Here is a 57,671-nt window from a genome sequence, read left to right as displayed (position 1 = left end):
TGTCCGGTACAGGATCTGGAAAAGGATCAAGCTTCGGATCGGGAACAGTCGTACTCTTCGGGAGAGAATTATCCCTATTCGGACGAAAAGAGACAGACAGATGAATCAGCAGACCCTTCTACCGATTCATCTGCTGGCCGTAGATCTGTATCATCAGCAGGTCGACTCACTGCACCAGCCGGCTCTTCGCCAGTCACAGCACAGCTGCTCTACCGACTGACCACACCCCAGCTACTGCGGGCAGCACTGACCGAGCTTAATCTGGGATTGGGACTGGCCTTTATAGCAGGGATATACTCCTTTGCAGGAGATATATTGCCTGGTGGCCTGCTAAACCAGCTAATGGATAATGCCAGAGGGTATATTACCGGCATTCAGGCGCTGCTCGGTGCCGTACTGATCGGTCTGATATTCGCCTGGTTGCTATCACTGGTGCTGTTTATCGTCAAGTATGCCGGATTCTCTGTCTATCGTAGCGGAGAAAGATTGTCTGTCCGTTATGGATTGCTGGAACGAAGACAATTCGTTTTTCATCCCAAGCATGTACAGGCAGTAACGGTCAAGGAAAGTCTGATTCGCCGCTGGCTCGGCTTTGCCCAGATCCAGCTGCATGTGGTCTCTTCAGGGAAAGATGCCAAAGTGCCCGTACTGCATCCTTTTATCCGCAGCAGCGAAGTGCAGGGTCTGCTGGACTCGATGGTCCCTGGATTTCTGTACCGGGCTCCTGTCTATCGGTCGCCATCGCGGGCGCTGTGGGCATATGTATGGCCAAGTCTTCTGATCAGCGGCATACTCGCTGCGGTCGGAACGTATTTTCTGTCGGGGTACGGTCTAATGATCGGCATTCTATTGGCTGCCATTTTGCTGATACTGGATTATGGCAGGTATCGCCGTTCCGGTGCCTTACTGGATGGAGAACGTCTGATACTGGTGAACCGGTATGTCTCCCATTCGACGCACTGTATATTATGGAAGCATATCGAAGCATTCCGTTTCACGGGCAGCCGGCTGCAGCGCAGACAGGATCTGCTCAGCCTCCACCTGTATATAGCAGCGGGACACGCTACGTTTCAGACGAATCGGCTGGATCGCCTGGATGCCGATCAGGTAAGCCGCTGGTACAGCCGCACTCGCCGGGCAGCAGGACATGAATAATAGAATAGACAAGCAGCTTGGCATACGCGTGATTGCATTTCGCTTTTATGGAAGGGTGTAAGGTATAATATTTTTCGTGTTCACAAAAAGGCTGCGATTCCTCATTCTCGGGAATCGCAGCCTTTTTTATTGATCAGCAACTGTCTCTTATTGAAAATAAATCTGCTGCCTTTTGCATTCATCTGTTCGATAGCTACATATAACCGTGCTTCCTTACTGCTGATGATTCAGCAGTCTGCTGCTTGGTGGCAGGAACAGGGCGACCAGCAGATTCACTACAGCGACTGCCAGCATGAGGATAAATACATAATGAATACCAAGCGCCAGCTCACTGGCAGTATTGTGGGTCACAATCGCATTGAACACCAGTCCAAATACGGCGACGCTTACTGTCTGTCCGAGCGAGTTCATCAGCGTATTGGTCGATGTCGCCACACTGCGCATCTGGAAGCCTACCGCTCCCTGGATAATGACCATCGACGGAGTGACAATACAACCCATCCCGAAGCCGATCAGTACCAGCGAAGCGACAATAATCAGATAAGGCGAGTCCGAACTCATGATGGCCACCAGCAGACTGCCAGCCACTGCCAGCACCGAACCGAAAATGATCAGTGCTTTGGCACCGAGCTTGTACATCAGTCGTCCCGACAGAGTGGAGGCGACTGGCCAGGCAATCGACATCGGCATTAATGCCAGTCCGGCAAAAGTAGCGCTATATCCCGATACATCCTGCAGCCACAGTGCACAGTATACCGTTACCCCCATCACTGTCCAGCGGGTCGTAAAGGCCAGAATATAAGGCACGGTCAATACACTGGTACGGAACAGGGACAGTGGCAGCATCGGCTCCTCTGCCCGCTTTTCAATACGGAGGAACAATGCCATGAAGATGACAGTGACAATAAATAATCCGATAATAATCGGGGATGTCCATGTGTACTCCTCGCCACCGGTGAGCAGTGCCAGCAGAAGTGCGGTCATACCGATCGTAAAGGTAAGAGCACCCGCATAATCAATAGACTTTTGTTTTTTCTCAAAGGATTCATGATAGTACATAAAAATAAACAATACCGCGATAATACCGACCGGCAGATTAATAAAGAAAATCCAGCGCCATGAGATATAGTCGACAAAGTAACCGCCCACAAGCGGTCCGAACAAGCCGGCAATCGACCAGACCGAGGAGAAAATCCCCTGTACTTTGGCACGTTCCTTGCCTGGATACAGATCGCCGACAATGGTAAAGGTAACCGGTGTCAGCGCACCTGCACCAATTCCCTGCAGTGCCCGGTACCAGATCAGCTCGGTCATGGAACCAGCGAATCCGCATAGTACCGAACCCACGATAAACAGGCCGAGTCCGATTGCGAATACCGACTTGCGTCCGTACAGATCCCCCAGCTTGCCAAAGATGGGAGTAGCAATACAAGTGGTTAATGTATAAATGGAGAAGATCCAGCTGATCAGGCTAAGACCGCCCAGTGAATCGATAATGCGTGGTGAAGCCGTGCTGACAACCGTGGAATCCAGTGCACCGATAAAAAGTGCAGCCAGTAATCCGACCGTTACCATTGCCCGGTTGGTTTGCTTGGACATAGAGTTTGATTCCTTCCTCCTGCTTGATTTTTCATTGTAATGTCTATACTTGCTGTCTATTCGTATGTACGGGATTATCCGTAATGGATACCATTACACCCTTTACATGGTCATGAAGCATTCCAAATCGTATACCGGAACAAAGATAGGCGTCAAGCAAAAACCATTACAATTCATCTAACAATGTCCAATCGGAAGGGGATATTCCACACCTGATATTGCTGGCTAATCTTTTATTTTACTTTCGTAAGCTAAATACGATCTGCTATTAAATGAAAATAAGTCCAAGTTTCTACAGACAAAGTACCAATGTTCACGTATCATTGAGAGTATACTCAGCCAGCTTTTCTGCTATAATCTTGCCTACATCATGAGAGAGGAAGAATGCAATATTTATGAATTATAAATACCAACAGATTATCGGATTTAGCTTTATGCTGATGCTGGCAATTCTATTCATTATTATAGAAGGTTTCTTTTTACAATATACGCTTATGTCCGAACGATGGGTACTGACCGGTATACTGGCTTTTCTGCTGCTGCTGTCAGGCATCGGAATTACGATCTGGACCTTGCGCCGTACAACCGGACGACTCAAGCAGGTCACCCAGGTTATTAATGATGTGGATTTCGATAAAGTACAGGATATCCCGCGCCTCAAGGTAGAAGGCGGAGATGAAGTAGCGAATATCGCCGAGGCATTTAACAAAATGTCGATAGCTCTGGAAGAGCACACTCGCCAGGTACAGGAAGCTTCGGATCAGATGAAGGACAATAACTGGGTACAGACCCAGTTGGCACAGATCGGCAACGTATATCAGGGGATTAACAATACACCGGAGCTGGCGGAGAAATTGCTTGCCAGAATCGTTCCTTTGATGGAAGCTTCCTATGGATTGTTCTATTATGTGCATCCGGATACCAAGGGAGATCAGTTCCAGCTGGAATATTCGTACGGCGCTCATGGCAATATGACGGGAACCATCCATGAATTCGGACCGGGTCAGGGATTGATTGGACGTGCAGCCTTGGAACAGAAAACACAGCTGCTGACAGCAAATGAAGATTATCCGATCCGTATCCAGACCGGGTTGGGTCATATTGTGCCCCGGCAGATTGTGGTTACTCCGATTGTTTTTGAAGGACGTACGATAGCAGTACTGGAGCTTGGAGCAGCGATTGAATTCGCTCCACGTTACTGTCAGCTGATCGAGCAGATCTGTGTAGGCTTCGGAGCGATTATCAGCAATATCGAGAAGCGGATGCAGGTGGATGAACTGCTGCGCAATACCCGTATCCTGAATCAGGAGCTGCAGGCGCAGCAAGAAGAACTACAGACCCAGCAGGAGGAACTGCAGGTCCAACAGGAAGAATTGCAGGCGACCAATGAACAGCTGCGGGAACGTACGAATTTTGCGGAGACCAAAGCGCATGAACTGGAAACTACTCGTCAGGAACTGGAATTGTACGCCGAACAGCTTAAGCTCAGCTCCAGCTACAAAACGGAATTTCTCGCGAATATGTCTCATGAACTGCGTACACCGATGAATAGTATTCTGATTCTGTCCCAGCTGGTGGCCGAGAGCACTCCACGGGATCACGAAGACGAAATGCCGGGATATGGTCATATTATTCACCGATCGGCTCAGGATCTGCTGGCATTGATCGATGATATTCTGGACCTGTCCAAGGTGGAGGCAGGCATGGTAGAGGTGCAGCGGGAGCTGATCTCCATCCATGATATTCCGGAAGTAATGGGCTACAACTTTAACAAGCTGGCCGAGCAGAAGAATCTGCAATTCTGGACCGAAGTGGATACCGATGCACCGCCAACCTTTTACACCGATGGCAAAAGACTGCAGCAGATTCTCAAAAATCTGCTTTCCAATGCGTTCAAGTTTACGAGTGAGGGCAAGATCAACTTGCGGATTGCTCCGGCAGAGAAAGTTCCGCTGCCTGCAGGTTACAGCCTGCCGGAGAAGGCAGATCATATGCTCGCCATCTCGGTAAAAGATACCGGGATCGGTATTGCGCCGGACAAGCAGCAGGTGGTTTTTGAAGCTTTCCGTCAGGCGGAGGGGGCCCGGACTGACCGTGACTATGGCGGGACCGGACTGGGGTTATCGATCTGCCGCGAATTCTCAAGGCTGCTGGGCGGTTTTATTACGGTAGAGAGTGAGGTAGGCCGCGGAAGTACATTTACCCTGTACATTCCTTCACTGCCGGAAGACTTTGCACCGGACAGTCCAGAGACTGCTTTATCGGTTCCCGCCGGTCTGCCGGAAGAACTGGACATGCTCAAAGGCAAAAAAATCCTGGTGGTGGATGATGATTTCCGTAATATCTTTGCACTAGAAGGTGCTCTCAAATCCAAAGGCATGAACGTAATGAGTGCCTATAACGGCAAGGAAGCACTGGAAATGCTGGAGCAGGGTCAGCCGGATCTGGTCCTGATGGATATTATGATGCCTGTAATGGATGGATATGTGACGATGGAGAATATCCGCCGACAGTCACAGTGGGCAGAATTGCCGATTATTGCACTAACTGCCAAAGCGATGAAGGATGATCGTCAGCGCTGTCTTCAAGCCGGAGCATCCGATTATCTCAGCAAACCGCTGCAGATGGAGCAGTTGTTCTCTATGCTGCTCGTATGGCTGAGTCCTGCAGCATCCGTCAAAAGTGATGATTACAAAGCCTGATATCGTTTCATTCAGCTATTTGCAGTGATTAATAGGTATACTCATTCTTATCAGCACATGATACAAGTCAAATAATAAGTAAAAGATTTGCGAGTACAGGTTGTCGTCAACTGTACCGCAAGCTTCGGTACACTCTAATGATTTGATCGCATGACTGCCGATACAATAATAAAAGCCTGATCTGGCTGAAGAAGGATTACCTTCCTGCCGATCAGGCTTTTTGTTATTGTAAGTTTTCTACTATATTGAGAAGGAATCCATATCACCCGTTAAGTTGATAAAAAGCACAGGTATTGGCATACAGAATCTGCCGGGCTTCGTACTCGCTCAGCCCTTGAATTACAGCCCATTCCCGGCAGACATCTGCAGTCATACGAGGATGAGTGGACTGCCCGGTAAATGGACCTTCAAAAGGCCATGGCCCATCTGTCTCCGCCATAACCAACTCACGGGGATACACAGCAGCAAGCTCACGGATTTCCGGCTCATAGACAATATCCGGCGTGAACGAAATGTGGTATCCTTGGCGCGCCATCCGCTCGACAGTTACTGCGGAACCCTTGAACCAGTGGAAATGTGCCCGCCGGATTCGATAATCCTCCAGCAATTGGCATACCGTATCGGCATCCTCGTAGACAGCATGGAGTATAACCGGCTTGTCATGCTTGGCGGCAAGCTGCAAATACTGTTCCAGCAGCTGAATATATCCGGCTTCATCCAGTTTCTCTCCACGCTCAGCCAGCTCCTGGCGCAGATAGTAAGGCAGTCCGATCTCGCCTACAGCTACCAACTGGTTCATCCGTGATTCTATCCATTCGAGCAGCTCGCTGGTCTGCTGCCGGGAAGGAAGAGGCTGCTCGGGATGATAGCCATAAGCAGGGTGTACCAGACCGGGATATTGCCGGGACAGCTGCTCGATCCGCTGGCAGGAATCCTTATTCATCGAGACTGCGATCACCGATTCGACCTGATGATCCGGCAGACTCTGCATCATCTGACGAATAGCATCATCTTCATATTGATCCAGATGAAAATGGCTGTCGATAGACGGGATAAAGGGTGATTCTTCCTGTAGTTTGGATACCGAAGCAGCAGAGACAGACGACGCTGAAGAATGCAGGGAATAGGGTTCGCTCATCATCCGTTCAGCTCCGCTCGCAGCGCTTCGGTCAGCTGTCTGCGCAGCGCGATGAATTCCGGCGTATCCACCAGCTCTTCACGCCGCGGTCTTGGAAAAGGAACAGGGACCTTTTGGATGACATGAGCCGGTCGGCTGGATAATACATAGATCGTATCGGACAGCAGCAGTGCTTCTTCGATATGATGCGTAATAAAAACGACCGATCGCCGGTTCTCTTCCCAGATGCGTAGCAGCCAGGCCTGCATCTCGCTACGGGTAAAAGCATCCAGTGCACTGAACGGCTCGTCCAGACAAAGCAGTGATTGCGGTCCGAGCAGTGCTCGCAAAAAGGCGACCCGCTGCTGCATACCGCCGGACAGCGTGCGTGGATAGGCACGAGCGAATCCGCCCAATCCTACCTTGTCCAGCCAGTTCCGGGCAAGAGCCAACGATTCCTGACGCGGCATACCGGCAGTCTCGCGGGCGAGGATCACATTCTTTTCGATCGTACGCCAGGGTAGCAGAGCGGGCTGCTGCGGCATATAACCGGCTTTGCCCTGCAGTCCGTTAATCCGCTGATTCTGCAGTATAATATCCCCCTGATCCGGCAGCATCACTCCGCCGATCATCTGCAGCAAGGTACTTTTCCCTGAACCGGAAGGACCGATCACGGATACAAATTCACCTTCATGTACGGTTAACGATATATTTTCCATGACCTGCAGCTGCTGCTTGCCCTGTGCAAAAGATTTACTGATACCGCGCAGTTCCAGGAATGGACGGGGATTCCCGTTTGCCTGGAGAGGAGTAGAAGAGGCATCTACCTCTGGTTCAACCAGGATAGATGCGGCAGGATGAATAGGATCAGACACGGTCGATTCCTCCTTTGGGATGGGCAGTACTGTCATTCTGCCAGCGTATACACCATTTCTCCAGCAGCACAATCAACGAGAACATGATCAGGCTAAAAGCAATCACAATCATAATCGCGACAAACATACGGTCGGTACGAAAAGCAGACTGCTGAAGCAGCATATAATAACCAAGCCCTTCACTGCTGCTGATCCACTCGGCGATAATGGCACCCATAATGCTGTAGGTGGCGGCAATTTTGAGTCCCGAGAAGACAGCAGGCAGACTGTAAGGCAGCTCCAGCTTCCAGAAAATCTGTCCACGCGTGGCTCCGATCATCTGCATATAATTCATCATCACCCGGTCAGTGCCGGCGAGTCCGCCCAGTGCTGCCACCGTGATCGGGAAAAAGCAGACCAGTACGATCACAATCAGTTTGGACAGCAGCCCAAAACCGAACCAGATAATCAGCAGCGGTCCGAGTGCGATCAGCGGTATATTTTGACTCAAAATCAGCAGTGGGTATAGCGCCCGGCGCAGAAAAGGAATATAGTGCAGCACACCGGCAACGATCAGCCCGGTCGCCGCTCCAATGCCAAATCCGGATAGCGTCAATTTCAGGGTCGCCCACGTATGTCCGAGCAGACTGGTGTAACTTTTCTCTGCTTCCTGGGCGATACGCGCAGGACTTGGCAAAATCCAGTCTTCAATCTGGAAAAGGGAAGTGGCGAGCTGCCACAGGACCAGCAACAAAACGACCGCCCCAAAGGGCGGCCATATGCCTTTCCACCATGCTCTGATGGACATTAGCGGTATTTCTCCGTTAGTCCGTCCATGCTGATGCCGGATGGATTATGCGCGATTTTGATCTGGGAAATGATACTCGGGCTGCCCTTTTCCACCAGCGCCTCGTGCATCTTCTGTACAACTTCCAATAGCTGCGGAAGCTCGCCTTCCAGCGTCGTTTCCAGTGGATGTACTTCATATTTCAGTCCGGAAGCCTGGATAACTTCGATAGCGGCATCCACGTAATCATAGGAATTTTCATTGTTGGGTGTTTTGGGAATAACCTGAATGCTCAGTAGAGTAGTAGCCATAGTGATAACCTCCTGATAGATGTATTAGGTAGAAAATAGGATCGGTTGTGCGCAATAAATACAGGTACGAATCATAAAGACGAGCAGTGAACTGTCGATCATTTATCGGTTACGCCGGGAATAACTCGGAAGCTTACTTGGTACCGGCAGCCGGCAGATAATCGTTGGTGAATGCTTTGGAAGCGTCCAGTTTGGCATCCAGCAGACCCTGCTCATACATCCAGTCGGCATAACCTGACCAGATTTCCGGTTTTTGCATTCCCCACTGCTTGGCATCGTCCTGATATTTGGGAGACAGCCACTTCTGGCTTGCTTTGACCAGTTCGGGATCGAGATCCGGTACAGCCTTGATCAGAATATCAGCGGCTTTGTCCGGGTTGGCGATGGCATATTCATATCCTTTGGCTGTTGCCGACATAAAGGCCTTCACCAGCTCCGGGTCCTGCTGGATCTGTTTTTCGTTAGTTACAATAACAGGCGTATAGTAGTCCAGATTCGGCGAATAATCTTTTACATACATCATGTTCAGCGGTTCCCCGCGCAGCTCGGCTTCGACCCCGGTCCATCCGTAGAAGATCCAGGCAAAATCAATGCCTTTCTTGACCGCTGTAAAAAAGTCCGCATCTCCGATATTCACACTTTTGACCTTGCTGACATCACCGCCGTCGGTTGTCATGATTGATTTCATCACGGCTTCCTCGACCGGTGAGCCCCAGGCTCCGTAAGACTTGCCTTCCATATCCTTGGGCGTCTTGATATTACGGTCTACCGGTGAAGCAAAGCCCGAGCTGTTATGCTGAATCACGGCGGCTAGCGAGACGAGTGGTACACCCTGCACACGGGCCTGGGTAACACTTTCCTGATAGCTGATACCAAACGGAACTTTCCCGGAAGCAACCATTGTATCGGCGCCGCCCTGTCCCGGTGTAATAATCTCTACATTTAACCCGGCATCCTTGTAGTAACCCATTTGCTGGGCTACATAGAGACCGGTATGGTTCGTGTTCGGTGTCCAGTCCAGTACAACCTGTACATCCTTGAGGGCGCTACTGCTTGCTCCTTCGGCTCCCTGGCTGTTATCGGCCGGACTGCTGCTTCCTTTGCCTCCGCATCCTGCAGTGATGAGCAGCAGGCATACCGCCAGCAGCGGCAGAAGCTTGTTCCAGTGTCTGTTCATTTCTCTACCCCTTCTTCCTCTGTATATAAAAAAAGCGCCCCGGATCGGGACGACATAGGTGCATATCGTATGAGAACACATACAATGCTTGATTCGCTTCCTACGCTGGCATTATCCAGATCAGGTATTAAGGGTCTGTATTGATGGAATACACTCTCAGCCGGCTAGCCCAGCTCCCCCAGATCGTATGCGCTTTTTCTAGGTGTAATTATAGACGAGAGCCTGCCTGCTGTCCAGCAAGTGAGGCATCCGGGGAACAGGCAGGAGTACGGGGAAGGTTCAGTTTGCTGCTGACCGGGTAAGTATCCATACAGGCACTCAAAGTTAAGTACTATATAAAATTCAGCGCCCTGTTATCCAGGGTGTATTGAATAATCCAAGTCCATATTGCGGAAGGAGCTTGATCATGAGTCAAACATCAGTTGAACAATCTATCGTAAAAGCACTGGAAGAAAACCGTTTTTGTGCATTCGGCACAGTGGAGAATAATAAACCAAAGGTACGCTATATGGCGGTATATAATGAAGGTTTGAATATTCATCTGGCGACAGACCGCAAAACGCAAAAAGTGGATGAGCTCGAGCAAAATCCTCATTGCTATCTGTTGCTCGGTTACGAAAAAGGCGGCAATAATGAAGTGGTTGAGATTGAAGCAACCTGCGCGGTATCGACCAATGATGAGCTGAAACAGCGTGTATGGAAAGATGAATTCAAAAACTGGTTCTCCGGACCGGATGATCCCGACTATGTAGTACTGGATATTACTCCACAAACAATTGAATATACCGACAAAGAAGGTCAAAAACAGACCTGGAATGCTTAATAGCCTTTCTGATACGAATACGGCAACGATTCGTATAACAGGAAATTCAATATAGTGTAGTACGATCCGGTGACGAATTTTGTAAAATGCGCAGGCAAACTACAGAATTCGACACCGGATTTTTTGTCATTTTTTGTTTCCAATAAAAGGATAAAATAGGGACCGTAGGAACTTGATCAAGAGCATGATTTTAGGGTATAAACAATGTATTACTACAAATTTTATCTATTTCAAATATAAGGTAATGGCGAGAAGTGAAAGGGGTAATCTACAGGAGGTGCTTTCCTTGGACCTGAAAAAGATCGAACAGCAGATTGAACAGGAACGCCGCATACTGAATCAGATGGCCGAAGAGCATGGGATTCGTGATCACCGGGTAATCGATCAATCCGAGCAGCTGGATCGAATTCTGGACTCTTATTTGCAGCATAAACACCGCAAAGGTGACCATACTGCAACAGGCTGGAGCTAATAAGGATATACAAAATCCTCTTTATCGGAACAAAGAGCAGTTAAACTGCAGCCAGGCAAAGCTGGATTTGGATAAAAAACCGCAAAAATAACTGACGTATATATGTAATATATGCGTCTTTTTTGTAACTATTTTTACAAAAATTTAAAAATTGGATCAAATATCCCTTCAAATATGTCAGTCTATAGTATAAAATTCTCTCATGCAGCTATATACTTCGCTCTTTTATGCGTCTGCACTCCTATATTCATTTTGTAATATGTAACTAGTAGCGCAAATCCGTATACAGATTTCATACCAGCTTTACATATTTTTTATACATAGGTGAGTGTAAGCGTTTATATTGAATGAATCAGAGAACGTATACGTGCTGAATATACTCGGGAGGGGTTTTAATTTTGAAACTGGGGAAAAAGACACTCAAGAAAACAGTAGCGGCGATTGCAGCGCTGCAGCTGTTTGGCATCACGGCTGTACCGGTATTTGCAGCGGATACGACTGCTGCTGCAGGTGCAACTGTTAAGCTTCGCCTCATGGAAACGACGGATATTCACACCAATATTATGAACTATGATTACTATTCGGATAAACCGACAGATGAGTATGGTTATGACAAGACAGCGACACTGATCCGGGCAGCTCGCGCAGAAGCTCCCAACAGCGTACTGGTGGATAACGGTGACCTGATTCAGGGTACACCGCTGGCTGACTATGTCGCCAAAGTGAAACCGCTTAAAGAAGGCGAAGTTCACCCGGTATACAAAGCTATGAACCAATTTGGCTACGATGTCGGTAACTTTGGGAACCATGAGTTCAACTATGGTCTCGATTTCCTGAAGACTGCGATCGAAGGAGCCAATTTCCCTTATATTAATGCCAACATCTATGTAGATGATGGTACAGGCAAAGGCGAGAAAAACTACTTTACCCCTTACAAGATCCTCGACAAGGAAGTAACCGATGAGCAGGGCGCCAAGCATACGATCAAAGTGGGCGTGATCGGCTTCGTACCACCGCAAATCATGCAGTGGGATAGTGCCAACCTGGCAGGTAAAGTAGTAGCCAAGGATATTATTGAAACCGCCAAAAAATTCGTTCCGCAAATGAAAGCGGAGGGAGCAGATATCATTATCGCTGTTCCGCACTCCGGTTTTGAAGATATTCCGCAAACCGAACTGATGGAGAATTCCGTACTGTATCTGAGCCAGGTGCCGGATATTGATGCGATCATGTTCGGTCATGCGCACAAAGTATTCCCGAGTGCTGACTTTGCAGGCAAAACAGGCGTTGATTTGGAAAAAGGTACGATCAATGGTGTACCTTCCGTAGAGCCTGGATTCTGGGGCGATCATCTCGGAATCATTGATCTGCAGCTGACCCAAAAAGGCGAGGATTGGGAAGTGACCGACTCCAAAGTCGAAGCACGTCCCATCTATGATGCCAAAGCCAAAAAAGCGCTGGTAGAAGCCGATCAGAGCGTTGTGGACGCTGTCTACCATGAGCACGAAGAGACACTGGAATATGTACGTGGCCCAGTAGGCAAGACGACTTCCCGTATTACTAGCTACTTTGCACTGGTACAGGATGATCCATCGATTCAGATCGTAACGAATGCACAGAAATGGTATCTGGAACAGAAGCTGCAGGGAACTGATTATGAGAAACTGCCTATTCTGTCTGCAGGTGCCCCATTCAAAGCAGGTGGACGCTCCGGCCCGAACTATTACACCGATATTGCAGCCGGCACGATTGCTATCAAAAACGTATCTGACCTGTATGTGTATCCAAATACGGTCTATGCGGTCAAAGTAAATGGCGCAGAAGTGAAAAACTGGCTGGAATGGTCCGCAGGACAATTCAACCAGATCGATCCATCCAAATCCGGCGATCAGCCACTGATCAATATGGATTTCCCGACGTATAACTTTGACGTGATCGATGGTGTAACGTATCAGATCGACGTGACTCAGCCGCAGAAATACGATGCCAAAGGCACCGTGGTTAATGAATCTGCCAACCGTATCGTTAATCTGCAGTACAACGGCAAGCCGATCGATCCAAAGCAGGAATTTATCGTAGCGACCAATAACTACCGTGCTTCCTCATCCAAGCTGGCAAACCCGGACGGCAAACGTATCGTTCTGGCTTCCCCGGATGAGAACCGTCAGGTCATTATCGATTATATCCGCGAGAACGGTACAATCAACCCGACAGCGGACAATAACTGGTCTCTGGCGCCTGTCAAAGGCAGTGCCAAAGTAACCTTTACCTCTTCACCAAAAGCACAGGATGCGCTGAAAGCAGCACCAGCTCTGGCTGCAGGCAGCACGAGTGAGCCGATTGCCTATGCAGGTGAAGGTACAGATGGATTTGCCAACTATACGATTGACCTGTCCAAAACAGCAGCACCTGCAGCAGGTACCAAGCCAGCGGCGCCTGCCACGGACAAACCGGCAAAACCAGTGAAACCAGCCAAACCAACAACGACCAAACCAGCACCAGCCAAACCTACTGCTCCTGCCAAGCCAGCGAAGCCGGTTAAGCCAGCTCCGGTAGCAGATGGAGATACGTACACGATCCAAAAAGGCGATAACCTTTATCGCATTAGTATCAAATACGGTGTGACTTGGCAGGAACTTGCCAAATACAACAAAATCACGGATCCTACTCGTCTGCAGGTAGGCGATGTATTGGAGATTCCAGCCAGCTAATCTTGTGAATACAGATTAATGACGATGACTCCATCAACCAAAAGACTGCCGGAATATTTCCGGCAGTCTTTTTTATCTATGCGTATGTATTAAATATGATCATTGTATCGGATAGACACGTTATGATAAAGATTTGCCATGTGATCATCCGAATCCTTTAATTATTTTTATATACGTCTAATATCCTGTTACAAAAGTACTATTATTGGGTATATAAACATATTGTATCATTCTAACGCACTATGCCGCTTGTTTAAATCACCTATTTTCTCCAATACAAAAATATCTTATCAAAACAGGTAAACTTCTCGGAAAGAGTAAAGAAATAGTATTACGATCCGGATTCTGCCAACCGATATATATAGGGATTAAAAACGTGAACACCCGCATATTGTATTTTAGTAACAGGGAGGACCACCATGAATTGTAGCGGATGCAGTTTTATTCAACCGATTGAAGATCAAGGTACGGTGTCTTTGCGCCCGCTTTCTCCTTCTCTTGAGCAGTTAATCAGACAGCAGGCATATGACATTTATATAGTAGAAGATATTGGTTCCATCTCATACTACTCCCGTGAGCAGATGCTGGATATTCTGCACTGGGTCAGAGAACTTCCGAGTGAGCAGGGCGATGATTTGTCGATCGGGATTCTGGGAGTCGATAATATTGGCGGTGAACCTTCATGGTTCCCTTTGTCGACGCTGATCACGCGCCTGCAGCATCATGATATCGTCGAGATTATCCGGCAAAAGCAGTTTACCAGCCATATGCAGCCGATTGTGGATGAGCAGGAGCAGATTATGGCGTATGAGTTTTTGCTGCGTCCGATTCCGGATGGTCCGGGATTTCAGCCGTATAAGCTATTCGAAGTAGCTCATCGTACCGGTCTGCATTCCTTTTTGGATCGTGCAGCGCGGATCTCGGCGATTGAGACCAGTGCACTTCATCTGCCAACCGGTGTGAAGCGGTTTATTAACTTTTTGCCATCATCGATCTATAATCCGCAGTACTGTCTCAGTCATACATTTGCAGCGATTGAGCGTCTGAAGCTGGATCCGCAGGATTTTGTATTTGAAGTGGTCGAGACCGAGAATATTATGGAAATGCCCAAGCTGCAGGATATCTTTAATGTGTATCGCAGTAACGGAATTAATGTGGCACTTGATGATGTAGGATCAGGGTATTCCCTTCCTGAATTGATCGGCAAGCTCAAGCCTGATTATGTCAAAATCGATCGTGGCCTAATCGACCGCTGTGACCAGGACGAACAAAAACAGCGAGATATCCGCAATATCGCCGAACGCACCTGGGATATTGGCAGTCATGTGCTGGCTGAAGGAATCGAGCGGCGCGAGGAATTCGACTTTTGTCGCAGTATTGGTATTAATCTGGCGCAGGGCTATCTGTTTGGCAAGCCGTCAGAGCGTCCGTTTGCCGTACTCTGATATTTAACCGTATATGTATGTACATCTGATTATCTATATGTAAAAAAAGAAGCCCCTAATTGCTTAGGGGCTTTTGTTTTATTCAGCGAGCGATAGCAGCTTATTGGTCCAACTTAAGCTTTCAAGCTTTTAAATTTCTCGTAAGCAGCCATGATCTTGTTATAGTCTTCGCTATCCTTGGCAAAGCCGGTCACATCACTTACTACAGAACCTACGCCCTCTGCCAGAATACGCGCCTGGAGTTCGGCAGACTGTGGATCGTTATTGTTGTCATACAGGAAGGCAGCTGCTGCACCCTGCAGCAGGTGATCACGGCCCAATCCCAGCTCGGCAGCCATATTGGCAGGACCGATCAGACGATCGGCAGGACCCAGCTTGCGCAGCGGCTCACGGCCGACACGGATGACTTCATCGCGGATATATGGGTTTTTGAAACGAGTCTCGATTTTATCGATATATTTGGCATGCTCGGCAGCGTCGAATTCGTATTTTTTCACCAGTGCTGCGCCGCTTTCTTCCATGGCAGGACGGGCGATTGAGCGTACGGACTCATCCTGGATACTCTGGTCGATCGTCTCGATTCCTTTCAGGAAGCCCAGATAGGCAGTGATTGCATGACCGGTATTCAGTGTGAACAGCTTGCGTTGTACATAAGCGACCAGATTGTCGGTCAGCTTCATGCCGTCGATCTCCGGAGTGCCGCCTTTGAGCTTCGGCTCTTCCACGATCCATTCATGGAATGCTTCTACGCCCACATCCAGCAGGTTCTCACCCTGGAAAGGAGGGACAATACGGTCTACAGAACAGTTGGCAAATCCTACATGCTCACGTGCATAGGCTTTGCCTTCTTCGGACAAATGGCTCTCTACCTGCTCCTGCAGATGGCTGGTTGCGCCAACCATATTCTCACAGGCGATCACATTCAGTGGACCTGCACCGGCAGCACGGCGGGCTTCAATCCCTTGGGCAATCGTAGGAGCGATGAACTTGAGCACATTCGGACCCACTGCAGTCGTAATAATCTCTGCGCTGGCGATTTCGTCAATGATTTCCGGTCCATTGGACATGCAGCCGGAGACGTTGGTAATCGTCTCTACGCTTTTCTCCAGGTCGAGGATATGGATCTGGTAGCTTTTTTTCTCATTCAGCTCCTGGATCATCTGTTCGTTGACATCTGCGAATACCACCTGATATCCGGCATTTGCCAGCAACGCTCCGATAAATCCGCGACCGATATTACCTGCACCAAACTGAATAGCTTTTTTCATAACTTGCACCTCCGTAAGTATGGGCTTGCTGCCGGTTTGCAGTAAGATTCAGATAGCCGGATATTGGCTTTCAATAATCATGGACAAAAAGGGCAGCAGCCGTAAATAGGTGCCCGTATACACATCGTCTACGGGCAGGAATATGGATAAACAGGTTAAATCAGCAGCTAATGCGCTGCTGATTTAACCATAAGAAGCTTGTTATATTAGATAGAGAATGTACGATAGATTTCGTTGGAATCCGTAACTTTGGCCAGATGATGAACCACAGATTCATCTTCGATCGTCTCAGCGATCTTGGTCAGGATCTGCAGATGCTCACCGCCCGCACCAGCAATACCGATAACCAGATACGCTTTGCCACCTTCAAATTCAACGCCGTTTGGATACTGGAGAACAACAATACCGGAGGTTTGAATTTGCTTTTTCGCCTCGCCTACACCGTGAGGAATAGCTACACCGTTACCAATATAAGTGGAAGCAACTTTCTCGCGCTCGTGCATGGCAGCTATATAATCAGGCTTCACATAACCGGAAGCAGCAAGCAGTTCGCCTGCTCTGCGGATAGCCTCTTCTTTGGGTTCGCTGGCGAGACCCATGACGATGTTTTCCTTGCGCAGTACACTGGAACCGGAAGTAGGTACGCCATCTTTGGTATCTTCTACCACATGTGGAGCATTGTGACTCAGCACTTCGCTTACTTCTTTTTTAACGCCGACAGCCTCATCAGGAATTGAAGATTCTGCATTGCCGGCAGCAGTTGCTTTGAGTTTGTTGATCATTTCATCATAGATCGGGTTATTGATAAAGTTATCGATCGATACATGCTGTGCATTAGGCGCTTTGCCGCGTGCACGACTGGTCAGGTTCTGCTGTGTTACGACGATATCGGCATCCCCAGGGATCGCGTCAACTGCAGAGTTGGTTACTTGAATTGGCAGACCGGCTTGCTGTACTTTCTTACGGAAAGAAGAAGCACCCATTGCGCTGGAACCCATACCTGCATCACAAGCAAATACGATTTTGCGAACTTCACCGGTTTGCAGATCAGCAGATGTAGTCAGTGCTGGACCAGCATTGCCGCCGGATTTCATGTTTTTGGAAGCAGACTGTGCTTTTTCCAAGTCTTCATCACCAACTGCAGCTTTGCGCAGGAAGAGAGCAGAGACAAGGAATGAAACGATTGTAGCTGCAGCAATACCAGCAATTACATGAAGTTCGCCACCTTGGGGTGCTAATGCCATGATTGCAATGATACTACCTGGCGAAGCAGCACCGGTTAAACCGGAACCCAATAATACGTTGGTAAATACACCTGCCATACCGCCAAGAATAACAGCCAGGAACAGAATTGGTCTCATCAATACATAAGGGAAGTAGATTTCGTGAATACCGCCGAAAAATTGAATGATGATTGCACCTGGTGCAGAACCTTTAATTGAGCCTTTACCAAATACCCAGTATGCAAGCAGAAGGCCCAGACCTGGACCCGGATTGGCCTCCAGCAAATAGAAAATGGATTTACCATGTTCCAATGCATCCTGCGTACCCAGTGGAGTAAAGATACCATGGTTGATCGCGTTATTAAGGAACAGAATTTTACCAGGTTCAATAAAGATAGAAACAAGTGGTAATAATCCGTGGTTAATCAGGAAGTTGACGCCCGCTTCCAACAGATTGGTAAATCCTACAACGAGTGGACCGATTCCATAAAAACCGGCTATAGCCAGTAACATACCGATAATACCGGCAGAAAAATTATTAACAAGCATTTCAAAACCCGATTTGATTTTGCCTTCTACTAATTTGTCGAATTGCTTGATGATCCATCCGCCTAACGGCCCCATGATCATGGCTCCAATAAACATTGGAATTTCAGAACCGACAATAACGCCCATTGCTGCAATAGCCCCTAGCACACCACCACGATGTCCATGAACTACTTTACCGCCTGAATAAGCAATCAATAGAGGCAGCAAAAATTTAATCATCGGATCAACCAGTTTAGCGAGGTCTTCGTTTGGCATACGTCCTGTAGGAATAAACAGGGCAGTTAACAGACCCCATGCGATAAATGCGCCGATATTCGGCATGATCATGGCGCTCAGGAAACGTCCGAATGCCTGGACGCGGTCTCTGGCGCTTTTCTTCTCGCGAGCAGAAGCATTTACAGTGCTCATAATTGTTCGACCTCCATCATATATTGTTCTATTTTGCGTGTGTACAGATCTTTCATCATGCTGGAGATCTCTGCCTGAAGTCCGGCAGGGGGATCGGAGACCAGCCGGGTCACAAAACCGGGTCGATCGATCAGCGATTTACTGACTTCATTTACAGCTTCGAGATAGGATTTGCTGCTGTCCCTCGGGGCAAGCAGCACGATTGCAGCATACAGCTCGGTAGGACTGCTCACTGCCGATATGGGATCACTGAAGCGGATAATACCGAGAAAGAGCTTGTTCACTACACTGGAGCGGCAGTGAAGCAGGATCAGTCCGTCCTGTGATAACACCGTCTCGCCCATACGTTCACGTTCGTGCAGTTCCTGCTCCAGAATGCCGGAGCGTTCCGTCGACGCCGTGAACATGCCGGCAATCCGGTGGATCAGATCAGAGACGGATGAGATCCGGAATTGATCCTTAATTACCAATCCGGCAGTCAGATCCAGAATCCCAGTAAGCGTCTCTTTGTGATTACCGAGTGTATCGGTCAACCGTGTAGCCGGATCGGCAGCTGGCTGATCGATAGGCGTATTCTCTACGCTCACTTCCAGCTGGGATACGGCACTACGGATATCGCGGATATCTTCCGGCGATAGCAGGGGAGAGACCCGGACGGTCGGTAGCTGACTGTCGACTTCGACTGTAGAGATAATAATATCTGCTCGATTCTCCAATCTGACTGCTTCTGCCGAAGAGACAACATCGATAATCTGCAGTGACGGGAATTCCCGCTTGACCCGAATCGAGAGCAGGCTGGATGTTCCCAGTCCACTGGCACAGGCGATAATGGCTTTGACCGGCTTACGCTGGGCAGCTGCATATTCGGACATGGCGCCGATATGCATCGCCAGGTAACCGATTTCCGCTTCCGGGACTTCCCGGTGAGTGAATTCACCGAGCAACCGGGAACACTTGCGTGCAATCTCAAAAGTCGGCCCATACTGCTCCTTAATCTGAGTGAGCAGTGGATTGCGAATATCAAGTCCCAGACGGAGCCGCTCAATTGCCGGACCGAGATGGTTAATAAACCCGGCGAACAGTTTGCTATTGCCTTTGAGTTCAAATCCGGTCTCGGACTCTGCCATTTTGAGAATATCCCGCGCCAGCTTCACCAGTTCGAAGCTTACATGCTCGTAATAGGGATCTGATTCGGCATTAAGGCGAGTCTCGGCTCCCTTGAGATGCATGGTGATATAACCCATTTCATCTTCGGGAATCAGGATGTTAAATGACTGCTCCAGACGCTCTGCCAGCTTGCGTGCGGTCTGGAATTCACTGAGTTGCTTGAGTTCATCCAAAATGCGGGGCGCAATCGTAATGCGCTGTCCTCGCCGGATGCGCTCGATCGCCAGTGCCAGATGCACCGTCAAGCCGATGTACGCGCTATCGGTCAATTTGATACGAGTATCCCGTTCCAGATCACTCAGATACTGCTGAAGCTGATCCATCATTCCATCATCGACCAGATTCAGCAATCGATTGCGAATATGGAACTGGACACGTCCAGCTTCTTCATCGGTAGCCAATGGTTCGCGTACCAGATGATTCAGCTGGTATTCATCGACACTCTCATATAGCAGATGAATCAGTGCAGAGCGGATATGACTCTCGGTGCCTTCAACATAGATGCCAAGACCTGGTTTGCGTACCAGTGTAATGCCAAAAGAGGACAGCCACTGTTCAATGTGGTCGAGATCATTACTCAGTGTGCCTTCTGTTACTTTGAACTGAGAGGCAAACGAATATAGTTTAATCGGCTCTTTGGACAAGAGAAGCTCGCTGATAATGAAGTAATGCCGTTCTTCGCGGGTATAGTCTTTCCGGGGTGTCTGTTCTTCCAGTTCACGCTGTGTACTGGCAAAGTCGGATTCATTGCCTTCTAGGGCAAGTCCTGTTCCGGGTTTGCGAAGCAGCTTCAGCTTGTGCTTGCGCAGCCACTCTTCGGCAGCCGGCAGTTCACGCTTGACCGTTTTCTCACTCACATCCAGATGATCTGACAGGTCACGGATTGTAATATACTCTCCATGAGAACCGACCAGAAACTGCAGCATCATCGTGAGCCGTGCGGTCAGCTTCTCCAAAATCGACAGCCTCCTCTCCAAATTCCGATTGAAAACGATATCATGAAAGCAGTGTGAGAAAATAGAACTAGTTCTTATACTTAAAAGTTTAAGCTTCTGAGGGGTAGAGATCAATGGAAAGATGCCTTGATTTGTCCTTTAACCATAAGGGACAAAGGTAAAGAAAGAATAGAAATGGGTATATCAACAGATAGGGAAAGTTCCTTTTTTGTATAGACGAGGATGTCTGTAGATGGTTGTTTTTGTAGGTCATCCAGATCATTATCGGCTGGTAGGATGCGACAAATAGTGACAAAAGGAACATTTGGAAACAAGACTCGGATGGATGATATGAGTCTATGCCATACTGATTACTTCATCCATTAAACCGGAACAAAACTTGTCTAAACATTTTTCAGAAAGTAAAACGCATAAATATTCAGTAAAATCGAAAATAGACAGAAGATAGGAGAATACGAGAAGGTACCGAATACGTTTAGAAGGAGAGAATGAACAGGGTTTTGCAGAGAGGAGACAGGGAACATGGATCAGAATAAAGTACATAATCGGCGGACCATTTTATTTCAGGGAGATTCGATTACCGATGGTAATCGTGGACGGGATGCTGATCCCAATCATGTGATGGGTCATGGTTATGCATTCTGGATTGCAGCCGAACTGGGACACACTCTGGCAGCCTCCCGGCCGGTATTCCTGAATCGGGGGATTAGCGGTAATCGTGTCACCGATCTTCAGAATCGCTGGCATGAAGATGCCCTGCAGCTGCAGCCAGATACGATCAGTATCCTGATCGGTGTGAACGATATCCTGATGTCGATAACAGCACGCGGAGGTTTTGATAGCGCTGAATATGAAAATAACTATCGTCAGCTACTGCAGCATACACGGACAGAACTGCCGGAGGTCCAGTTGGTATTATGCGAGCCATTTATTCTGCCGGGGGGACATACAGATGACGACTGGATTGGCTGGCAAGCGGCCGTGGCAGATTGCGCGGCATCTGTACGAAGACTGGCAGATGAGTTCGATGCTGTCTTTGTCCCGCTGCAGGATGTTTTGGATGATGCCTGTGCAGTGGCGCCGGCTTCGTACTGGATATGGGATGGTATCCATCCGACGACTGCAGGTCACGGATTACTGGCCAAGCACTGGCTTGAAGTTGTTCAGAATAGTCCGGCTCGAATTGGCTAAAAGAAGTTCAATTTATCGAAAGAGTAACTTGCAGACAGCGGATCAACTGCTGCACGGTCATGATCATTATTTATCGAACGCCCAAAAAAGCCCTGCTTTCAGCCATGGATATCGGACTGAAAGCAGGGCATTTTATTACAGAAGCCAAAAATATAAAAGCAAAATATGGTATGAAGAGCAACAGGTTCGTTGCAGGAAATACGAGTGCCAACAGATCAATCTGCAGCGATCCCAGCCATTACGACAGGTATAACTGAACTTCAAGCAGGCTATAAAGGCTTTCGTGAATCAAATTCCACTGTCACTTCATGCGCCGGTTCCTCCCCGGCATACCATGGATTCAGATGGACGAGAACTTCGGTAACCTGTGTATCTACGGTCATGATATTCTTCTTCATGATTCGCGAGATATCATGTCCCTGTTGAATCGTCAGGGTCGCATCTACACCAATTCGCACATCGACTACAATATATTGACCATGCTCGCGGGCACGGATACGGTCGATTCGTTTGACTTCCGGCATATTTTTGAGCACCGTAGTATAGGCTTCGATTTTTTCCGGATGAACAGCTTTCTCCATTAGAATATCGATTGAGTCGCGTCCTGTCTCATAGGCCAGCTTGAGGATCAGCAGGGCCACGATCATACCGGCGAGCGGATCACCATAGGAGAGCAGCGACCAGCCGTACGCTTCACCAATCAGACCCAGACCGATACCGGCACAGGCAGCTGCCGAGGCATATACGTCTGCCAGATGATCCTGCGCTGTCGCGATTAGGCCTTTGCTGTTGGTCTCGCGTCCGATCCGCATCGTGTACACGTACAGCAGCAGTTTCCAGATCAGGGAAATAAATGCGGCGATGAGCGCAATGATATGTGGTTGTGATGGCGGCTCGAACAGCAGCATAAAAGAATGATAACCGATATACAGCGCTGCAATCAGCAGGATACCGGCAACCACACTGGCTCCGACGACTTCGGCTTTGCCGTGACCATACGGATGGTCTTCATCGGGTGGCATGGACGAGATCCGCATGGAGCCGAGCGCTGTCGCCGAAGCGATCACATCTCCGGCATTATGGATACCGTCTGCAATCAATACCTGACTGTTGAACAGTACACCGACGATCAGCTTGAGCAGGGTCAGTAAGATATTACTGATCAGACTGGCCCATGCCGCAAGCATAGATGGATTAAGAGTTCTACTCATTACTATGGCCTCCTGCAATCTATATCATGCCATTATAATATCGGCATATCAGCATAGGGATAACATAACAAGCTTGTTTATTATGTAAACGAAATGAATCAACTGTAATCGGCAGCATTCCTACCTATCAATCCCTGCCATTCAGCAGAATGAGACATAGCAGTGAACGTCCCAAACAGCATGGGAATAAATGACACGAAGTATTAATATAGCACAAATCCACCGTTTAACCAAGAGAATAAACCGGACGAATTTACACAGGAAAAGCGCCTCGTCTGCGGACAGAAGAGGCGCTTGCTGACAGAATACGCAGTCGTCTAATTGATAGACAAATGCATGATCCTGTCAGTGTGTATAGGTTACTCATAGCCTTAGATTGCTCAGCCGGTTTGCTGAGGTTTTTTGTCTTTATCCAGACAGCGTAGCACCTGGTAACCATAGGCGGGCAGCTGGTATTTCAGGATACCGCCTTCCAGCTGCAGTTCGCGATTTTCCAGTACATCTTCCCAATGGGTTCCTTTGATATCAATCTCGATATCGATCGGCTCAGTAGAACTGTTGATTGCAATAATGAACTTCTCCTGATCGTCGAAACGCTCATATACCAGTTCATTGCTTCCCTTGCGGGAGTGCAGGAAGCGGAAGGTACCCTGGCGTAGTGCCGGGTACTGCTTGCGCATACGGATAATCTGCTGGTAGTAGGCGAACAGCTCACGATCCTGTTCGTCTTCCTCCCAGACCATGCAGCGGCGGCAGTCCGGATCACCTTCGCCCTCCATACCGATTTCATCTCCATAATAGATACAAGGTGCACCGGTAAAGGTCATCTGGAACAGCGCAGCCAGCTTGAGACGGTTTTTATCTCCGCCAGCGACGGTCAGTGCACGCGGCGTATCATGGCTATCGATCAGGTTGAAAGCGACTTCTGCCACCTGACGCGGATAGCGGGACATCTGGTTGCCGATCGCGTGCGAGAATGTCTGCGCATCGGTGGTGTCTTTAATGAAGAAATCCGTTACCGCATTTTTGAATGGATAGTTCATCACCGAGTCGAATTGGTCGCCCTGCAGCCATGGAATCGACTCATGCCAGATCTCGCCGAGAATATAAATATCCGGGTTGATCGCCTTGAGTGTCAGGCGGAATTCGCGCCAGAACTGATGATCCACTTCGTCCGCCACATCCAGACGCCAGCCGTCGATACCGTACTCTTCTGCCCAATAGCGAGCCACGCCAAGCAGATATTCTTTGACTTCCGGATTCTCGGTGTTGAGCTTCGGCATCAGCGGCTCAAAGTCGAACGTATCGTACGTTGGAATACCGTCTTCCACAGCCAGCGGGAATTTGCGTACATGGAACCAGTCTTTGTACTTGGACTTCTCGCCTTTTTCCTGTACATCGACGAAGGGTGCGAACGTTTTGCCGGAATGGTTAAATACCGCATCGAACATCACGCGGATGCCTTTGCTATGGCAGGTGTTGACGAGCTTTTTGAGCGTCTCTTCATCGCCAAAGCTCGGGTCGATCTTCATATAATCTTCGGTATCGTATTTATGGTTGGTTGTTGCTTTGAAAATAGGGCACAGGTAGATCGCATTCACGCCCAGTTCGGTCAGATGGTCCAGATGATCGATAATGCCCTGCAGATCCCCGCCAAAGAAATTGTTCCACTCCGGCTTGCCGCCCCATGGCAGCGTGCCTTCCGGATCGTTGGACGTATCCCCATTGGCAAAGCGCTCCGGGAAAATCTGATAAAAAACAGCGTCTTTTACCCATTCCGGCGTAGTGAATACATCGACCGGATTAATGAAAGGAATATCGAACAGACGATCCATCTGCGGTTCTTCGGCGCCGAATTTGTCTTCGTCCATCCAGATAACTTCCTGATCATCCGCCAGCTTGAATCCGTATTTCAGACGACGATATGGCGGTTTGACCGCACATTCCCAGTAATCAAACAGATCATCCGTTGCAAAGATGCTCATCGGCACCAGTTCTTTGGATTTCTCCCACATATACTTGTCTCCGGCGAGTGCCCAGGCCTGCTTAACATCCTGCTTTTTGGTACGCAGACGAAGATGGATCGTCTCGCGATCGTATGGATAACCCCAGTTTAATTTTGGTCGGTGATAGACGGCTTCAATGAGCATGAATGTTCCTCCTGTACGGTTATGTAAATGCTAACGATTTTTACCCCGAAAGGGGGAGGTGGAACCATAATCTGGAATCTCTTTTAATCAGGAGTATCCAAATCGTCTTGATATAGTGAAGATAATGATTTTATTATATAGCATACGGATCTACGGTATTGTAACCAAGACTAGTGTTACCAATTAACTTTTGGATTTTGGCGATCGTCTCATTGGACTGGACTGCGATATACTTATCACGCAGATTCTTATAAATTTGCGTCTGATTGTGGTAGACTGTTGCTGTATCCATGAGAGCGATTACTAATCAATAAAAGGAGAAGCTGGGAAATGAGCAAAAAGAAAATTATCATTATAATCATATTATTGTTCATCGTCTTAACGATTATTCTGATCTACAGACCATTTGGGCAAATCATTATATTCTCCAATAATACTGTGGTAGATAGCAATTCGTCCTCTGCTGCAGAAGAAAACACTGATAGTAATAAAATAACTTCCCAAACCAAGTATGGAATGATTATTAATGATTCGTTGGACAATACCACTTTTCAGAAAGAAATCACCATCCCGAAAAGCTATATAAAAGTCAGTATAAAGAATGACAGTTCACAGAACATAACTTTTACCGTAAATAAAAATCATAGCAGCGGACAACAGGTCCTGTCCGGAACAGTAAAGCCTACATCTGATTATCAGAAATTCTATACTAGTGACAAGCTGGCATCTGGTACATACATGATTACTGTATCTTCTGGTTCTGCTGAAATGAAAGGCCAGCTGAAAGTCCATATTGATACGGATATGAACAAGCTGCAAGCAGAAAGCTAAATCAAACCTGATTTTTGAATAGTAAATTAAAAAGGAGAATCCCTTCGGCCCAAAGCCAGACAGGATTCTCCTTTTGTTACAACGATTATTTCAGCCATTCCGGCCGACATGATCCGCGCGGTACCAGCACAGTCCGGTACTCGCCTGGTGTCTCCGACATATGCACCTGATCGGTCACCCCCTGATAATGTCCGCATAGGGTATCGGCTGTAAACAGTTCTGGATCAAGATACAGATGCTCATCAGATGATCCAGCTGTCTGGTGGGCAAATTCCTTGTCGAACAATCCCATCGACATCAGCCACAGCGATACCCGGCTGAGGGAAATATGCACCCGGTAGCTGCCGCCTTCCTCAGCACGGCGTGCCAGTGCAGCCATTGCCCCGGCCGCAGCCAGCCAAGAGATAATATAGTCATTAACGACCAGAATCGCAGGCAATTGCGGCTTGTCGGGAGTACCTTCGAGGCACATCACCCCGGTCAGCGTACCGGCTGTCTGGTCGAATCCAATTCGATCCGCCCATGGACCTTCATTACCACCGAGCGATACCGAGACATGGATAATACCCGGCCGTGCAGCCGCCGCTTGTTCAGGACTCAGACCAAATCGTTCCAGATATGTCGGACGTCGATTGGCAAAGAAAATATCTGCTCCACGCAGCAGCTCCTGCATCTTGGCCTGTCCCTGTTCATCTCCTACTTCCAGCGTAGAGGAACGCATTCCCACATTGGCGGTGTAGTAGGTGGTGTCCACTTCCCAATCACCGGGACGCCAGATGTTCAGCACATCTGCACCATGTAGTGCCAGCGCCCGGCCAACCCCTGCGCCGGCGATCACATGTCCCATACCCAGTGCACGAATGCCTTCCAGTGGAGAAGAAACGCCCGTTGACAGAGGCTCCGGATCACTGTCACCAATCTTCTCGATCTCGATTAGTGGCTGAGCAGCGATCACATCCGATACGGGATCATTCAGGAATTCTTCCAGTGTGCGGGCAACCGGCATGACGATTCCGGCACGTCGACCGGCTTCTTCCAGTTCGGCAGAATCCCACTGGGCAATAGCTGCTGCTACCGCTTCCGGGGTATCCGGGCAGTTCAGCAGCTTCAGTGTATTGATTTTCAGCTTTGGATACGGCTCCAGCGGCATCACCCATTTACCATCTTTTGTCTGGTAAAATCCGAATTTCAGTGCCTGACTCGGATCGGAAGGGCTTGCTGGTGAATAGCCGTTCAGCTTTTCCCATTTTCGATCGTAAAAAGGCGACAGCCGATGCAGAATCTTGCGCAGGTCCAACGAGATATCCTGCTCCTTGCCGCCACGCATTCTCCATAGCTTGGCAGCAGCAACCGATTTGGCGACCATCCCGATCCCTGCCGAGCTGGCCAGACGCAGTACGCTTGGTACGATAGGATCTTTACCGGTAAAAGAAATCTCGCCGCCGCTGTCTGCTGCGGATAATCCGATACTGTTCAGCAGCTGCTCCAGTTCCTGATGAATATCAAATTCCGTATGATCCGCACGATTCTGCTCGGCCTGACGGATTTTTTCTTTTAATTGGGTAGCAGTTTCTGTGTTATTGATAGGTTGGGATATCATGATGTTCACTCCGTTTCCAAGATAGTGTAAAAGTATAGGCGGTGGAATTGCATATTTTGCATTTATGCAGCTAGTCATGGCATCTGACTTGGCAGCAGAATAAGAGCTAAACCTGAAGATCCTTTAATAGTAGGGAGAAATGAGGATCTCCATGCTTAAAGAGATGAGATATTTTGCTTCGCAAAAATTACTTTTTATTAAACCTCTTATTGAATCACGCGTTTTAACTGCCAAACGCTTACAGGTCGTCTTTTGCTCTGATTTCTTTTTTTGCGTTCTGTCCAAGGATATTCTTGGTAGTTGTCTATATCATTCCAATAGAAATAAGAATTAAATAATGAAGGAATAAGAAGTAGAGAAGTAGAGTAATACAGAAATTTCAACAGCATAATAATTGAACTTGGAAAAGAACGATATATTTTAAAACTTAGAAATTAGAACGATTAACTAATCACAAATTTTAATAAGTAAATTTATACATATTATTATATAACCAATATAAACTGACCTCAATAAACAATGAATTCTCGAATGTGGTATATGCCACACTTCAATAGTAGATGTCCATAAAGTAGATAATTTTTTATGGGTATAGAGCAGTTAATAACCGTATTACTGTGTGGATTAGACACCACCGTACAAGTACAATCAGTATGTAGACAAAGTATGCAAAAAAACAGGCCAGAGCATGACATGCCCCGGCCCGTCTATTAATCTTATTCTGCAGTTGCAGTTGCAGTTGCAGTTGCAGTTGCATTTTAGCCTTAATTCTATTCATATTACGCAGTATGCAAATGCCAATGGATAGTGCTCAGCACTTAGCGGAGAGAAGGAAATAGGGGCAAAGGACGACCTTGGAGCCTGGAAATTGCCCCTTGCCTACTTCCATAATTTCCAGGCTCCACCGGAGGACGTGCCCCTATTCCTTGTCGGAGCGATGGATGCGCTATACCCTTCATCCCACATTCCAACAACAAATACGAACCACCACATCAGCCTACTCGAGAATACACTGCACTATGCCTTCATCTGGCCAAGCATAAGCTGCATCAGAACGTTCAACTCAAGCATTGCGTTTCATTACACTTTTCAGATGAGAGAACACTTCAAAGCTCTGCTGTCCATGATACGAACCCATGCCGCTTTCGCCTACACCGCCGAATGGCAGATAATGCGAAGTCATATGGGACAGCGTGTCATTGATACATCCGCCGCCAAAGGATACAGTATTCAGCACCTGTTCCTGCAGCTGCTCGTCCTCAGTAAACAGATACAGTGCCAGCGGTTTTGGACGACTTACGATCTCGTCCAGCAGAGGATTCAGGTCATCATATTCGATCACCGGCAGAATTGGTCCGAAGATCTCTTCCTGCATAATGCGGGAATTCCAGTCGATGCCGCCCAGCAGGGTAGGCTCGATCAGCAGCTGATCCCGTACGCTACGACCACCGATCAGTACTTCTTCGCCTTCCATCAGAGCAGATAGACGGTCAAAATTGCGTGTGTTAACGATATGCGGGAAGTCCGGATTCTGTAGTACATCTTCACCCTGCTTGTCTTTGATTTCTGCCTGGATCAGATCGAGCAGTTGAGCACGTACATCCTTGTGCACAAGCAGATAATCCGGCGCTACACAGGTCTGACCGGCATTGAGGAACTTGCCGCGTACAAGGCGCTGCGCTGCGATCTTCAGATCGGCATCATGGTGTACAATGCTTGGGCTTTTGCCGCCGAGTTCCAGGGTAACCGGAGTCAGATGTTCTGCAGCTGCTCGCATCACGATTCGGCCGACGCCTGTGCTGCCTGTGAAGAAGATGTAGTCGAATTTCTCTTTGAGCAGAGCGGTACTCGCTTCGACTTCGCCTTCCACTACAGCGATGTATTCTTCCGGGAACAGCTCATGGATCAGATCATAGGTTAATTTGGATACAGCAGGTGTCAGCTCGGATGGCTTGAGAACTGCACAGTTACCGGCTGCAATCGCACCTACGAGTGGACCGAATGCCAGCTGGAATGGATAGTTCCATGGCGCAATAATCAGTGCCACACCGTAAGGTTCAGGATAAATGGTGCTTACCGCATCCGGCAGAGCCGCTGCAGTCGGCACCTGGCGAGGTGCTGCCCACTGCTCCAGATGTTCCAGCGCAAAGTCGATCTCGCCCATAACGATGCGAATCTCCGAACCGTAAGCTTCGGCTTCGGACTTGTTCAGATCGGCACGCAGCGCGTCGAGAATACGCTGATGATAGTTTTCAATTCCTTGTCTCAGTTGACGAAGGGCAGTCATACGATAGGATACGTCTTTGGTCTGGCCTGTATAAAAGAACGTCCGCTGCTGCTGGACGAGTGGTTGTACATTAAGCATGAATAGTCAGCTCCTCAAATAAATGTTTGATGCAATTGTATTTATTTACATATGATTACTCACAATATATCGGATTATAAGACAGGAAATGTTATGTTACAATAACCAGATCTGTTCAATGTGGGGTTTATGCCACAGTTGGGTAATAAATGTAGGCATAACTACCGAAATAAAGAAAGAAATACCGGTTACAGAAAGGATGCAGCGATGAAAGAACAGACCGTCGATCCGCGCGTTGTGCGGACCAGGACAGCACTGCATGAGGCGCTTAAGCAGTTAATGCAAGAGCAGCCGTACGACAAAATTACGATTCAGGATATTACCAAGTTGGCTACGGTGAACCGTAAAACTTTTTATCTGCACTATGAATCCAAGGATCATCTGCTGTATGCGGTAACGGACGGGATGCTGGATGAACTGTTTGGGGAGGCAAGGGATGCCGGTTCATTTGAACAGTCGGTGGATGAATTACAACGCTATATTGCGGGACGCATTTTTGAATATATGATTCGTTATCGGCGTTTCTTTGAAGTAATGTTTGAGCGCAAGGCAATGTTTAATTTCGTGTCTTATATGAAAAGGTATATTGCGCGGTTCTACGAGGAGAAGTTTGCAGAGCTCGATGACGACAAGCTTCCTGTACACAAGGATGTGATCGCCAGCTATATCAGCTCCGCTTATGTAGGTATTATTCATTGGTGGCTGGAAAATGGCATGCCTTATACTCCCGAAGAAATGACCGAGCAGATGATCCTGCTCAACTCCAACGGGCCAATCCAGATTATTCGTTCGTACAAGGATGAAGGATGATAGTACAGTATCCTTTGGTGATAACGAATCCATGTATATTATTGTTCCTGTCGAAGGGAACCAGGCCGATAACGAAACCAAAGAAGCAAGCGAAGCCTTTTATGTATTTTATTTTGTAAAAGGTCAAAATGGAGTTTGGACACTGGGTTCGATTGATTAAGCTCTATTCTGCTGATTAAGACCCATTCTGAATAACAATAAAAAGACGCCTTTTGGGCGTCTTTGTTTTCTTTATTTATCGTCAGCAATCCAATAGGTCTATACGATCGGCTTCATTCACGCGTGCATTATCCTTGATCTTGTTCAGCAGCCGGCGCAGCACGATCCGTTCGTCATCGGAGATGCCATCCATCAGATCAAGGCTGATCTCTTTCATGATCACAGCGACATCCTGCTCCAGCTGTGCGCCTTCGGGGGTCAGGTAGATTTTGAAGCAGCGGCGATCATCGGTACAGGTAATCTTGCGAATAAATCCTTTACTCTCCAGATTGGAGATCATGCGCGTAATATTGGTTTTGTCCTTGCCCAGACGTTCGCCTATTTCATTTTGCGCGAGCCCATCTTTTTTCCACAGGAGCATCAGTACAAAGGTCTGCTCGGGAGCAAGATTGAAGGGAGCTAATTTATTTTTGATATATCCGGCAATCGCAAGATGAACGTCACGAATGAATACGGTGTAACTATTTTCTAAGTCATATGGCATGAGTATTCACCCTTAAATAATATTGGTATGTGGTAATACATGTAGTATTATAGTTGCTATATCAACCTTTTAATCGACGTTAGACTAACATTTTTGCAGATAACTGTCAACGCAGCTATTCACAAACCGATAAAAGTTACCGATAAATAATTTAACCAACAAGTAATATTCATTGTGAAACTTTCATTTTTACCCTTGACATTGTTCGACACAAGGTCTATTGTAAATTTTGTAAAGAATGACTGTCACAAAAGAGACACAATGAAAGATTGACTTCACGACGAGGCTTCGATATACAGCTGCTGTTTAACAGATGCAGCTCATATACCGGGTCGCTCGTTTATTTTTTGCCGATATAGTTGCTATATCAACCGTATAGTATACCCATGAATTAAGTCTGAATACTTACACCCAGGCCATATAGAGAACCGGGTGAGGTACATTTTGGAGGAGAAACCATTATGGAAGCTATGACATTTGTATTGTTCGGTTCAACAGGGGATTTGGCAAAACGCAAAATCTTCCCTGCATTGTATAATTTATTTCTTGATCGCAAGATGCCTGAAGCATTCTCCATTATCGGTCTGGGACGCAAATCATTCAATGATGCGACTTTCCAAACCTATGTAGAACAGGCACTGCAGGAATTTTCCCGTAATACACCGCAAGAGCGCGAGACTGTGGATGCGTTTCTGCGTTCAATCCGTTATCACATTCTGAATGTGAACGATACTGCCGGCTACCAGGAACTGCTGAAGCTGGTCGAACAGCGTGAGACGGAACTGAATATCCCGCAAAATCGCATGTTCTACATGTCGGTAGCACCGGAATTCTTTGAAATGATCGCTGATAATATCAAAGCAAGCGGTCTGGGTAACACAACAGGCTGGAAGCGTCTGATTATCGAGAAACCGTTTGGTCATGATCTTACTTCGGCTCGTCAGCTGAACGAACAGCTGAGCAGAACATTTGCGGAAGAAGAAATTTTCCGTATTGACCATTACCTCGGCAAACCTATGGTACAGAACATGGAGTCATTCACTTCTGCGAACCCTGTGATCCAGTCGCTGTGGAATAACCGCCACATCGCTAATGTACAGATTACGGCTTCCGAAGTAGTAGGCGTAGAAGAACGTGCCGGTTATTATGATCATACCGGAGCCGTTCGCGATATGGTACAAAATCACATGCTGCAAGTGCTGATGATGACAGCGATGACGCTGCCAGGCGGCCACAATGCTGACGATGTACGTACACACAAAAAATACATCGCCAAAGCGCTGCGTCCGATCTCCAAAGAAGATGCACACAAGCACTTCGTACGTGCCCAGTACACTGCCGGTGAAGTAAACGGCAAAGAAGTACAGGGTTATCAGGATGAGCCGGGTATCGAACTGGGCTCCAATACCGATACATTTGTAGCTGCACGCGTCTGGGTAGATGATTTCTCCTGGCAAGGCGTACCATTCTACATCCGTACTGGTAAACGTATGAAAGAAAAATCCACGCGCATCGTCGTGGAATTCAAAAACACCATGCAAAACAATGATATCTGTGTAGATTGCGATGGCCAGCCGAATATGCTGACAATCAGCATCAATCCGGAAGAGAAAATTACCCTGCAGCTGAACCGCCGCAATGTCAAAACCGGTCAGCTGGAGCCAATGACTTCCGAGTTCGTGATGGGTACGGATAATGATCCGGAAGCTTACGAACTGTTGATTGGCGATGCGCTGAACGGCGACGCTACTTTCTTCGCTCACTGGGATGAAGTGGAACTGTCCTGGCAGTGGATCCAGCCGATGCTGGAAGCTTTTGCAGACAACAGCCTGCCGGTTCATGATTATGCAGCTGGCACCTATGGTCCGGAAGCATCCAACGCGCTGCTGGCTGAACAGGGATTCCGCTGGCTTGGAGACCAGGCACCAGCACCTGTTAGAGAAAGTACAGTTGTACGCTAATTACACCTGATCCTTATACAATTGAATGAGTGGCATACGCTCTGGTTAATGATGAACAGAGCGTATTCTCCATGCTTTCAGAGCCGGTTTCCGGCTTTGTCAAACCGCTTTGTGTATTTATACAATGCGGTATAGATGCGGACGTATAGCAATACGTTCGGGGTGAGTGGGATACACTCGCCGCAGTGGATAGAGAGTACGACCAAAAAAAGAGGGATACAACATCCCCAACAACACGGAGGACTATACAATGAAAATCGGACTGATTGGCTTAGGCAAAATGGGTATGAATCTGGGACAAAACCTGATGGATCATAATCATGAAGTGGTTGCATTTGACCTGAACAAAGAAGCGGTAAAAGAATTGTCCGGTCTGGGCGCACAAGGTGCAGATACAATCGCTGAAATGGTCAGCAAACTGGAAGCTCCACGCGTGGTATGGGTAATGGTACCTCACGGCGTAGTAGATTCCGTACTGGCTGAAGTGGCTCCGCTGCTGTCCGAGAACGATGTCGTGATCGAAGCAGGGAACTCCCACTACAAAGAATCCATCCGTCGCTACAACGAAATGAAAAAAAGCGGCATCCGTTACATGGACGCAGGTACTTCCGGCGGCATGAGCGGTGCTCGTAACGGCGCTTGTTATATGGTTGGTGGCGACAAAGAAGCTTGGGAAATCGTAGAACCAATCTTCCGCGATACGTCTGTAGAAAACGGCTATCTGTATGCTGGTGAAGCAGGCAGCGGTCACTACCTGAAAATGGTCCACAATGGTATCGAGTACGGTATGATGGCAGCAATCGGTGAAGGCTTCGAAGTTCTGGAGAAAAGCCCATACGACTTCAACTACGAAAAAGTGGCACGCGTATGGAACAATGGCTCCGTTATCCGCTCTTGGCTGATGGAACTGACTGAAAATGCATTTGCCAAAGATGGTCGTCTGGAAGAAATCCAGGGTATCATGCACTCTTCCGGTGAAGGTAAATGGACTGTGGAAGAAGCTATGGATCTGCAAATGGCAACACCAGTTATCGCGCTGTCCCTGCTGATGCGTTATCGTTCCCTGGACAATGATACATTCACAGGTAAAGTTGTAGCTGCCCTGCGTAACGAATTTGGCGGTCACGCTGTTGAGAAATCCAGTAAATAAGATTAACAAATAAATAGAATAGAAATGCCTATCGGCTGCTTTGCCAAAAGCAGTTGGAGTATTTCTGCTCACAGCAAAGCCTCTGCACCCGGAGAATGACTTTTCCGGGCAGCAGAGGCTTTTTTATTTCCTGACATACACGTGAGACGATGCCTATAGATGTTCAGGACTTCGAATTGTATATGCCGTTCGTTTATCGCGCATTATGGCTTAAGAGCGATCGTTATTTTATATAAGGATAGATATATTATTCTGGATACAAGTGTGTCTGATTAGGTCTCTTGAGGAACAGGATCGCCGGGATTGTCCACATCGCGAATCACATTCAGAATGACCAGAAAATCAGCTTTATCCTCGGTTTTGAATAGTTCCACAACTTGATGCACTTCTACATAATCATTCTGATACTGCCTTTGACGGCGGACGATCTCGGCCAGTGTGGCGCCCAGCGACGTATTTTCCCAGCTGGCGATAGTTAGTTCAATATAAGCTTGTGATTTGGTGATATTCATGGATTCCTCCTGCTGATTGAAATTTGGTATTCGCTTTCAGGGTCTTATTCACCATAGCATACCTGACTGCTGAAACAAAATACAAAGCTCATATCATAATAAATGCTATCTTTTTCTGAAAAAAATCAATTTATTTTCTTAATAACGTTGACGTTAACGTGAGATAGTACTATTATATTCATATAAGATATGTAAATATTTAAATAAAGAGAAGGTGGACACCATAACACTCTACAAAATTGATGAAGTGGCAACCGAGTGTAATCTGACCAAGCGTACCCTTCGTTACTATGAAGAGATCGGACTCGTATCACCACAGCGGAGCGATGGTAATACCCGGCTGTACACGCGTGAAGATATCGAGCGGCTCAAGAAAATCATCAGTGCGCGTGATGTGCTGGGATTCTCCTTGCAGGAATTGCAGCGATATATCGAAGTGGTCGAGATGCTGAGAGGGCAGCGCGAACGTTATCGCAGCATCACTGATCATGAGGAGCGCCGACATCAGCTGGAACAGATTGACCAGACTCTGGGTGAGCAGCTGGAGATGATGGAAGAGAAAATTCGTACGATTCATTCATTTAAAGCGGAAGCTGAACAGCTGCGTGAGCAGGTTCGCGAAGGACTGGCGAAGCTGAACAGTGAAGCAGAGAATTGATACGATTTAGCAGTCATTTGGTTAGTGACTGAATAGATTTCAGATTAGTGGTTAATATGTCAATGGATACATTAGTGTCTCTGAAGTACAGTTCATTCCTTTTTGTTTTCTTTACAACAGGCGTTCTTTACACACACCGGGTATCCGATGGGTCCGGTTTTTCCTTTTGTCTCTAAATACTTAGCAAAACAATAAAATGATTTTGATGTGAATCAGCAGGATCAAGGAGGAGTTTTTCATTATGAGTAGTAAACCAGCGACTGCAAAGCAGCTGCCACAGCAGGGCGGATTATTATCCCAGCCTAGAGCCGTATGGGCCGTTGCTTTTGCCTGTGTTATTTCATTTATGGGTCTGGGATTGGTTGACCCTATTCTACCGGCGATTGCGAGTCAATTGAATGCAACGCCAAGTCAGGTATCTCTGCTATTTACCAGTTATAATCTGGTGACTGGTCTGGCAATGCTGATTACCGGCGTCGTATCCAGCCGTATCGGTGTCAAATGGACATTGCTCAGCGGCGTTGTACTGATCATTATTTTCTCGGCACTTGGTGGTTATTCCAATACGATCGGTCAGATCGTCGGATTCCGCGGTGGTTGGGGACTCGGTAATGCGCTGTTCATCGCAACTGCGCTGTCTGCTATCGTAGGATTGTCCACTTCCGGTACAGCCAAAGCTATCATTTTGTATGAAGCTGCACTGGGTCTTGGTATCTCGGTCGGCCCGCTGCTGGGCGGCGAATTGGGCTCGATTTCCTGGAGAGGTCCTTTCTTCGGTGTTAGTGTACTGATGCTGATCGGCTTTATCTTTATTATGATTATGCTACCCAAGATTCCAAAGCCAAAAACACGCAGCACTCTGGCGGATCCGTTCCGCGCACTGAAATTCCCGGCACTGAAAACGCTGGCGATTGTTGCTTTTCTTTATAACTTTGGTTTCTTTACCCTGATGGCTTATTCTCCGTATGTAATGGGACTGGATGAGCATGGTCTTGGTTATGTATTCTTCGGCTGGGGGATTCTGCTGGCGATTACTTCCGTATTTGTGGCACCGAAGCTGCAAGCACGCTTTAACCTGGCAGGTTCGATGGGTGTCATGTTGACCCTGTTCGCACTGGATCTGGTGTTCATGGGTCTGGGCGCAGCCTTTGGTTCGCCGACACTGGTTATTATTGGTGTTATCGTTGCCGGTATTTTCCTTGGTATCAACAATACGCTGATTACTACAGCGGTAATGGAATCGGCTCCGGTCGAACGTTCGGTTGCTTCTGCAGCGTACAGCTTTGTTCGTTTCCTCGGTGGTGCGGTATCGCCGTTCCTGGCTGGTAAACTGGCAGAATGGTACAACTCGGCGACTCCGTTTTACTTTGGTGGTGCGATGGTGCTGGTAGCGGTTATCGTGCTGGTGGTACGTCGTCGCCATCTGGCGGGAATTGATGTGTCGCACGGGCATTGATCTTGCTTGTTTGCATCATCCGCTGCACAAAGAGTTTCTGCCATTCCCTCCGGTTAAGCAGGGAGAACTGGAATGACCGCATGATGGTCGATCTCCCTGCTTAAATGTCGGTCATTGGCAGAATTCTCTTTGCTCCGCTTGGTGCGAAGAGTTTGAATTTGAGCAGGATAAATGATCTGAAAAGCTAAAAGATATTAATGCAGAACGGAACAGAAATTAAAGGCACTTCAAAAGTAGGCTTTATGAGTAAGTGTACGGAGCGTTGAAAAAGATTAAAGCAGGGTGTAGAGCCTATAGCCGGCTGACAGATATCAATATACGAAATGGAGGAACAGATCATGTCAGAAGTACAGGGAAGTTCAACGTATGAGCGTATACTGGTAGCGGTAGATGGTTCGGAGCATGCGCAGCGCGCATTGGAGCATGCGGTGCAGCTGGTGAAATCTTTGAAAGCAGACAGTCATCTAACGGTGTTGCATGTGAATCCGGTGATGATGGTGGCAGAGCCGCCGCTGGGAGTGGATGTGGATGAGCGTCTGGATGAAGAAGGGCATGCAGTAACCGAGCCGTATCGTACGTATCTGAATACGACAGGTGTGCAGTACGAAGTTCGTTATCATACCGGTGATCCGGCGACAGTGATCTGTGATGCTGCCAACGATGAAAAGATGGATCTGGTCATTATGGGGACCAGCGGCAAAAGTGCAGTTTCTGAATTGTTCCTTGGCAGTGTAAGTCATAAGGTCATCCAGCATGCGAACTGTCCGGTTATGACGGTGAAGTGATATTGCTTATATAAAATAGATGTATAGAAAAGCCTACTACTGATTTATTCGGTAGTAGGCTTTTTATAAAGATTAAAAAAGTGATAAATATTCAAGCTCTATAGAGTAATTTATCCAAGATCGGATAGAAGAGAAACACTTCTTATTTTCCCTATACATCCAAGTATCCAGCAGACCGAAAACCAATACATATATATAGAATAAAGTAGTTGTGGCTGCCTATAAGTTCATAGCTAATACCTATAAATCACTGCCACACTTCCTGTTTAATATACAATCAGGATCTATTGTCATTATTCTATACGGCTTCATATTGCGGCAGTGTCTACACCATCACTTGAACCTGTTCAATTGCCGAGCGAATAACCTGACAGGAATGGTGGAATTGACGCTGTTCGTTGTCATCCAGTCGCAGCTCAATGATTTCCTGTATACCTTCTCCGGAAATGATGGCCGGTACGCCTGCGCATACATTTTGTTCGCCATATTCTCCATCCAGAATGGAAGATACAGCAATAATCCGGTGCTCGTCGTACAGGATCGAGCGGGCGATATGAGCGAGGGCATTACCGATTCCAAACTGGGTATGGCCTTTGCGGGTGAAGATCTCCCAGCCGGCATCCCTTGTCTTGAGCGCTACATCATCCAGACTCAGCTCGGGGAAGCGGAGAGCATGCTGTTCCATAATATGCAGCAGCGGCTTACCGCCAATTGTCACATGTGACCAGGCGACGAACTGGGATTCACCATGTTCGCCCAGGACATAACCGTGTACGCTGCGCGGATCAATCGAGAATACATCGGACAGAATGGTTTTGAGACGAGAAGAGTCAATGGATGTGCCTGTACCAATAATGCGTTCGCGCGGCAGACCCGAGTATTGCCATGTGAGGTAAGTGACCACGTCTACTGGATTGGCAGCAACGATGAATATACCATCAAATCCACTTGCCATAATCGGATCGGTAATCTCGCGTACAATCTCGGCTGCTTCGTGCAGCAGGGTCATCCGGTCTTGCCCTGGCTTGGGGTTGGGACCCGCTGTAATGATGACGATATCCATATCTCCGCAGTCATGCAGTGTACCTGCGTATACTTTGGTACGATGGGACGTAAAGTCCATACAGTGCGACAGGTCCAGCGCCTGGGCGACTGCCTTTTCATGGGTACGTCCAACCATCATAATCTCGTCGGCAATCGACTGGTTAATCATTGAATAGGCACATCCTGCCCCGACCATTCCTACGCCGACAATTGCTACTTTTCTGTTCTTTTTACCCACGCTGTACAGCCCTCCTGCTATTCGTAATAATAAGATATTCCCGACCTTGCCGGGAAATACATAAGTTAAAGTAGGATGAGTAGTGAATTTAAATGTTAGTTAACTTTCCATATTTACTATTATACATACTTTTATCGGAATGATAATAAGGAAATATGTCACAATAATTAACTTGTGAGCTAGAAAAGATAGGAAATGTGTTTGATTTTCTGCCTATGCATACTCAAAAGCGAACAATAATGCCTATTTGATCTTTGGAAAATGAAACAAAGAACGAAAATCAAAGCGATCTCCAATAAAATATCGGTAAAAGAGAAGATGAACAGTACAGTTAAGCAAAAATAAAATGTCCAAGAATGATAAACAAGTCGTTGATCATCCAAGCAATGATATATAAATAGATGAATTTCATCTTAATTTCAGGTAAGAAGGGTAATAATAAAAGGTGGCATGCCAATGATGCTGGATAAACGGGATCATTGGGCATGTGGATGTTCTATATAATGGAACGCAGATACTTATACTTTTGGGAGGAATCAACATGGCTGAAGAACAAAATGAATATATTGCACTGGCGAGCCGTCCGCAGGGTACACCTGCAATGGAGAACTTTTCGTTTAACAAGGCGGAACTGGGTAGTCCGGAAGAAGGACAGCTGTTAATTAAGACACTGTACGTCTCTGTCGATCCTTATATGCGCGGACGGATGAAAGATGCCAAATCGTATGCGGCACCCTTCCAGGTGGGAGAGCCAATTACTGGTGGCTCGGTCGGCAAGGTTCTGAGCAGCAAGCACTCCGACTATCAGGAAGGCGATATTATCGCAGGCGGCTGGGGCTGGCAGCGGTATGCAATCGTGGATGGTAACGGTCAGCGCAAGGTTGACCCGGAGCTGGCGCCGATCACTACCGCACTTGGCGTACTCGGGATGACTGGATTGACTGCTTATTATGGTACACTGCGCATCGGTGATCCGAAGCCGGGCGAGACGATGGTCGTATCCGGCGCAGGTGGCGCTGTTGGTATGATCGCCGGACAAATCGGTAAAATCAAGGGTGCACGGGTCGTCGGCATCTCCGGTTCAGATGAGAAGAACCGTTATCTCAAGGAAGAGCTGGGATTTGATGAAGTCATTAACTACAAAACAGACCAGCCGATTCGTGAAGCGCTGCAAAAAGCATGTCCGGACGGTATCGATGTCTATTTTGAAAATGTAGGCGGGGATATTACCGATGCTGTTATTGAGCAGTTGAACCGTAATGCACGTATTCCGCTGTGCGGACAAATCTCGCTATATAATCAGGAAAACCCCGAGCTTGGACCACGTATTCTGCCAGCGCTGCTCACTCGTACGGTATTACTCAAAGGTTTCCTAGTGGGCGATTATGCCGATGAGAACGTACAGGCATTGCAAGAACTGGGACAATGGGTACGCGAAGGCAAACTGAAATACAAAGAAAACATCGTAGAAGGATTTGACCGGATTCCTGAAGCTTTCCTCGGACTGTTTACCGGTGAGAATCTGGGTAAACAACTGGTCAAAGTAGCAGAAGAATAAAACCGTGTGTTCTCTATTCATATGAAGTTTAAATAAAAAGCTAGCCTCCGGATCAGACCGGATGGCTAGCTTTTTTGATTATATTTCCGTTTATTATTTTGCAAATATCTACCGTGTTTGAAGAGATATCGTGCGCAGGATAACGCTTCGCAGGCGGCTGCATGTATCCTCTCGGAACGTATAGCGGCCTGCGACAAGTTTACTTTAATTATGCAGTTATACGGTTGGTTTGGAATCGGCAGCTTCGGTGATCTTGCGATACTTGCGGAACATATCAAGCCGCCAGTGAAGCAGCGTACCAAATGCCAGAATAAAGAATACACCTGCTGTCTGCGGGATGGTAATGTAATGCTCGATAAAGCGATGCAGCAGTAGACGAACCAGCAGCAGTCCAATCAGAATAAACAAAAAACTTTTGGAGCGCTGTACAACTACATCGGTCCCGTTATGTTCAAACCGGGTTCCGCGAATCAGCGGATACGAGAAAATAAACCAGCCCACCAGAAAAGCGCCCAGCGCCCACAGCCAGGTCACCCGAAAATCAGGCACCACAAACATGAAAAAACCGGTGCTCATGCCGAGCGGTGGAATCAGAATCTTTTTGGCGTTAACCGGCCGGTGATTGGTCCGGGAACGTACGAGAATAGCGGTCAGAGCAATAACCAGCAGACCGACAGTAGAGCCTATCTGTAAAAAGGAGGGACTGAATTGTAACATGATAAAGGACAAACCCCTCTCCAGAATATAAAATATGTTGAACTACAAACTACCTTTGAATAAACAAAATGCTTGGTGTCCAGCAGGACATGGAACATGCAGTAAAATACTTTATTAGTATATCATATTTTGGGGATCAACCCTATTGCACACGATTACCCGTATGAACATCTTTCGACGGTTTAAATTTTGAAATAGAGTCTGCAGGTACCGCCAATCCATACATACAGAATCTCCGTAAATAAGTTATATACGTCGCTCTGTGCGATCGCAATGTCCTGATCGGAAAGCAGCAGATTACGCATTAGGTCCTATTTGTATATTACACTTGCTGACCGACATTAAAGAAGGAAGTCTGGCCGTTTACTGCTCATCGATAAAAGAATGTCTGGAATGAGATACTTGTCTCAACACTAAAGCAAACTTTTGCAAAGGTGATTCACGATCAGACAAACAGAAGCAGAAAAGTATAATTATGTTAAAATTAAATTGCTATTGTTTTTAAAATAGTCCATTTATTGTTAATTAGTATATAACAGCAAATGTTCATTTCATCATATTTAATATACAGGGAGGAATCGATGATGTCATCATTTGAGATTTTAATAGCGGAGGACGAACCTGCGCTGCGATTTTTGCTGCTGGAGACACTGGAAGATGAAGGGTACAAAGTAACGGAAGCCGAGGACGGCGGACTGGCAAAAGAAAAACTGGCGGAACAATCTTATGATCTGATCATTCTCGATTATATGATGCCGGAAGCCACCGGGATTGAAGTCTGCGAATGGCTGCGTGGTAGCGGCAGTGTCAATGAGGACAAGCCGATTATTCTGTTAACTGCCAAAGCACAGGAAAAGGATCGGATGCGGGCGGAACAAGCGGGGGTTACCCTGTATATTTCCAAGCCATTCAGTCCGCTACAGTTGCTGGATGCCGTAGAAGAACTGTTATCCGGTACGCAGAGGGATAACTGATGCAGGCCGGCGGGGGATTGGCGCGCAGAATTGCCCGGTGGACTATCGTTATCTTTCTGATTTTTGGACTGATTGTATTCGCAGTGGAATGGATGTTTAAGCAGCAGGTCTCACAGATCACGGATCAGATCAACTATCATCTGGATCAGCAGAACCGCTTGCAAAAGATGGGGGAGGACTATCGCTCGACAGTATCGAATTTTCGGGCATATCTGGCGTATGACCGTGACGATTTTCTGACAGCAGCGCGTACCGACAGGGATCAATTCCGTAGTGAACTTGAAGATTATCGCGCACGATCCAACCACTCGACCAGTATGGCTGCACAGCTGGATAGTCTGGTTCGCCAGAGCGAGGAATATTTTAGCTATTTCCCCGCTATTCAGCAGATGAAGCAGGAGGACAATCAGGCGGAGATTGAGCGTCTATCCGGGACGACGACTGTATTGGTGAGCGCTGTAAATGAAGAAATGGAACAGATGATCACCAATGAACGTGATGAAGTGACGATGCTGATGCAGAAGAGCCAGCAGCTCAATTCACTGGTGCTGTTTATACCCTTGGTATTCATTTTGCTCGGATTAATAGCAGCACTGCTGCTGATCCGCTATCTGCGGGAACTGATCGTCAAACCTGTTATACAGATGGAGTCTGCGGTCCGTCGTATCAGCCAGGGAGAACATATACAACTGGATCATCGACCAAATGGAGACGAGATCGGCGGACTCATGGATGGCATTAATCATATGAGCGACCAGCTGCAGGAACGCCATCAAGAACTGGAAAAACATTTGCGACATATGGCTGAACAGCATGATGAACTGGAAGCACAAAACGAAGAGATTCTGGTACAGCAGCACGAACAGGAAGTGATCCTGGCCAAGCTGACCGACCGGGAGAGACAGCTGCAATTGATTAACTCTTATCAGGAAAAGCTTACCGGATTCACTACCATGAGTGAATTTCTGGAAAACAGCCTGCGTGCGCTGCTGCAGGCAACCTATCATGATGCGCTGATGCTCGTTATCCAATCGGAGCAGGAAGCTTCAGTATTTCATACTATTCATGCGATTGGATGGCCCGGATATATGGAACAGCCCGACGGAACCGGATTGTTCGGTCCGGCGCTTCAGGTCATGGAAGAAAAAAGACCTGTCGTACGCAGCCGTGTACTGAGTGGAGAAGAACGCGGTATTCATCTTGGATACGAACGTGCGGATGATCATTATTATCCACTGTGTGATGATCAGATGAGAATCATTGGTTTTCTGTTGTTGACCAGCTATGGAAGTGCAGCGGTACAGATTCATGATAAGATGCTGACTGAAGGGCTAATTAACCAGTTCGGTATGGCTTATCAGGCACAGCTCGCGGGAGAAGAACGTCTCAAACAGAGCATTCGACTGGAAGAACTGAATGCCGAACTGGAAGTAGAAAAGCTGATGATTCGACAGCAGCGGGATGCTATTCAGGAAATTATCGATTCGCTGCATGAAGGACTGGTGCTGTGTGATCGGGAAGGAACGGTATCCTTTTCCAATGAGCAGGTCAGCCGTGTACTGCCGGATCTGCGCACAGGTGCAAGTATTATGGCACTGGGGGATTATCTGGATACACACAGCGTTCATGCAGAGAATCTGGGTGCACAGATTCAGCAGGCGATCGAGGGCGCTGCGAATGACTGGAAGACCCAGTTCTCACTCAGAGGCCGAGATGGTTCTGTTTATTATCTGGAATTGTATATCAACACGATTACGGGAGCCGATATGAAGGACTATTACCTGCTGGTATTCCGTGATCGTACCGAAGAAGAACAAGCCGATCAGATGAAAAATGAGTTTGTCAGTATCGTCTCCCATGAACTGCGTACTCCGCTGGCGAGTATCCTCGGTTTTGTGGAGATTCTGCTGCATCGTGAAGTGAAGCCGGAGAAGTCGCGCAAATATATGGAGACGATTCACCGGGAAGCCAACCGTTTGTCCAATCTGATCAGTGACTTTCTGGATCTGCAGCGGATGGAGTCCGGCAAGCAAAACTATACCCGGGTGCCATTTGATCTGAGACAGGTAGTACACGATGTTGCCCGTCAGTGGGATGGCAAGCAGGAGCATCATATTCAGATACAGCTGCCGGAATCAGCTTGCTTTGTGGAAGGGGATACCGATCGTATTACTCAGGTAATGCATAATCTGATCAGTAATGCAGTGAAGTATTCACCGGGTCAACCGCAGATCGATGTGAGGATTATCGATGGCGGAGCAGATTGGATCGCCGAGGTGCAGGATTACGGACTTGGCATACCGGATGAAGCCCGCGACAAAATGTTCGGTAAATTTTACCGGGTGGATAATTCGGATCGTCGCCAGATTGGCGGAACCGGCCTGGGGCTGGCGATTGTACGCGAAATTGTGCGCGATCTGGGCGGAGAGGTTTATTTTGATTCCCGTCTGGGTGAAGGCAGCACGTTTGCTGTCCGCTTACCCAAGTTCCTTGTCCCGCAGCTGGACAACAAAGTCGTTATTATCGAAGACGATGATAATCTGTCCGGACTTATCCGGGCTACCTTTGAAGAGCAGCAGTACGATATCCTGTCGCTGAATACTGCCGAAGCCGCCATACTCAGTCTGGAGCGGAGCGAGAAGCCGCCCCTGCTGTGCATTGTAGATATTCAGCTGTCCGGATCGCGAAGCGGCTGGGATTTTATCAGCATCCTCAAAGGCCGGGAAGCCAGCCGTCATGTACCTGTTATTGTCTCGTCCGCGCTTGATCAGCCAGGTGATTTTGCCGAGAAACCCAACGAGAAGTACTTGCAAAAACCATTTACCGTAGAGCGGATGAAGGAGCTCGGTATTGCCCTGATTCAGCGCGGAACCCATACCACCGATGTGGTGATTGCCGGGCACAATGAGCAGGTAATTCAGTCGGCACTGAAAAAGAATGGACTACATGCCGTACAAATGCAGGTCAACGAAGACTTTATTAGTGTGGATCTGCTGGGCGAAGAAGACTGATATCTCCTCTAAAATGGGTAATGGAACAGTAAAAGGAAATTATTTCGGATAGAAAACTGGCTGCTTCGTTGGCGCCGCACCATAAAAGCGTAAATGCAGAACAGCCGGAGGAGGCAGTATGGATAAATATCAGCGGCTTTTTATCAAACAGATGAAAGATAAAATCAAAAAAATGACGTTATCCGGTCAAATGACACCCGAGCCGGAGCTGTATCGTCTGGTGCATTCTGCCAAAGGAACCTCCGGCACAATTGGACTGGAAGACTGGTTTAATGTATCTGCAGAATTGATAGAACGTTTGGACCCGGAAGGGGAGCAGGTGTGGTCAGCAGAGCAGATTCGAGAGCTGCTGGCACCGATGGTTTATTTGTTTTTGCTGGCGGATGAAGATCCGGAAAAAGACGATGTGCCTGCAATGGAGCCGGAAGTACAGCCAGCTCCGGCGTATCAAGGTACATTACTGGTGGTGGATGATGATACGAGTCTGCTGCAAATGCTCAAGGATCAGCTGGAGCAGGCGGGCTATATGACATTTGCCGCTTCGGACGGGACCCGTGCGATGGAGATTTTTTATAATATGAAGCCTGACTGCATTATTCTCGATGTGCTGCTGCAGGACAAGGATGGATTTGAACTGCTGCGGGAAATTCAGGCACGGAGTGAACAGTATCTGATTCCGGTTATTCTGATGAGTACAAGTGCAGACCGGGATACGCGGCTGCGTGCCTATGGATCGGGAGCCGATGACTTTATTGGCAAACCGCTGGATATGGAAGAATTTATTTTGCGTATCCGTCATCAGGTACAGCGGCGGATGAAGCTGAATACACTGCTTATGTCGGATGAACTGACAGGTGCTTATAACAGCAGCTATTTTGCCCAGGAACTGGTTCGTCATCTGCAGCGACTTGCAGACCAACATGAACCCGCTGTCCTAACCCTGTTCGATCTCGACAGTTTCCGCCATATTAATGAACGATTTGGTTATGCCGAAGGCGATCGGCTGCTGCGTTATTTCTCCGATCTGGTTCGTCGTTCGCTTGGACCGCAAGATATTTGGGCACGTGATCGGTATGATCGGTTTTATCTGCTTCAACCGGGAATACGGGAGAAAGAAGCTGTTTCCTTTGCCAATCAGCTGCTTGAACGCCTGGAAGGAGAAGAACATCTGATTAGCCCGGACAGCTATCGGGTTACTTTTTCGGCAGGTGTACTGGAACTCAAGCCAGGCATGACAGCACAGTCCTGTTATGACCAGATTCTGCGTATTGTAGCAGAAGCCAAGCGCAGGCATGATGGTGTAATGATCGTGCCGGAGCGGCGACGAATTACGGAACCGCGTCCAGTTCGTCCATTTGAAGAGATGCCCGGTGAACCATCTTCGGCTGCTGTAGTATCGAATCCGGAACCATCTGCTGCAACAAGTGAAGTTCAATTTTTTGCAGTCCATGAAGAGGCTAAAGCAACGAATCAGGTAGAAACGTTGCTGTCTTCGGTTTCTTCACGACTCAAGAAATATGCAGACAAAAAGCCTATTTTTCCTGGCGATCAGGAAGAGCAATCGTCTATGTTGACCGTAGAGGATTCGAATCAGTCAGTGCCGCTGCAACAAGAACGGACTGCAGTGGATAGTGTTGAAGTATCGGTATCTACAGTCTCTGCAGCGACTATTCCTGATGAAGTCCAAGGAACCTCCTGGTCGAATGATTCTGAAATGTCTTCCTCTACACCATCTTCTTTACCGCTTCAGGTAGATACGATTCGCGAACGTGAATCGACCGGTGAGACTGGTGGACGGCGCGGTACACTGGAATGGATGGGATATGAGGAGCGGACACTGGTTAGTCAACAGGTAGCCGAGGTAGAACAGGCTCCTGTACCGCCCGCCGGGGTAAAACCGTGGCGGCTGGCTATTATCGACGATGACGATCTGATCTGTGGTATGCTCAGCAAAAGGCTTGGCGGACTGGATATCGAACATACACTGGAGATTAGAACATTCAGCGATGGGGAAGAATTTTTCACAGATCCATGGCATGGAGAGGATGCGCAGTATGTCGTTATCCTGGACCGGATGATGCCACGCATGAACGGCATGGAAGTGCTGCGCCGTATTCGCAGCATGGAGATGCGCGCCAATTATATGGTTCTTATGCTGACCAGTGTTGGAGATGACCGTGAAGTCGCGGAAGCTATCCGGGCTGGAACGGATGATTACCTGACCAAGCCGTTCAGTATTGTCGAACTGGAAGCACGCATCCGGCGCCTGCTGGGGAGGATGGGACTATGAACAGCATGGACCCTGATTCCGTACTGACCGTTGTCTTATGGCTTTGTGCGGTGATGCTGATTGCACTGGTTGCGCTGTATGTCTATCTGGCTATACGCAAATCAAGCTTCAACCGCAGAGAGGCTGCTGTCTACAAGCTGCGCAAGGAACTGGAACAATCCGATTCGGTACTGGAAGAGTACCTGTTGACCGGAGAGACGTCGCGCCGGCTGTCTACCAAAGAGCCTTTTCGGATGGAGGCGATCCAGGAAGCACTGCTGCACAGGCTCTCGATCAGCCGTACTCCCGAAGAACGCAGCCGGATTTATGACTTTGCGGAAAAGTATTTCTCCAGCCAATATGAACATTCACTGCATGATCGCCAGTGGAGTACCCGCATGAACACCTTGCTTTGGATCGAGCAATTCCAGATGAATTCCATGGAAAAGGATCTGCTCGAATGGATGAATGATCCCCAGTGTTCGGAAGAGGAATACTTTCAGATTTTGCGGATTCTTTCCAAATTGAACAGCCACCGTGTACCTGAATATCTGCGGGAGAATAATCATGATCTGTCCGACAGTCAGCTGCTGCAGATTCTGCTTCCACTGAATGATGAACTACAGGGGGAGCTGATTGCCGAATTTGAACAGTATCCGTTCCGGGTTCGGTGCAGCTTTATCGATTCGCTGCGTATTCGTAATATTCGTTCTGCCGAAGTGCTGAATCTGCTGGAACGCCAGTTGGTTGGAGAAGATAGTGAGCTGCGTATCCGTTCGCTCAAGGCAATTTCCAACTTTGGCTATCTGACGCCGGAAGCAACGCGGCAGTTGGTAGAGCAGATGGAGAATGAGCACGATCATACGGTGGAGCAGGTCTCCTGGCCGGAGCGGCTGATGCGGGCAAGAGTAATGGGCAATATCCGTGAAGATATTTTCGTGCCTTATCTGGAGGAGATGCTGGGGGATTCGGCATACCGGGTTCGCCAGCAGGCGGCAGAATCTCTGGCTGCCTACAAAAATGGACTGGAGCTGCTGGAAAAGGTAGCTGCCGGTGAACATGCGGACCGCTATGCGCGCGAGATGGCGGAGGAGACGCTGGAAAGGAAACAATATGAGCGGAATCTGGCTTGATATTACAGGAACCCTATTCGAGATTGTTAGCATTATTATTATGATCTATGTCGTTGCCGTCAGTATCGCTTATGTCGTTCTGTTCTTCGTGGCTGCCCGGAAGCTGAATCGGGAAAAGGATCTGAATGAGAGCCAGTATGATCAGGTACTGGAAGAAGAGTTGGCTCCGCCACTGTCGATTATTGTGCCAGCCTATAATGAAGAACTGAATATCGTGTGGAGTGTGCGTTCCTTGCTCGGTATCAATTACAAGCAGTTCGAGATTGTGGTCGTCAATGATGGCTCCAAGGATCAGACGGTACAGTATCTGATCGATGAATTTGATATGGTAGAAGTTAAAAGCCGGGTACGCTGGTCAGGGCTTGGCAAGCCAACCAAACCGATCCGGGGCATTTACCGTTCGCTGCAGCACAATAATCTGGTGCTGGTCGACAAGGAAAACGGCGGCAAGGCCGATGCGCTGAATGTAGGCATCAATGTGTGCCAGTATCCATATTTTGCCTCACTGGATGGGGATACGGTGCTGGATCAAGATGCTTTTATCAAAGTGATGAAGCCGATTATGGATGCCGGCCCCAATGAAGAGATTGTCGCTACAGGCGGCAGTGTTGGAATCGCCAATGGCAGTTATGTAGATAGTGGGTATCTGAGCCGTGAGAGTGTACGGTTGTCCAGCAAACCGCTGGTGGTAATGCAGGTTATTGAATATCTGCGTGCTTTTCTGATGGGACGAATTGGACTCAGCCGTCATAATCTGCTGCTGATTGTATCCGGTGCGTTTGGTATTTTTAAAAAGAGCTGGGTGATTGAGGTGGGCGGCTACGAGGTGGATACGGTCGGTGAGGATATGGAACTGATCGTCCGACTGCATCGTCGGATCCAGGAAAAGAAAAGCAAGGCGCAGATTGTCTATGTACCCGATCCGGTCTGCTGGACCGAGGCCCCGGAGAAAGCCAAAATCCTGCGTCGTCAGCGTACTCGCTGGCATCGGGGTCTGTATGAGAGTCTATGGCGCCACAAAGTCATGCTGTTTAATCCCAAGTACGGCAAAATCGGCATGATCTCCATGCCCTATTTTCTATTCGTAGAGCTGCTGGGGCCAGTGGTAGAGCTGGCTGGCGTAGTTACGGTAATTGTCGGGATTTTCCTCGATACGGTAGACGTGAGAATAACGATGGTTCTCGCCCTTCTTATGCTCTTATACGGTTCCCTGCTGTCTATGGGAGCAGTACTGTTCGAAGAATGGTGCTTCAAACGATACAACCGGGTAGCGGATCTGACGCGACTGTTTTTGTTCGCACTATCCGAGACTTTCTGGTATCGCCCGATTATGACACTTTGGCGATTTGAAGGACTTATTCAGATTGTTCGTCGTAAAAATCAAGGCTGGGGGGATATGGCACGCGGCGGTGTCATGAACTCCAAAAAACCGGATAACCGGACAAATGGAGGACAGCCATGAAACGTAAACGTACCTGGACATTCTGGCTGATTCCGCTGCTGGTTGTCGTGCTGCTGCTGACTCCGTGGATATGGTGGGAAGCGAAGCCGGCGACCACACTGCAGGTTGCCATCCTCGATAAGACGGTACCGGATATGACGTATCGTGAGCACAAGGGACTTGTCTGGCTGCTGAATCAGCAGAAATATGTTAAAGCAGATCAACAGTCTTATGATTACACCCGTGATTATTACGGATTTTTCCCAAAAGCGGATCGTCAATATGAGACTACCGGACTGCCAGCGGATCTGAAGGGCACCGATATGATCTATGTAGCCGATACGTACGGGATCGAACGGGCGCAGTATGAAAAGGACAGTTCGGCGGCTGGTGATCTGTCGGCAGGTATGCTTTATGGAGGATTAACCATCTCGGATATACAGCGAATTCGCAGTGCTGTAACGAGCGGCGGAGTAAAGACGCTGATCGCCGAATTCAACAGTCTGGCAACTCCGACACAGCCAGGTACCCGCCAGGAATTCTATCCGCTCATTGGAGCAGAATGGACAGGATGGACCGGCAGGTATTTCAGCGATCTGACCCGTGGCGGCGAAGTACCTGTCTTTCTGAGCGGTGATGGCAGTGATCCGAACCGGTGGCCGTATACCGGACCGGGCATAGTCTTTGTTCATGAAGATGGCCGGGTGGTCGTATTGGAGCAGGGCAAGCAGATTGGTGAAGAAGGTGTGCAGACGATACTGACGACCCAGGGCAAGGCCCGGCTCGGACTGGACAGTACGATTCGCTACAACTACTGGTTTGACGTGATGAAGCCTGCCGAAGGAGCAGAAGTGCTGGCCAATTACAATCTGGGACTGACAGATGATGGCAAGAGCAAGCTTCAGGCCGCCGGAATCAGTTATGAATTCCCGGCTGTGATCCGGCAGCAGCATGATACCTATGTCTCCTACTACTTTGCCGGCGACTATGCGGATTATGATCACTATTCATTCTGGCGCAAGTATCAGGGCTGGGAGAACTTCAAGCGCTGGCTGACATTTGACCGTCCGAACAGCGAAGATGCTTTTTACTGGCATATTTATGTGCCTTTGATGAAATCCATTCTTCAGGAAACGGCTACAGACAGCAGCAAATAAACGACAGTACAGGTCTGTCTCCATGATGAGCGGAGGAGCTTCCGGGCTTTTTCGCTTAGGATGGAGTCTTTTTATTTGCGGTGCGATGGATTTACTCTATACCGCTTCTGTGATACTATCGCACTAATACATATAACAACCGGGGAAATATCGACGATTAAGCAGGTAAACGATTACACTTCATGTACGGATTTGGCGTATAAGGATCGAGTCTGCAGTATACCGATCAGCATGAAGATGGAGGGGGAAAGAAATGGATCAGGTAGATCAAAATATTCTGCTGCATTTGCAGCAGCAGGCACGCATCTCGATGACGGATCTGGGCAGGGAGGTCGGACTGTCACAGCCTGCTGTGACCGAAAGGGTGAGGCGGCTGGAGGAGAGCGGTATTATTCAGGGCTACCGGGCGATCTTGTCCCCAGAGAAGATTGGGCATCAGTCCACAGCTTATTATTTGTTCCGAGCCAGTGATGGTTTGCATTTTTTGGATTTTTGCCGGGAAGCTGTGGAGATTGTGGAGTGTCATCGAACCAGTGGAGCCTATAATTATCTGCTCAAAGTCGTGACTTCTTCGATCCGTGAGCTGGAAGACTTTGAAGACCGTATTAGCAACCATGGAGATTATACAACGCTGATCGTACTGTCTTCTCCTATTGAACATAAGGCGCTCAAGCCTAATCTGCTGGAAGACCAGCGGCTGGTCTGACCGGTACATAACATAAATTCACCAAGTATGGATTTTGAAATACTCGCAGCAAAGCCCCTGCCTGATAATACGAGACAGGGGCTTTGCTGCATTCTGCATGAATAAATAGCGGCGCGTAAGCTACTTGTGCAACTAATCTTTTACACAAAATAGGGCAACACAATAGCTCCATAGGCAAAAGCCGCCAAAATTACAAAAGCCGGATGAATCTTGCGAATCTGCATCGCCCAGAAGGCTACCAGCGCAATACCGAGCGTCTGCCATAGCCCGATAGAACCGTACGATTCATCTGCCAGCTGCCAGGTCAGTACCAGCATCATGACTGCAATAACCGGCTGTACCAGCAAAGTGAGTCCTTTGACTACCGGCGAAGAGCGATGTTTCTGCAGTAGACGCAGCAGGATAATCATCGCTGCCGCCGAAGGTACGATGGTTGCCAGAAGAGCAATCAATAGACCTGGAATACCGGATACATCAAAGCCGACAAAAGCAGCAATTTTGGTAGCGATTGGCCCGGGCAGAGTGTTGCCCAGTGCCAGCACATTGGAGAATGCTGTATCATCCAGCCAGTGATAATGGGTGACGATTTCGTTGTACATCAGCGGAATCGAAGCTGGACCTCCACCATAGCCAAGCACATTGGCAAGGAAAAATCCCCATAGCAGACGCAGCCATTCCAGCCAGTCATTCACAAGTGACATCAGCGCTCACCTCCATCGATACGCCGCTTTCGCAGATGCTGTACCAGCCTGAAGTGAAAAGCGCCATAGACCAGGAATGCCGCAATCACGATAGCTGCATGAACATTTAGCAGCTGCAGCAAAATAAACACGATCACAAATAAAATAATACCGAGCGTCTTGCCGAGTCCTTTGACCGCCTTTTCGCCAAATTCATAAGCCATGACCCCCAACATAACGGCAATTACCGGTACGACAGCAGCGATCATGCCCTGAATAATCTTGGAGCTGTTCAAGTACGCAACAGCGGACAAAAGTACGATCATGGCAATGGACGAAGGCAGAATATGCGCCAGTACAGCCAGAATTGCACCCGGAATTCCTTTGCCACGGTAGCCCAGATAAGCAGCCATCTTGGTAGCGATCGGTCCGGGAAGCGCATTGCCCAGCGCCAGAATTTCGCCAAATTCATCGTCGCTGATCCAGCGATAACGGGTGACGGCTTCATACCGGAATAATGGCATGACCGATGGTCCTCCGCCATAGCCGAGTACACCGGTACGGATCATCGCCCAGCTCAGTTCGCTGTAGGTCGCCTGACGATAAGACGGGGCATCGGCAGAGGTCGGAGAGGGGGGAGCATGTGTATTCATTGCGTTATAACCTCATTCCCATCCGGCTCTTGTAGCGTGTGATCAGCACCTGACAGTCCACACTCATAATACCCGGCATATTGTATAATTTCTCACGCAAAAAAGTCTCCATTTCCTGATTATCCTTGAACAGTCCATGCATATGCAGCTTGCTTGGCCCTGTCATATGATAGAGACTCGTTACAAACGGTTCTTCGGCCAGCTGATCCGCGGTCTCGTGCAGATGCTTGGGCTCTACCTCGACATTAAAAAAGGCCGAGACGGCGATGCCGATTTTGGCTGGATTAATAACAGCTGCAAAACGCTCAATCGTTCCATTCTCCATCAGTGCATTCACGCGCGCCTGTACGGCAACCCGTGACAGACCGATATCCTTGGCCAGATCGGTATAGGATATACGTCCATTCTGGTTAAGAATAGCAATAATCTTGCGGTCAATCTCATCAATATGGTTCTCCTGCATGCCGCCGGAGGATTTGGATTGGCTCATTATCTTCACTCCCGGATAGTCAGCTGTTCGTTAGTGCATGGTGCACAATTATCGAATGGCTGGAATAATAACGATACAACTTTCTTTTTGTTCAGAAAATAATACTTTTAATTACAATATGGATAAATATATAATGTTTAATAATCGTTTTCAATATTAAAATGAAATTCGGCTTACGTTTGATCAGGTGGCTGTGCTGCCGTTAACCGACTATAGGGGAGGAACCCGTATGACGTCTGAGTGGAATGCATTTGTAAATGAGCAGTTTACGCTAACACGGAACCAGAACGGTAAAGGTTTGCTAAGCGGGTTAACCTTTGGGGTCAAGGATGTATTTGCACTGAAAGGCTACACGTCAGGGGCAGGCAATCCGGATTGGCTGCGTACGCATGAGCCAGCATCTGATACTGCTCCTGCCATTCTTGATCTGCTGCACGCAGGCGCTATCCTGAAAGGCACTACCCATACGGACGAGCTGATGTACAGTCTGAATGGACAAAACAGCCATTATGGTACACCGGTTAATCCCAGGACAGCAGATCGGATTCCAGGCGGTTCTTCCAGCGGTTCGGCTGTAGCGGTAGCCGCCGGTCTGCGTGATTTTGCTATTGGTACAGATACGGGAGGATCGGTGCGGATTCCTTCGTCTTACTGCGGAATCTATGGGATGCGTCCGACGCATGATGCGGTATCAATGAAAGGTGTTATTCCGCTGGCAGCGGGCTTTGACACGGTAGGTTGGATGGCAAATACGGCAGAACTGTTGCATGATGTAGGACAGGTTCTGCTGGCGGCTGATCCACTGCAGACTGCGCCGGATAGCGACGATTTTGCCAAGGTGTATTTACCAAGAGAAGCCTGGGATATTACGGAAGAAGATACACGCACATTGCTGCTTGAAGCAGCACATGAACTGCTGTCCAGACTGACAGGATATCCATCTGTCGGTGAATGGATCTCTATCGCGCCGGAAGGACTCGGTGCGTGGATGACTGCATTTCGCAGTGTACAGGGAATTCAGATCTGGGAACAGCACCGGGAATGGATCGAGCAGGTACAGCCTGTATTTGCTCCCGATATAGCTGATCGATTCGCCTGGGCGAGTATGCTCAAGCGTGAGGAACAGAGCGAAGCATTTACCAAAATGAATACAGTGCGTGATTCGCTGCGAACGCTGCTTGGCACCGATAGTTTGATGATCCTGCCAACTGCCACAGGTCCGGCGCCATCGCTACATATTCAGGGTGAAGACAGTGAGCGCCGCCGTTCCCAGACCATGCAGCTCTCATCGATAGCCGGTCTGGCCGGTCTGCCACAGATTACTATACCGACAGGCACGATAGATGGAGCACCAGTCGGCCTGTCGATCATTGCCGGAGCACATCAGGATCTGCGTCTGCTGCAGTGGGTACGTGAGAGTGCGATCATAAAATCATAAATGGACAAGAAGGATCGTTAGCATTTGTGCAACGATCCTTTTGTCATTCGTTAAGTTGTCTTTCTATAGATTTTTCAGTTTGCGAGTGTGAATTCTATTCATTTAGACCCCTGCTGTGTGGCTCGTTGTTTGAACAAAGATAAAATGATCATCTGGACTCCAAACGTGCAGATGGTCAGCAATATAACCGCGTAGCCATAAGACACCATTGATTTTTCTAAGATAAAATCCCTTTGGAAACTCTTCGTCTTCAGTCAGTATCTCCGAGGCAATGGTAACAGAGCCGGCCGGCGCTCTATGCTGCTGAACTGGCTGATCCCCATAACTTTCTGGCTGTTCAAGATACGCCAATCTTAGATGGGGTCCCAGCTCTAACGGGCACAATGCCAAACCCGATTGGTCTGCTCTATCAAAGATCTGATCTATTGTAGCTCCTTCAGGAAAACCTAATTGACCAACAGTGAGTTCTACAGTCGGTAGACTGTATTTGATATCAGAAGTTGTGAATTTATTATCGGTTATTAATGTTTTTCCCAATTCGTTCATCATTATAGAGTGCTGCTGCAGCTTATGGAGCAGCTGCGTTTTTGTCAGTCCGCCAATTTCTACGATACGCTTGATCTGCTTGCAATCAGGATAGTTTCTGTTTTCACTGTACACGTTTAATCACTCCTGACAAATGGGATTGAATCCTCAGTATATTCAAAGATACAGGTAGTATGAACATATATAAATCCTGTAGTTGACAGTAGATAGGTATGATTATATAATCACAATGGAATATACACCTAATTACTATTGGTAACTATTATTGATAGTTATGAATTCAGTCATCCTGTTTATAATTCCTGACTTAAAATATCCCGAGGAGTGGTTATGATGTCTAATATGGTCAAACCGGAAACAATTCAGGTAATGGAAGAACGTCATTCGGTCAAAGTATACGAAAAAGGCTATATTATTCCGCAAGAAGACATGGAGACGATCCTGTCTGCTGCGAATGCCGCTCCTTCCGCATGGAATCTGCAGCACTGGAAATTCCTCGTAATTGATGATGAAGCCAAAAAGCAGGAACTGCTGCCTATCGCCTATAATCAGTCCCAGATCAGTGACAGTTCTTTTGTCGTAGCGGTACTGGGTGACCTGGAAGCGAACCGTAATGCAGCCCCTGTCTATGATTCCCTGGTGGAAGCCGGCTCTATGACACAAGAGATTCGCGATACACTGGTTAACCAGATCAATGGCGCATACCAGAGCCCTGATGTAGCACGTGACAGTGCCAATCGCAATGCTTCTTATGCAGCGATGAACCTGATGCTGGCTGCCAAAGCACTTGGTTATGATACTTGTCCAATGGGTGGATTTGACGCTGCTGCATTCATGGAACATTTCAATGTGCCTGCACGTTATATTCCAACACTATTGATCTCTGTCGGTAAAGCGGCGAAGCCTGCTTATGCGTCAGGTCGCTTCTCACTGGAAGAAGCAGTTATCAAAAATTCATTCTGATTTCATAGTGTAATAAAGATTATAAATGACCTGGCCCTATCGGACGCCAGGTTTTTTTATTCGTTTTCTGTAAAGCCTGCCAACTGATTCGGAGTGCATTTGCGCATAAATGAAGAACATGTAACAGATACTGGAAGATATCCGGTTATAATGTAGAAGGTCTGCAGCAATGAACTATTTGCTGCAACAGACCGTAACTATATATGGGTTCTGTCGCATAGATCCGCCTAGGGCAGTTTTCCATGAATACCTTTTGTATGAAAGGCTGGATATCATGCTGGTTAATCTGTTGAACAATTTAACATTAATGACTACTTTCCTGTTCCTCTGCAATCTGCTGCTGAACAAGATTCAGGAAAGCTTCCCTCAGTATAGCCGTACTTTTCCTTATATTACAGGAGTTCTGCTAGGACTGCTGGGGCTTGGACTTATGCTCTTCAACGTTAATGCACCCGGTGGTTTTCATCTGGATCTGCGTGTGCTGGCTATTATTAGTGCGGTCTATATGTCGGGTCGGCTGGCAGGAGCTATCAGTCTGATAATTCT

Annotated in this window: 47 protein-coding genes and 1 riboswitch (2 of these 48 running past the window's edge); of the genes, 26 read left to right on the top strand and 21 right to left on the bottom strand. The window is 47.9% G+C overall.

Features of this window, described 5'->3' with window-relative positions; all coding sequences use genetic code 11:
* Positions 1–1,155, top strand: the 3' portion of a protein-coding gene (locus tag WH46_RS04735; protein ID WP_046225898.1) for a PH domain-containing protein. 513 nt of this gene lie to the left of the window's left edge; the window shows 1,155 of its 1,668 coding nt (coding positions 514–1,668); its start codon lies beyond the left edge, outside the window; it ends in the stop codon at positions 1,153–1,155.
* 213 nt (positions 1,156–1,368) lie between these two features.
* Here WH46_RS04735 and WH46_RS04730 read toward each other — a convergent pair whose 3' ends face one another.
* Positions 1,369–2,754, bottom strand: a complete 1,386-nt coding sequence (locus WH46_RS04730; RefSeq protein WP_046225897.1) for an MDR family MFS transporter — start codon at positions 2,752–2,754, stop codon at positions 1,369–1,371.
* A gap of 395 nt (positions 2,755–3,149) precedes the next feature.
* Here WH46_RS04730 and WH46_RS04725 point away from each other — a divergent pair, with 395 nt between their 5' ends.
* Positions 3,150–5,456 (top strand): response regulator, encoded by a 2,307-nt coding sequence (locus WH46_RS04725; protein ID WP_052714117.1) that lies wholly within the window; start codon positions 3,150–3,152, stop codon positions 5,454–5,456.
* 262 nt (positions 5,457–5,718) lie between these two features.
* On the opposite strand, the gene WH46_RS04720 is transcribed toward WH46_RS04725, so the two are convergent.
* The 5 genes from WH46_RS04720 to WH46_RS04700 form a co-directional block, all read right to left on the bottom strand.
* A complete protein-coding gene (locus WH46_RS04720; protein WP_082208306.1) occupies positions 5,719–6,597 on the bottom strand; it encodes a TatD family hydrolase in 879 nt (292 codons plus the stop codon).
* On the bottom strand, positions 6,594–7,448 hold the full coding sequence (locus tag WH46_RS04715) for an ABC transporter ATP-binding protein (RefSeq protein ID WP_052714116.1): 855 nt from the start codon (positions 7,446–7,448) through the stop codon (positions 6,594–6,596). Before WH46_RS04715 ends, WH46_RS04720 begins: the two co-directional genes overlap by 4 nt.
* Positions 7,441–8,235, bottom strand: a complete 795-nt coding sequence (locus WH46_RS04710) for an ABC transporter permease (RefSeq protein ID WP_017814051.1) — start codon at positions 8,233–8,235, stop codon at positions 7,441–7,443. The genes WH46_RS04715 and WH46_RS04710 overlap by 8 nt, the downstream gene beginning before the upstream one ends.
* The gene (locus tag WH46_RS04705; RefSeq protein ID WP_017814052.1) at positions 8,235–8,525 is read right to left on the bottom strand and encodes an MTH1187 family thiamine-binding protein; all 291 of its coding nucleotides are present in this window, start codon (positions 8,523–8,525) and stop codon (positions 8,235–8,237) included. The genes WH46_RS04710 and WH46_RS04705 overlap by 1 nt, the downstream gene beginning before the upstream one ends.
* A gap of 133 nt (positions 8,526–8,658) precedes the next feature.
* Positions 8,659–9,702: an ABC transporter substrate-binding protein gene (locus WH46_RS04700; RefSeq protein WP_046225896.1), complete on the bottom strand. Its 1,044-nt coding sequence runs from the start codon at positions 9,700–9,702 to the stop codon at positions 8,659–8,661.
* Between the two features lie 79 nt (positions 9,703–9,781).
* Positions 9,782–9,892: riboswitch (TPP riboswitch) on the bottom strand.
* A 216-nt stretch (positions 9,893–10,108) separates the two neighbouring features.
* Here WH46_RS04700 and WH46_RS04695 point away from each other — a divergent pair.
* The 4 genes from WH46_RS04695 (at position 10,109) to WH46_RS04680 (ending at position 15,153) form a co-directional block, all read left to right on the top strand.
* Complete coding sequence (locus WH46_RS04695; protein ID WP_046225895.1) at positions 10,109–10,525, top strand: pyridoxamine 5'-phosphate oxidase family protein; 417 nt, start codon at positions 10,109–10,111, stop codon at positions 10,523–10,525.
* A 286-nt stretch (positions 10,526–10,811) separates the two neighbouring features.
* Entirely contained in the window at positions 10,812–10,997 is a 186-nt protein-coding gene (locus tag WH46_RS04690; protein ID WP_017814055.1) for an aspartyl-phosphate phosphatase Spo0E family protein, read from the top strand.
* Positions 10,998–11,395: 398 nt separating this feature from the next.
* Positions 11,396–13,708, top strand: a complete 2,313-nt coding sequence (locus WH46_RS04685) for a bifunctional 2',3'-cyclic-nucleotide 2'-phosphodiesterase/3'-nucleotidase (RefSeq protein ID WP_046225894.1) — start codon at positions 11,396–11,398, stop codon at positions 13,706–13,708.
* Positions 13,709–14,127: 419 nt separating this feature from the next.
* Complete coding sequence (locus WH46_RS04680; RefSeq protein ID WP_046225893.1) at positions 14,128–15,153, top strand: EAL domain-containing protein; 1,026 nt, start codon at positions 14,128–14,130, stop codon at positions 15,151–15,153.
* Between the two features lie 113 nt (positions 15,154–15,266).
* Here WH46_RS04680 and WH46_RS04675 read toward each other — a convergent pair whose 3' ends face one another.
* From WH46_RS04675 to WH46_RS04665, 3 genes are all read right to left on the bottom strand, one after another.
* The gene (locus tag WH46_RS04675; protein ID WP_046225892.1) at positions 15,267–16,421 is read right to left on the bottom strand and encodes a mannitol-1-phosphate 5-dehydrogenase; all 1,155 of its coding nucleotides are present in this window, start codon (positions 16,419–16,421) and stop codon (positions 15,267–15,269) included.
* A gap of 206 nt (positions 16,422–16,627) precedes the next feature.
* The gene (locus tag WH46_RS04670) at positions 16,628–18,601 is read right to left on the bottom strand and encodes a PTS mannitol transporter subunit IICBA (RefSeq protein ID WP_046225891.1); all 1,974 of its coding nucleotides are present in this window, start codon (positions 18,599–18,601) and stop codon (positions 16,628–16,630) included.
* Positions 18,598–20,724 (bottom strand): BglG family transcription antiterminator, encoded by a 2,127-nt coding sequence (locus tag WH46_RS04665; RefSeq protein ID WP_046225890.1) that lies wholly within the window; start codon positions 20,722–20,724, stop codon positions 18,598–18,600. Before WH46_RS04665 ends, WH46_RS04670 begins: the two co-directional genes overlap by 4 nt.
* Positions 20,725–21,246: 522 nt before the next feature.
* Here WH46_RS04665 and WH46_RS04660 point away from each other — a divergent pair.
* A complete protein-coding gene (locus tag WH46_RS04660) occupies positions 21,247–21,915 on the top strand; it encodes an SGNH/GDSL hydrolase family protein (RefSeq protein ID WP_046225889.1) in 669 nt (222 codons plus the stop codon).
* Between the two features lie 269 nt (positions 21,916–22,184).
* Here WH46_RS04660 and WH46_RS04650 read toward each other — a convergent pair whose 3' ends face one another.
* Together WH46_RS04650 and WH46_RS04645 are read right to left on the bottom strand one after the other, a co-directional pair.
* Positions 22,185–23,126, bottom strand: a complete 942-nt coding sequence (locus tag WH46_RS04650) for a cation diffusion facilitator family transporter (RefSeq protein ID WP_026136099.1) — start codon at positions 23,124–23,126, stop codon at positions 22,185–22,187.
* Positions 23,127–23,506: 380 nt separating this feature from the next.
* Positions 23,507–25,276 (bottom strand): alpha-glycosidase, encoded by a 1,770-nt coding sequence (locus WH46_RS04645; RefSeq protein ID WP_017812492.1) that lies wholly within the window; start codon positions 25,274–25,276, stop codon positions 23,507–23,509.
* A 330-nt stretch (positions 25,277–25,606) separates the two neighbouring features.
* Here WH46_RS04645 and WH46_RS04640 point away from each other — a divergent pair, with 330 nt between their 5' ends.
* On the top strand, positions 25,607–26,107 hold the full coding sequence (locus WH46_RS04640; protein WP_046225887.1) for a hypothetical protein: 501 nt from the start codon (positions 25,607–25,609) through the stop codon (positions 26,105–26,107).
* Between the two features lie 85 nt (positions 26,108–26,192).
* Here the strand turns inward: WH46_RS04640 and WH46_RS04635 are convergent, their stop codons facing one another.
* Together WH46_RS04635 and WH46_RS04630 are read right to left on the bottom strand one after the other, a co-directional pair.
* Positions 26,193–27,707, bottom strand: coding sequence for a CoA transferase (locus tag WH46_RS04635; RefSeq protein ID WP_082208305.1), 1,515 nt, complete (start codon positions 27,705–27,707; stop codon positions 26,193–26,195).
* Between the two features lie 1,063 nt (positions 27,708–28,770).
* The gene (locus tag WH46_RS04630; RefSeq protein ID WP_017812495.1) at positions 28,771–30,072 is read right to left on the bottom strand and encodes an aldehyde dehydrogenase; all 1,302 of its coding nucleotides are present in this window, start codon (positions 30,070–30,072) and stop codon (positions 28,771–28,773) included.
* 207 nt (positions 30,073–30,279) lie between these two features.
* On the opposite strand from WH46_RS04630, the gene WH46_RS04625 reads away from it, so the two are divergent.
* Positions 30,280–30,882 carry a TetR/AcrR family transcriptional regulator gene (locus WH46_RS04625; RefSeq protein WP_017812496.1) on the top strand — a complete coding sequence of 201 codons (603 nt, stop codon included), beginning with the start codon at positions 30,280–30,282 and terminating at the stop codon, positions 30,880–30,882.
* A 31-nt stretch (positions 30,883–30,913) separates the two neighbouring features.
* A complete protein-coding gene (locus WH46_RS24475) occupies positions 30,914–31,042 on the top strand; it encodes a hypothetical protein (RefSeq protein WP_269430595.1) in 129 nt (42 codons plus the stop codon).
* An 81-nt stretch (positions 31,043–31,123) separates the two neighbouring features.
* Here the strand turns inward: WH46_RS24475 and WH46_RS04620 are convergent, their stop codons facing one another.
* Positions 31,124–31,585, bottom strand: a complete 462-nt coding sequence (locus tag WH46_RS04620) for a MarR family winged helix-turn-helix transcriptional regulator (protein WP_017812498.1) — start codon at positions 31,583–31,585, stop codon at positions 31,124–31,126.
* Positions 31,586–32,046: 461 nt separating this feature from the next.
* Here WH46_RS04620 and zwf point away from each other — a divergent pair, with 461 nt between their 5' ends.
* Positions 32,047–33,546 (top strand): glucose-6-phosphate dehydrogenase, encoded by a 1,500-nt coding sequence (gene zwf / locus WH46_RS04615; protein WP_046225886.1) that lies wholly within the window; start codon positions 32,047–32,049, stop codon positions 33,544–33,546.
* 250 nt (positions 33,547–33,796) lie between these two features.
* On the top strand, positions 33,797–34,696 hold the full coding sequence (gnd, locus tag WH46_RS04610) for a phosphogluconate dehydrogenase (NAD(+)-dependent, decarboxylating) (RefSeq protein ID WP_017812500.1): 900 nt from the start codon (positions 33,797–33,799) through the stop codon (positions 34,694–34,696).
* Between the two features lie 272 nt (positions 34,697–34,968).
* Here the strand turns inward: gnd and WH46_RS04605 are convergent, their stop codons facing one another.
* Entirely contained in the window at positions 34,969–35,208 is a 240-nt protein-coding gene (locus WH46_RS04605) for a hypothetical protein (protein WP_017812501.1), read from the bottom strand.
* A 223-nt stretch (positions 35,209–35,431) separates the two neighbouring features.
* Between WH46_RS04605 and WH46_RS04600 the strand changes: the two genes are divergently transcribed.
* The 3 genes from WH46_RS04600 to WH46_RS04590 all read left to right on the top strand — a co-directional run bounded on the left by WH46_RS04600 (position 35,432) and on the right by WH46_RS04590 (position 38,107).
* Entirely contained in the window at positions 35,432–35,866 is a 435-nt protein-coding gene (locus tag WH46_RS04600; protein ID WP_046226007.1) for a MerR family transcriptional regulator, read from the top strand.
* A 241-nt stretch (positions 35,867–36,107) separates the two neighbouring features.
* Positions 36,108–37,322 carry an MFS transporter gene (locus WH46_RS04595; RefSeq protein WP_017812503.1) on the top strand — a complete coding sequence of 405 codons (1,215 nt, stop codon included), beginning with the start codon at positions 36,108–36,110 and terminating at the stop codon, positions 37,320–37,322.
* A gap of 338 nt (positions 37,323–37,660) precedes the next feature.
* On the top strand, positions 37,661–38,107 hold the full coding sequence (locus WH46_RS04590; RefSeq protein ID WP_046225885.1) for a universal stress protein: 447 nt from the start codon (positions 37,661–37,663) through the stop codon (positions 38,105–38,107).
* A gap of 325 nt (positions 38,108–38,432) precedes the next feature.
* Here WH46_RS04590 and WH46_RS04585 read toward each other — a convergent pair whose 3' ends face one another.
* On the bottom strand, positions 38,433–39,389 hold the full coding sequence (locus WH46_RS04585; RefSeq protein WP_017812506.1) for an L-lactate dehydrogenase: 957 nt from the start codon (positions 39,387–39,389) through the stop codon (positions 38,433–38,435).
* Positions 39,390–39,930: 541 nt separating this feature from the next.
* Here WH46_RS04585 and WH46_RS04580 point away from each other — a divergent pair.
* Entirely contained in the window at positions 39,931–40,947 is a 1,017-nt protein-coding gene (locus WH46_RS04580) for an NADP-dependent oxidoreductase (RefSeq protein ID WP_046225884.1), read from the top strand.
* 216 nt (positions 40,948–41,163) lie between these two features.
* Here the strand turns inward: WH46_RS04580 and WH46_RS04575 are convergent, their stop codons facing one another.
* Positions 41,164–41,664, bottom strand: coding sequence for a CcdC family protein (locus WH46_RS04575; RefSeq protein ID WP_046225883.1), 501 nt, complete (start codon positions 41,662–41,664; stop codon positions 41,164–41,166).
* 584 nt (positions 41,665–42,248) lie between these two features.
* Here WH46_RS04575 and WH46_RS04570 point away from each other — a divergent pair.
* From WH46_RS04570 to WH46_RS04540, 7 genes are all read left to right on the top strand, one after another.
* Positions 42,249–42,638: a response regulator transcription factor gene (locus WH46_RS04570; protein ID WP_017812510.1), complete on the top strand. Its 390-nt coding sequence runs from the start codon at positions 42,249–42,251 to the stop codon at positions 42,636–42,638.
* A complete protein-coding gene (locus WH46_RS04565; RefSeq protein WP_052714115.1) occupies positions 42,638–45,649 on the top strand; it encodes an ATP-binding protein in 3,012 nt (1,003 codons plus the stop codon). The genes WH46_RS04570 and WH46_RS04565 overlap by 1 nt, the downstream gene beginning before the upstream one ends.
* A 118-nt stretch (positions 45,650–45,767) precedes the next feature.
* Positions 45,768–47,939 carry a GGDEF domain-containing response regulator gene (locus WH46_RS04560; protein WP_046225882.1) on the top strand — a complete coding sequence of 724 codons (2,172 nt, stop codon included), beginning with the start codon at positions 45,768–45,770 and terminating at the stop codon, positions 47,937–47,939.
* On the top strand, positions 47,936–49,051 hold the full coding sequence (locus WH46_RS04555; protein WP_017812513.1) for a HEAT repeat domain-containing protein: 1,116 nt from the start codon (positions 47,936–47,938) through the stop codon (positions 49,049–49,051). Before WH46_RS04560 ends, WH46_RS04555 begins: the two co-directional genes overlap by 4 nt.
* On the top strand, positions 49,032–50,513 hold the full coding sequence (locus WH46_RS04550) for a glycosyltransferase family 2 protein (RefSeq protein ID WP_017812514.1): 1,482 nt from the start codon (positions 49,032–49,034) through the stop codon (positions 50,511–50,513). Before WH46_RS04555 ends, WH46_RS04550 begins: the two co-directional genes overlap by 20 nt.
* On the top strand, positions 50,510–51,649 hold the full coding sequence (locus WH46_RS04545) for a hypothetical protein (RefSeq protein ID WP_046225881.1): 1,140 nt from the start codon (positions 50,510–50,512) through the stop codon (positions 51,647–51,649). The genes WH46_RS04550 and WH46_RS04545 overlap by 4 nt, the downstream gene beginning before the upstream one ends.
* Positions 51,650–51,902: 253 nt before the next feature.
* Complete coding sequence (locus tag WH46_RS04540) at positions 51,903–52,355, top strand: Lrp/AsnC family transcriptional regulator (protein WP_046225880.1); 453 nt, start codon at positions 51,903–51,905, stop codon at positions 52,353–52,355.
* Between the two features lie 140 nt (positions 52,356–52,495).
* Here the strand turns inward: WH46_RS04540 and WH46_RS04535 are convergent, their stop codons facing one another.
* From WH46_RS04535 to WH46_RS04525, 3 genes are read right to left on the bottom strand one after another with little or no spacing between them, the layout of a single operon-like run.
* Positions 52,496–53,056 (bottom strand): chromate efflux transporter ChrA, encoded by a 561-nt coding sequence (locus WH46_RS04535; RefSeq protein ID WP_046225879.1) that lies wholly within the window; start codon positions 53,054–53,056, stop codon positions 52,496–52,498.
* Positions 53,056–53,688 (bottom strand): chromate efflux transporter ChrB, encoded by a 633-nt coding sequence (locus WH46_RS04530; RefSeq protein WP_269430594.1) that lies wholly within the window; start codon positions 53,686–53,688, stop codon positions 53,056–53,058. Before WH46_RS04530 ends, WH46_RS04535 begins: the two co-directional genes overlap by 1 nt.
* A 4-nt stretch (positions 53,689–53,692) precedes the next feature.
* Positions 53,693–54,178 (bottom strand): chromate efflux transcriptional regulator ChrS, encoded by a 486-nt coding sequence (locus WH46_RS04525; RefSeq protein WP_017812519.1) that lies wholly within the window; start codon positions 54,176–54,178, stop codon positions 53,693–53,695.
* A 229-nt stretch (positions 54,179–54,407) separates the two neighbouring features.
* On the opposite strand from WH46_RS04525, the gene WH46_RS04520 reads away from it, so the two are divergent.
* Complete coding sequence (locus WH46_RS04520; RefSeq protein WP_046225878.1) at positions 54,408–55,616, top strand: amidase; 1,209 nt, start codon at positions 54,408–54,410, stop codon at positions 55,614–55,616.
* A gap of 102 nt (positions 55,617–55,718) precedes the next feature.
* Here WH46_RS04520 and WH46_RS04515 read toward each other — a convergent pair whose 3' ends face one another.
* The gene (locus WH46_RS04515) at positions 55,719–56,276 is read right to left on the bottom strand and encodes a hypothetical protein (RefSeq protein ID WP_046225877.1); all 558 of its coding nucleotides are present in this window, start codon (positions 56,274–56,276) and stop codon (positions 55,719–55,721) included.
* Between the two features lie 219 nt (positions 56,277–56,495).
* Here WH46_RS04515 and WH46_RS04510 point away from each other — a divergent pair, with 219 nt between their 5' ends.
* Together WH46_RS04510 and WH46_RS04505 are read left to right on the top strand one after the other, a co-directional pair.
* The gene (locus WH46_RS04510; protein WP_046225876.1) at positions 56,496–57,125 is read left to right on the top strand and encodes a nitroreductase family protein; all 630 of its coding nucleotides are present in this window, start codon (positions 56,496–56,498) and stop codon (positions 57,123–57,125) included.
* Positions 57,126–57,414: 289 nt separating this feature from the next.
* On the top strand, positions 57,415–57,671 hold the 5' end (the start) of the coding sequence (locus tag WH46_RS04505) for a GGDEF domain-containing protein (protein ID WP_197088245.1). 811 nt of this gene lie beyond the right edge of the window; the window shows 257 of its 1,068 coding nt (coding positions 1–257); its start codon is at positions 57,415–57,417; its stop codon lies off the right edge, out of view.

Source organism: Paenibacillus dauci (assembly GCF_000971985.1).
GTDB classification, from domain to species: Bacteria; Bacillota; Bacilli; order Paenibacillales; family Paenibacillaceae; genus Saccharibacillus; species Saccharibacillus dauci.
The sequence above is the reverse complement of the archived record's forward strand: the minus strand, read 5'-3'. Positions and strand labels throughout refer to the sequence as shown.

Coding starts and splice junctions, on each gene's coding strand:
- WH46_RS04730 (WP_046225897.1), bottom strand. CDS start 2,754: ATGTCCAAGCAAACCAACCGGGCAATGGTAACGGTCGGATTACTGGCT.
- WH46_RS04725 (WP_052714117.1), top strand. CDS start 3,150: ATGAATTATAAATACCAACAGATTATCGGATTTAGCTTTATGCTGATG.
- WH46_RS04720 (WP_082208306.1), bottom strand. CDS start 6,597: ATGATGAGCGAACCCTATTCCCTGCATTCTTCAGCGTCGTCTGTCTCT.
- WH46_RS04710 (WP_017814051.1), bottom strand. CDS start 8,235: ATGTCCATCAGAGCATGGTGGAAAGGCATATGGCCGCCCTTTGGGGCG.
- WH46_RS04705 (WP_017814052.1), bottom strand. CDS start 8,525: ATGGCTACTACTCTACTGAGCATTCAGGTTATTCCCAAAACACCCAAC.
- WH46_RS04700 (WP_046225896.1), bottom strand. CDS start 9,702: ATGAACAGACACTGGAACAAGCTTCTGCCGCTGCTGGCGGTATGCCTG.
- WH46_RS04695 (WP_046225895.1), top strand. CDS start 10,109: ATGAGTCAAACATCAGTTGAACAATCTATCGTAAAAGCACTGGAAGAA.
- WH46_RS04680 (WP_046225893.1), top strand. CDS start 14,128: ATGAATTGTAGCGGATGCAGTTTTATTCAACCGATTGAAGATCAAGGT.
- WH46_RS04675 (WP_046225892.1), bottom strand. CDS start 16,421: ATGAAAAAAGCTATTCAGTTTGGTGCAGGTAATATCGGTCGCGGATTT.
- WH46_RS04670 (WP_046225891.1), bottom strand. CDS start 18,601: ATGAGCACTGTAAATGCTTCTGCTCGCGAGAAGAAAAGCGCCAGAGAC.
- WH46_RS04660 (WP_046225889.1), top strand. CDS start 21,247: ATGGATCAGAATAAAGTACATAATCGGCGGACCATTTTATTTCAGGGA.
- WH46_RS04650 (WP_026136099.1), bottom strand. CDS start 23,126: ATGAGTAGAACTCTTAATCCATCTATGCTTGCGGCATGGGCCAGTCTG.
- WH46_RS04645 (WP_017812492.1), bottom strand. CDS start 25,276: ATGCTCATTGAAGCCGTCTATCACCGACCAAAATTAAACTGGGGTTAT.
- WH46_RS04640 (WP_046225887.1), top strand. CDS start 25,607: ATGAGCAAAAAGAAAATTATCATTATAATCATATTATTGTTCATCGTC.
- WH46_RS04635 (WP_082208305.1), bottom strand. CDS start 27,707: ATGATATCCCAACCTATCAATAACACAGAAACTGCTACCCAATTAAAA.
- WH46_RS04630 (WP_017812495.1), bottom strand. CDS start 30,072: ATGCTTAATGTACAACCACTCGTCCAGCAGCAGCGGACGTTCTTTTAT.
- WH46_RS04625 (WP_017812496.1), top strand. CDS start 30,280: ATGAAAGAACAGACCGTCGATCCGCGCGTTGTGCGGACCAGGACAGCA.
- WH46_RS24475 (WP_269430595.1), top strand. CDS start 30,914: ATGTATATTATTGTTCCTGTCGAAGGGAACCAGGCCGATAACGAAACC.
- WH46_RS04620 (WP_017812498.1), bottom strand. CDS start 31,585: ATGCCATATGACTTAGAAAATAGTTACACCGTATTCATTCGTGACGTT.
- zwf (WP_046225886.1), top strand. CDS start 32,047: ATGGAAGCTATGACATTTGTATTGTTCGGTTCAACAGGGGATTTGGCA.
- gnd (WP_017812500.1), top strand. CDS start 33,797: ATGAAAATCGGACTGATTGGCTTAGGCAAAATGGGTATGAATCTGGGA.
- WH46_RS04605 (WP_017812501.1), bottom strand. CDS start 35,208: ATGAATATCACCAAATCACAAGCTTATATTGAACTAACTATCGCCAGC.
- WH46_RS04595 (WP_017812503.1), top strand. CDS start 36,108: ATGAGTAGTAAACCAGCGACTGCAAAGCAGCTGCCACAGCAGGGCGGA.
- WH46_RS04590 (WP_046225885.1), top strand. CDS start 37,661: ATGTCAGAAGTACAGGGAAGTTCAACGTATGAGCGTATACTGGTAGCG.
- WH46_RS04580 (WP_046225884.1), top strand. CDS start 39,931: ATGGCTGAAGAACAAAATGAATATATTGCACTGGCGAGCCGTCCGCAG.
- WH46_RS04575 (WP_046225883.1), bottom strand. CDS start 41,664: ATGTTACAATTCAGTCCCTCCTTTTTACAGATAGGCTCTACTGTCGGT.
- WH46_RS04570 (WP_017812510.1), top strand. CDS start 42,249: ATGTCATCATTTGAGATTTTAATAGCGGAGGACGAACCTGCGCTGCGA.
- WH46_RS04565 (WP_052714115.1), top strand. CDS start 42,638: ATGCAGGCCGGCGGGGGATTGGCGCGCAGAATTGCCCGGTGGACTATC.
- WH46_RS04560 (WP_046225882.1), top strand. CDS start 45,768: ATGGATAAATATCAGCGGCTTTTTATCAAACAGATGAAAGATAAAATC.
- WH46_RS04555 (WP_017812513.1), top strand. CDS start 47,936: ATGAACAGCATGGACCCTGATTCCGTACTGACCGTTGTCTTATGGCTT.
- WH46_RS04550 (WP_017812514.1), top strand. CDS start 49,032: ATGAGCGGAATCTGGCTTGATATTACAGGAACCCTATTCGAGATTGTT.
- WH46_RS04545 (WP_046225881.1), top strand. CDS start 50,510: ATGAAACGTAAACGTACCTGGACATTCTGGCTGATTCCGCTGCTGGTT.
- WH46_RS04540 (WP_046225880.1), top strand. CDS start 51,903: ATGGATCAGGTAGATCAAAATATTCTGCTGCATTTGCAGCAGCAGGCA.
- WH46_RS04535 (WP_046225879.1), bottom strand. CDS start 53,056: ATGTCACTTGTGAATGACTGGCTGGAATGGCTGCGTCTGCTATGGGGA.
- WH46_RS04530 (WP_269430594.1), bottom strand. CDS start 53,688: ATGAATACACATGCTCCCCCCTCTCCGACCTCTGCCGATGCCCCGTCT.
- WH46_RS04525 (WP_017812519.1), bottom strand. CDS start 54,178: ATGAGCCAATCCAAATCCTCCGGCGGCATGCAGGAGAACCATATTGAT.
- WH46_RS04520 (WP_046225878.1), top strand. CDS start 54,408: ATGACGTCTGAGTGGAATGCATTTGTAAATGAGCAGTTTACGCTAACA.
- WH46_RS04510 (WP_046225876.1), top strand. CDS start 56,496: ATGTCTAATATGGTCAAACCGGAAACAATTCAGGTAATGGAAGAACGT.